This is a genomic window from Tenacibaculum piscium (assembly GCF_021390715.1).
GTDB lineage: Bacteria > Bacteroidota > Bacteroidia > Flavobacteriales > Flavobacteriaceae > Polaribacter > Polaribacter piscius.
On sequence record NZ_JAJGWT010000011.1, the window covers coordinates 1,191 to 58,861 of the forward strand.

Genomic DNA, 57,671 nt, shown 5'->3' on the forward strand with positions numbered 1-57,671 from the left:
CCAGTAAATCAAAATATYSATTGATAAAYACTCGCATTGCTACTGGAACAGCTCCAGNAAATCAAAACATTCATTGGTAAATATTCACTTTTACAGCTCCAGTAAATCAAAACATYSATTGATAAACACTCGCATTGCTACTGGAACAGCTCCAAAAATCAAAACATTCATTGGTAAATATTCACTTTTACAGCTCCAGTAAATCAAAATATTCATTGGCAAACACTCACTTTGCTACTGGAACAGCTCCAAAAATCAAAACATTCATTGGTAAACACTCACTTTGCTACTGGAACAGCTCCAGTAAATCAAAACATTCATTGGCAAAGTACCAGGGTATTTTTACGGACAAATTTAAAACATTGGTAAACATTCACTTTTACAGATCAAGTAAATCAAAACATCGATTGATAAATACTCRCWTTGCTACTGGAACAGCTCCAGTAAATCAAAACATTCATTGGCAAATACTCACTTTGCTACTGGAACAGCTCCAGTAAATCAAAACATTCATTGGCAAACACTCACTTTGCTACTGGAACAACTCCAAAAATCAAAACATTCATTGGCAAATACTCACTTTTACAGCTCCAGTAAATCAAAACATCGATTGATAAACACTCGCATTGCTACTGGAACAGCTCCAAAAATCAAAACATTCATTGGTAAACACTCACTTTTACAGCTCCAGTAAATCAAAACATCGATTGATAAATACTCGCATTGCTACTGGAACAGCTCCAAAAATCAAAACATTCATTGGTAAATACTCACTTTTATAACTCCAGTAAATCAAAATATTCATTGGCAAACACTCGCATTGCTACTGGAACAGCTCCAAAAATCAAAACATTCATTGGTAAATATTCACTTTTACAGCTCCAGTAAATCAAAACATCGATTGATAAATACTCACTTTGCTACTGGAACAACTCCAGTAAATCAAAATATTCATTGGCAAACACTCACTTTTACAGATCAAGTAAATAAAAACATCGATTGATAAATACTCACTTTTATAACTCCAGTAAATCAAAATATTCATTGGCAAACACTCGCATTGCTACTGGAACAGCTCCAAAAATCAAAACATTCATTGGTAAATATTCACTTTTACAGCTCCAGTAAATCAAAATATTCATTGATAAACACTCGCATTGCTACTGGAACAACTCCAGTAAATCAAAACATTCATTGGTAAATACTCACTTTTACAACTCCAGTAAATCAAAATATTCATTGGTAAATACCTCTATTATTTAGAATAAATATAAATTACTTTCATAACCTTAAAATCTACCGAAAAAATAAATAAAATACAAATACCTATAAATCAGCTACTTAAAAAAATATATCCCTTTTCAGGTGGGACCACGTTTAAACCTCACAATCTTAACTGATTATGAGGTTTTTTCTTGTTTGAAATATTTAATGTGTCAGTAATTTTGTTGTTTTATAAAAACAAAATTAGATGTAATAATTGCACATCATTTTTTTAAAGTAATTTTAAATTCTATTTAGAGCCTGTTTAAAAATTAAAGAAACTGTCAGTTCGAGTGATTTTTTTCCTTCAAAAAAATTGTATCGAGAACTTTTTTAGCGTCAAAATTCATCAACATAAAAGAATTCAAATTCTCGATACAATTTTAATTCCTTTTAGTCATTAAAATCACTCGAATTGACAAGAATCATCAAAAAAAAAGGAAAGAACTACGGCAAATCAGGATGCGAACCTGAAATAAATTCAGGTTGACGGATTCTATTTCTTATTTTTATGTGATGTTTTTTTTTTAGATGAAATTTAAACAGGCTCTTAATTGAATATGAGGTTTTCTATTTTATTATCCTTTTAAAAATATCCTAATTAAACTGTGTCAAACGTGCTACATATTTACCGATTATATCAAATTCTAGGTTTACTTTTGTGCCTATTTTGAAGTTTTTAAAATTCGTATGTTCTAAAGTATACGGAATAATTGCGACACTAAATTCATCTTTTTGTGAATTTACAACGGTTAAACTTACGCCGTTTATGGTAATCGAACCTTTTTCAATAGTGATCGCACTTGCATCAAAATCATACGAAAAAGTAAAAACGGTACTTCCATTTTCATCTTTGATATTTTTACAAATTCCTGTTTTATCAACATGACCTTGCACAATATGACCATCTAAACGAGCCCCTAATTTCATAGCTCTTTCTAAGTTAATTTCATCAGCAACCGCTAAACTTCCAATTGTAGTTTTATCAAGTGTTTCTTTAATTGCCGTAACGGTATATTCCTTATTATCAATAGCAACTACCGTTAAACAAACGCCGTTATGCGCTACACTTTGGTCAATTTTTAATTCATTGGTGATATCACTTGAAATAGTAAGGTGTAAATTCTCTTTTTCTGGTACTACTTTTGTTACAATTCCAAGGGTTTCAATTATTCCTGTAAACATTCTCTACGTTTTTAGTTACTTTTAGTTACTTTTGTTTGTATCAAAAATACAACTTTACAGACAAAAAAAACCATAAAAACACGGACGAAAAATGACGATGGATAAGACTACAAGCAAAATTATTGTTGGAATTTCAGTTGGAGATATAAACGGAATTGGTATCGAAATTATTTTAAAAACTTTTGAAGACAAACGAATGCTTGATTTTTGCACGCCCGTAATTTTCGCTTCTAATAGATTAATTTCATATCACAAGAAAAATTTAAAATTACACAATACGATATTCGGGATTAATTCGCTCGATAAAATTGCGGATACTAAAATCAATTTAATGAACTCTTGGAGCGAGGAAGTTAAAATTGAATTGGGTAAAAGTACTGAAATCGGTGGTAAATATGCGTATAAATCATTAGAAGCAGCCACGAATGCTTTAAAAAATAATCAAATTGATGTGTTGCTAACCGCACCGATTAGCAAAGAAAATATTCAATCGGAAGAATTTAACTTTCCAGGACATACCGAATATTTAGAAGAAAATTTAGAAGGAAAAAGTTTAATGATTTTAATGAGCGACACGCTAAGAGTCGGTTTAATTACGGGGCATATCCCGGTTTCTAAAGTTTCAGAAAGTATTACACCAGCATTGATTAAAGAAAAAGTGGACATTATGTACCACTCTTTAAAGCAAGATTTTAGCATTACTAAACCAAAAATCGCTATTTTGGGGCTGAACCCACATTGTGGAGATCACGGAATTATAGGCGATGAAGATGACGTAATTATACGCCCAACAATTGCTGAAATTAAAGAATCTGGTAAATTAGTTTTCGGTCCGTATGCCGCCGATGGCTTTTTTGGCTCTGAAACTTACAAAAAATTTGACGGCGTTTTAGCCATGTATCACGACCAAGGGTTAGCGCCTTTTAAAGCCTTATCATTTGGCAATGGTGTAAACTTTACCGCTGGATTAAATAAAGTAAGAACCTCACCAGATCACGGTACAGGTTTTGATATTGCTGGTAAAAACAACGCAAACCCATCATCATTCAAAGAAGCTTTATTTACCTCATTACAAATATTTAAGAGCAGAAAACAATATGAAACGCTAACAGAAAATACGCTAAAAACACGCTAAAAATTATTTTATTTGAAGATCAAATGAACCTCAAAATAAGATAAAAGTAAAATAGTATTTTTTTTTCGGTAAAATATAAAAATATAAACATTTTTTATATCTTTGCAAGCTCAAATTGATCTTATAGATGAAAGACATAAAAGAATTCAATATACCTTTTGTAGGTTTGAAAGAAGGAAGTCATTTGTTTACCTATCAAATTGACAAAAAGTTCTTTGAAGCATTTAAGTTTGATGAATTTAACGACGCAAACATAACCGCTACGCTCAATTTTGTAAAAAAAAGTACACTTTTTGAACTTGAATTTACAATAAATGGAACGGTAAACGTACCTTGTGATAGCACTGGCGAGCTATTTGATTTAAAAATTGAAGGCGTTTTAGATTTAGTCGTTCAATTCGGGCAAGAATATAATGATGAACACGATGAAATTTTGATACTTCCACATGAAATGTATCAAATGAATGTCGCACAATATATATATGAGTTAATCGTATTGTCAGTTCCTAACAGAAGAGTACATCCTGATGTATTAAATGGAACTATGAAATCGGAAGCTTTAGAGAGATTAAACAAATTAAGAATACGAGAACCAAAAAATGTTGAACAAACTTCAACAGACCCAAGATGGGATAAATTAAAGGATTTACTAACAGATAAATAAAACATAATGGCACATCCAAAGAGAAAAATATCGAAAACTAGAAGAGATAAAAGAAGAACTCATTATAAAGCTTCTGTACCTCAAATAGCTGTTGATCCTACAACTGGAGAAGCTCATTTATACCACAGAGCTCACTGGCATGAAGGAAAATTATATTACAGAGGTCAAGTTGTTTTAGAAAAAGCAGGTCTTGAAGCTTAAAAAAGTAGTTTTTACAAAATAAAAAAACCCTCCTTTCGAGGGTTTTTTTGTGCTTTTTTGTGAAAAAAAGCTATTTTAGATGTTTTATCTTAAAAAGTGTCAACTATTTTTCATTACTTTTGAAAACTAGTTTTACATCAAAACAAACAATTATGACTAAAATAACTGCAGCGATTTCCGCAGTAGGAAAATTTGTTCCTAAATACGCCTTAACAAATAAGGAACTTGAATCAATGGTAGACACCAATGATGAATGGATTACTACTAGAACAGGTATCAAAGAACGAAGAATACTCAAAAAAGAAGAAGGCGTAGGAACTTCTTACATGGCAATTAAAGCGGCACAAAATTTACTAGAAAAATCAAATATCGATCCGAAAGAAATTGACTTGGTTATTGTAGCAACCGCAACTCCTGACATGTTAGTTGCCTCTACCGCAGCATATACTGCTACCGAAATAGGAGCTGTAAACGCTTTTTCTTATGATTTACAAGCCGCTTGTTCTAGCTTTTTATTCGGAATGTCTACCGCTGCAAGCTATATAGAAAGTGGTCGTTACAAAAAAGTATTGTTAATCGGTGCCGATAAAATGTCATCAGTAATCGATTATACTGATAGAGCAACCTGTATTATTTTTGGTGATGGCGCTGGTGCAGCATTATTTGAACCAAATACAGAAGGACTAGGATTACAAGACGAATATTTAAGAAGTGACGGAATTGGAAGAAATTTCTTGAAAATTCACGCAGGAGGTTCTATTACTCCAGCATCCGAAGAAAGCATTAAAAATGGACAACATTTTATAACTCAAGAAGGTAGAACCGTATTCAAATACGCCGTTTCTAGCATGGCAGATGTTTCTGAAAAAATGCTTACCAGAAATAATCTTACTAAAGATGATGTCGATTGGTTAGTACCACATCAAGCAAATAACAGAATTATTGAAGCAACCGCAAATAGAGTCGGTTTAGATGCTGAAAAAGTAATGGTAAATATCCATAAATATGGAAATACCACTTCAGCGACCCTACCCCTATTGCTTGCTGATTATGAAAAAGATCTGAAAAAAGGAAATAATTTAATTTTTGCCGCATTCGGTGGAGGCTTCACATGGGGAGCTATCTATTTAAAATGGGCATACAATTCATAAAAAACCAAACAACTAAAATTAGGAATATGGATATTAAAGAAATTCAAAGTCTTATAAAATTTGTAGCTAAATCTGGCGCTAGTGAAGTAAAGTTAGAAATGGAAGATATCAAAATCACCATTAAAACTGGAAGCGAAACTCCTGAAACTACCATTATTCAGGCTGCACCACAAATGGGTATCGCACCACAAATGCAAGCACCTTTTACTGCAGCTGCACCTGCCAATAATATGCCAACTACCGAAGAAGTAGATGCAAAATACATTACTGTTAAATCGCCAATTATTGGAACTTTTTACAGAAAACCATCACCAGATAAACCAAACTTCGCAGAAGTTGGTACCGAAATAAAAGTAGGTGATACTGTTTGTGTTATTGAAGCAATGAAATTATTTAATGAAATTGAATCTGAAATTTCAGGTAAAATCATTAAAGTATTAGTAGATGATTCTACACCTGTAGAATTTGATCAACCATTATTTTTAGTCGATCCATCTTAATTTACATATAACTCCAAATAATAAAAAATTTATTATTTGGAGTTATAAAATTTTTAGAACGTATGTTTAAAAAGATATTAATTGCCAATAGAGGAGAAATTGCACTACGTGTAATTAGAACCTGTAAAGAAATGGGCATCAAAACTGTAGCTGTTTATTCAAAAGCTGATGCCGAAAGTTTACATGTAAGATTTGCTGATGAAGCCGTTTGTATAGGACCAGCCGCTAGTAGCGAATCTTACTTGAAAATGGATCGTATTATTGCTGCCGCAGAAATTACCAACGCAGACGCCATTCATCCAGGGTATGGGTTTTTATCAGAAAATGCTAAATTCTCTAAACTTTGTGAAGAACATGATGTAAAATTCATTGGTGCTTCTCCCGAAATGATTGACAGAATGGGTGATAAAGCCAATGCTAAATCAACCATGATTGCTGCCGGTGTACCTTGTGTACCTGGAAGTGAAGGTGTTATTGAAAATTTTGAAGATTGTGAAAAAACGGCCTTAGAAACTGGGTATCCTGTAATGTTAAAAGCATCTGCAGGTGGTGGTGGAAAAGGAATGCGTGCTGTTTGGAAAGCGGAAGATTTAAAAGATGCGTGGGATTCTGCACGTCAAGAATCAAAAGCTGCCTTTGGTAATGATGATATGTATATGGAAAAGCTTATTGAAGAGCCTCGCCATATCGAAATTCAAATTATTGGAGATTCTTACGGAAAAGCATGTCATTTATCTGAAAGAGATTGTTCGGTACAACGTCGTCATCAAAAATTAACCGAAGAAACTCCTTCGCCGTTTATGACCGATGATTTACGTGATAAAATGGGAAAAGCTGCTGTAAAAGCTGCTGAATTTATTAAGTACGAAGGTGCTGGAACAGTAGAGTTTTTAGTTGATAAACATCGTAATTTCTTCTTTATGGAGATGAACACGCGTATTCAAGTAGAACACCCTATTACTGAAGAAGTTGTTAATTACGATTTAATTCGTGAACAAATTTTAGTGGCAGCAGGAGTGCCAATTTCTGGTAAAAATTACTATCCTCAATTACACTCTATCGAATGTAGAATTAATGCAGAAGATCCTTATAATGGATTTAGACCTGCACCTGGAAAAATAACCTCATATCATGCCCCAGGAGGTCATGGAGTTCGTATTGATACGCACGTGTATGCAGGATATATGATTCCACCAAACTACGATTCAATGATTTCAAAATTGATTGTTACCGCACAAACTCGTGAAGAAGCAATCAATAAAATGAAACGTGCCTTAGATGAATACATTATCGAAGGCGTAAAAACAACCATTCCTTTTCATAGACAATTAATGGATCATCCTGATTATATTGCGGGTAATTACACCACAAAATTCATGGAAGATTTTAAAATGAAATAATAAAACATCAACATAAATACATAAAATCAGTGGGGAAACTCACTGATTTTTTATTTCATAAATTTGCCCTATGAATTTTCTTTATAATTTATTGCTTTTTGTAGCATCGTTATTATTGCCTATTGTTGCGTTATTCAATAAAAAAATAAAACTTTTTGTTGATGGACGAAAACAAACATTTTCTAAATTAGAAAACATCCAACAATCAGATAAGATTATTTGGTTTCACGCCGCTTCTCTAGGCGAATTTGAACAAGGAAGACCCATTGTTGAAGCCTTAAAAGAAGACTATAAAAATCATAAAATAGTGGTTACTTTTTTTTCTCCTTCGGGATATGAAATTCGAAAAAATTATAATTTAGCCGATGTGGTTTGTTATTTACCGCTCGATACAAAAGCAAACGCTCGAAAATTTATCGCTCAAATTCATCCAGAAATTGCCATTTTTATCAAATACGAATTTTGGCCAAATCTTTTATCCGAAGTAAAAAAACAACAAATTAATACCATTTTAATTTCAGGAATCTTTAGAGAAAAACAAGTGTTTTTTAAAAGATACGGCAGTTTTATGCGTGATAAATTAACCGCCTTTCATCATTTTTATCTTCAAAATGAAACCTCTAAAAAACTACTTTCAAGCATCGGTTTTGAAAATACAACCATCGCCGGAGATACCCGATTCGATAGAGTTTCCGATATTTTACAACAAGATAATTCACTTGATTTTATATCCGAATTTAAAAATAATAGCTATACGCTCGTTGCAGGAAGCACCTGGAAAGATGATGAAAAATTGTTAGTAAATTATATTAATAATCAGGCTTCTTCTGATGAAAAATTTATCATCGCACCGCATAATATCAATCAAAATCAAATAAAAGAATTACAAAAATCAATCTATAAAAAAACGGTTTTATATTCTGAAAAAGACCACAAAAAACACATAGGAAATTTAGCAGAAAATCAAGTTTTTATTATTGATACTATCGGTTTATTGACCAAAATTTACGCTTACGCAGATGTTGCCTACGTTGGCGGTGGATTGGCTACAGGACTTCATAATATTTTAGAACCTGCCACTTTTGGTGTGCCTATTATTTTTGGCGGAAATAAATACAAAAAGTTTCAAGAAGCAACGGATTTATTACAATTAGGAGGCGTTAAAACAGTCGTTAATCAGCAAGAATTTACCAATATTGTAAGTACTTTAAAAAATAATGCCGATTTAAGAACTACCTTTGCAAATATCAATCAGCAATATATTTTGGAGCATACGGGTGCTACCAAAAAAATACTCGATTACATCAAAAAAACCTTATAATGAATATTATTTTACAACCTTGGACTTGGTATATTTCAGGTCCTTTAATCGCTTTGGTACTGTTTTTATTTTTTTATTTTGGGAAAAGTTTTGGCGTATCTAGAAACTTAGAAACCATGTGTACGATTGCTGGTGCAGGAAAAATTTCCGATTATTTTAAAAAAGATTGGAAACAACGTGACTGGGCACTTACTTTTTTAGTCGGATTAATTATTGGTGGTTTTATCGCGATTAATTATTTATCCGCAGAAAAAAGTATCGATTTAAACCCAAAAACCGTACAAGAATTAGCCGATTTAGGCTTTGTAAATGCTGGGAATTCGTTTGTTCCTTCAGAAATTTTTAGCCTTGAAAATATGCTAACTTTTAAAGGATTTTCAATCTTATTAATCGCTGGAATTTTCATTGGATTTGGAACTCGGTACGCTGGCGGATGTACTTCTGGACATGCAATTACAGGTTTAAGCAGTTTACAATTACCCTCATTAGTTGCCGTTATCGGATTTTTTATAGGCGGTTTATTAATGACTTGGGTATTTTTTCCGTTAATTTTTGGAAGTTTATAAATCTTAAAAAAACATCATGAAAAATATAAAATTTTTGCTAATCGGTATTTTATTTGGAATAATAATGACAAAATCCGAAGCTATTTCTTGGTACAGAATCTATGAAATGTTTAAGTTTCAATCCTTCCATATGTACGGAATTATCGGTTCGGCAGTGGCAGTTTCTATGATTTTTATGTATTTCTTCAAAAAAGGAACAATTAAAGATTATTTAGGAAATCAAATAAATATAGAACAAAAGAAAAAAGGAATGATAAGAACCCTTGTTGGTGGGACAATTTTTGGCTTAGGTTGGGCGTTAGCTGGTGCGTGTCCTGGTCCTATTTTTGTACTTATTGGACACGGAATATTCCCTATTATTGTAGTCTTATTCGGAGCTATTTTAGGCGCTTTTATCTATGGATTATTAAGTGATAAATTACCAAATTAATTTTTTGTTTTTTAAATTTAATTTTCAAATAACGTATTGTTTGATGTTTTTGAGTTCGTTTTATCGACCACTTTCCACTGATAAATTTTAGATAATTGATAGATTTTTGATAACTCTTCAAATAATCTATCTTTTGCTTTTTTCTCTAACTCCGAAACCGTAATTGTTGTTTTGATATTCTCAATTGCTTTGGCACTCAGGTTATTCAATTCTTCCTTTGAAAAAGTATTAAATTGACTTTGTTGCATATCAAAATATTTGATATCAGGAGAAATAACCAATTCTTGTTTTGGTATTTTATGGATGATAATTTGCTTTGCAAGACTGTCTATTTCGATGTCTAATTTTGATAAATCATACCCAACCTCCACTTTTGCATTTACCGATAGAATTGCTTTTTTTTCAAAAGAAAGATAGTCGTAAAAATATTTTTTGGTATCTGAAAAATGATACATTTCAGAAAAAGTTCCTTGTGAAACTACTAATTTACGTATGTTTTGAATACTGTTTAAAACGACTTGAACTTCTTCATGTTGCTGTTTTTCTTCTTGTTTTTTCTCGTACCAAAGTTTAGCAACCAAAAAACCGAGTAAAAAAACAGCCAAATATTTAAAGAAACGCATCATCTTTTTTTATTATATTTTCCTATAAATATATAACAAATAGTCTAATTTCACGCTTATTTTTCTTCTTTAGGAAACGCTTCTTTATTAAATAAAAATAACAACGCAACGCCAATACTAATCCACGCATCGGCACCGTTAAAAATAGCATTGAAAAAAGTAAAATTCTCACCTTGATACATCGGAAAATAAAGCATATCCACTACTTTACCATGAAACAATTCACCATACGGTTTATCAGAAAATAAAGTGGCTACATTATGATATGAACTATCAAAAATAACTCCATAAAAAACAGAATCAATAATATTCCCTACTGCTCCTGCCAAAATTAAGGCAATCGCAATGATAACTGCTGTATGTGTTTTTCGCTGTATTGTTTGCCACAACCAATATCCAATACCAGAAACCGCAACAACTCTAAAAAGCGTTAAAAATAATTTCCCTGCCTTACCACCAAATTCAAAACCCCAAGCCATACCATTATTTTCAGTAAAATGGATTTTAAACCAATCACTAAAAACAACTACTTCTTCCCCTAATTGAAAGTTTGTTTTGATATATATTTTACTAATTTGGTCAATTAAAATTGCCAAAATGATGGTCAGTATTGCAATATTTTTTTTAGACATTTTTTGAATTTAATAGCAACAAAAATAAGCATATTATCAGCTAATTAACAAGCTTTATTCATTTTGCTTTAAAAGAAACGGTCATAATAACAGCGATTTCCTCTTGTTTTTTTTAAGTTGTACAATATAAAAAACTCATGAGATCCATTACTTAAACTGCCTAAACTATTAAACATTTTACCGTAAGAGTATCCTAAAGCTACGTTTTCTGAAACACTAATTTTAACTAGGGCATTTAACGTATTACTAAAATTATAACCTACACCTAGTTCGAACTTTTGATTAATTAGCACATTTGTTGCCACATCAATAGACGGTGCTGAATTTTGCAAATAAGTAACTAAAATAGATGGTTTTACTTTTAAATCAGCATGAACTTCATATACATAGCCTGCAGTTCCATAGTAATGATTTTCTAAACTACTGTTACTTTGTAAAGTATTGTCATAAAGTTTACTTTTAATTAAATTAGGACTTGATATACCGACATAAAATTTCTTAGAAAATAAAAATACCCCTGCACCAAAAACAAAATCAATCATACTAACATTTTCCTTAAATAAAGGGTCGGTACTTGCTAAACCTGATGCTAATGTTAAGTTATTAAAAACTCCGTTATAAGATGAAAACCCTGTTTTTACTCCTGTAGAAAGGCTTATATCTTTTTTCAATCTAACAACATACGATAAATCAACAGTTGCATTAACCGTTTGTATGTCGTTTCCGATATTATCATATAAAATAGAAAATCCTCCTTCTAAATTTTTATTTAAGGCTCCATGCCCAAAAAGAAGTCCTGTTTTAGGGGAACCTGTTATTCCGCTCCATTGATTTCGGTAAAAAGCACCAAATTCAACAACGCTTTTATCAACATTCGAATATGCTGGGTTTAACATACTTAAATTATACATGTAGTGTGAAAATTGAGGTCGCTGTTGTGCCATAGCAAAACTTGCCCAACAGAATATTATGAAAAATAATTTCTTAGTCATGGTTTGTCGTAAAGTTGTATTGAAATTATATTGAAGTTCTAGTACTTATTTTCGTAAATGTATGCGTCCTTGCAATAATTCACTATCAGGTTCATTAAGTTCTATTCGATAAAAATAAACTCCACTAGGTAATGTGTTTCCTTTGGTATCGGTACCATCCCAAGGGCTTGAATTTATAGTTCCTTTAAAAACTAGATATCCATATCTATTAAATATCTCTAAACTATGGTTTAAATAGATGTCTAAATTTTTAATACTAAAAGTATCATTTATACCATCGTTATTTGGTGAAAAACCATCAGGTATTGTTATGGGTTTTATCAGTAAAGCTACCAATAATTTAGCTTTTGATATATTGGGTTTCGCACAAATATTAGCCTTAGGGCTTACAAGTACTCTGTATAAATTCCCTGAAAAAATTGCCGCTACGTTTGCTATTGATAAATGAGTTGTATTGGTTCCTGAATAGGTTAAATCATCTGTTAAAGTGTTCCATGAATTTCCATTATCTTCACTTACTTGCCATTGAATATTCACTTGATTGATATTCGTTACAAAGCTAAAACTTGTGGTTTCACCAATTTTAACACTAGTGTTTTTAAGTTTTTTATTAAAAACGATAACAGGTACATCTTGCAGATAATCATTAACCTTATTATTATCTAAATTAGCAGGTTTTGTATAACCATCGGGTGCAGATGTTACCAAACCATTGGCATCTTCTACGGGTGTTCCTGTTCCTAAAACACCGTCATTATCGGGGTCTGAAAAACCTGCTTCAAGAACATCAAAACAACCATCGCCATCAGAATCTAAATCTAAATTATTTGGTATTCCATCACCATCTGTATCTCTACAAGGTGGGCTTGAAAGCACGATAATTTGAACATCATCAATTAAATTACCAATAGATTTATCATTCCCTGTACTTGATATCGATTTAAAAGCAAATATCGTTTCTGTTTGATTTGAAGGCACCGTATATTCACCACCATAAGTACCCCAAGTTGATTTACCGTCAGACATGGTTTCTTGTAGTATTAAAGTACTTAATGAAGCACCTATTTTAACAGCTGCAACATCTGTACCCATTCTTCCTCTATGTTTAACAGACCAAGATACTTTAGTACCTGGAGTTAAACATAATTTTTGAAATAATGTTGATTCTTCATTAGCATTTAACTCAGCAAATTGATTTCCTTCTGCAGCATTTACGCCTTCCAGAGGACCACGCCAAATTTCAATAAAATTATCTGAAGCAGTTGTTTCCCAACCAGGAACCTGATTTTCTTTAATAAAATTGTAGGTAGATACTGATTTAGCAGGATTCTCAAAACTACCATTTATAATTGGTTGAGCACAAATAGTAAATCCACATTCTTCGGAATCTAAAATACCATCGTTATCGGAATCTAAATCTGTTTGGCTAAAGCTATTGCTTGTAATACATAAGCATGCTAATATAAAAGGCATATAAATAAAATTTATAGCACTTTTAATCTTCTGTTTTTTTGGGGGCATTATTTTAATAAAATATTTAATTAAAAAAACTGTTTAATACCAGAACAGCACTAAACAGCTTTTTCTATTATAATTGTAGTACTTATTGTTTGCGTTTTGCATCAATACTTAAAGTAGCGTGCGGCACTAACTTTAAGCGTTCTTTTTGAATTAATTTCCCTGTAACTCTACAGATACCGTATGTTTTATTTTGAATACGAATTAAAGCATTTTTCAAATCGCGAAGAAACTTTTCTTGACGGATTGCCAATTGCATATTTGCTTCTTTTGCCATGGTATCCGATCCTTCTTCAAATGATTTAAAAGTCGGAGAAGTATCTTCTGTACCATTGTCAGAACCATTTTTGTAAGAAGATTCTATCAATAATAAATCTTCTTCAGCATGCTTAATTTTTTTTAAAATAATTTCTTTAAACTCCTGTAAATCTACATCAGAGTATCTTACATTAATGTCATCCATAACTTATGCTTTTTCAATTAATATGCTACTTTTTATGGTATCAAACTCAATTTCTGTACCACCGCTTAACTCATCGACAAAAACCAGTTCATTAGTTAATGTTTCTGCCTTTATATAATTTTCATTTGCTGTTACAGATTCTTGTAAATCAACTGTTTTTAAAATCGTTAATTTAATTTTATCGGTAACTTCTAAACCTGTTTCTTTACGTCCGTTTTGAATTCTGTTGATTAACTCTCTAGCAACTCCTTCTTTACGTAATTCTTCATTAATAGTAACATCTAACGCTACGGTTAAACCTTCTGCGTTTGCCACTAACCAACCTTCGATATCTTTCGATGAAATTTCTACATCCGCAGTTTCTAAGGTGATATTTTTACCATTAACTTCTACTAAAATGCTTCCTTCTTTTTCAATTTTGATGATATCGTCTTGTGTAAATTTCTGAATTTCAGAAGCCACCAATCTCATATCTTTACCAAATTTTGGTCCAAGTGCTTTAAAGTTTGGTTTAATTTGCTTCACTAAAATATCAGAAGCATCATCTAAAAGTTCAATTTCTTTCACGTTTACTTCTGATTTAATCAAATCAGCAACCGCTAAAATTGCTGCTTTTTGAGTCGCATCTGAAACAGGAATCATTATTTTTTGTAATGGCTGACGTACTTTTATTTTTTCCTTAGCTCTTAACGACAAAACTAGAGAAGATATTGTTTGAGCATTTTCCATTTGACGCTCTAATGATTTATCAATTAAAGCCTCATTACAAACAGGAAATTCTGCTAAGTGAACACTTTCAAAACCTTCACCATTTGTAGTACTTGTTAAATCTTTATATAATTTATCCATAAAGAAAGGCGCTACTGGCGATGCCAATTTAGCAACCGTAAGCATACAGGTATATAAAGTTTGATATGCCGATATTTTATCTTGTGCATATTCACCCTTCCAAAAACGTCTTCTACATAAACGCACATACCAGTTACTTAAATGATCTTGTACAAAATCAGAAATTGCTCTAGTTGCTTTTGTTGGTTCATATTCAGCATAAAAAACATCTACTTTTTGAACAAGCGTATTTAATTCTGATAAAACCCAACGATCAATTTCTGGTCTTTCAGCTAACGGAACCTCAGCTTCACTATAATTGAAGTTATCTAAATTAGCGTATAAACTAAAAAACGAATACGTATTATAAAGTGTTCCAAAGAACTTTCTACTTACTTCGGTAATTCCATCTAAATCAAACTTTAAATTATCCCAAGGATTTGCGTTTGAAATCATGTACCAACGTGTAGCATCAGGACCATATTTATCTAAGGTAGTAAACGGATCAACACCATTTCCTAAACGTTTCGACATTTTCTGCCCGTTTTTATCTAACACTAATCCGTTAGAAACTACATTTTTATAGGCTTTATCATCAAAAACCATAGTAGCAATAGCGTGTAAAGTATAAAACCATCCACGAGTTTGATCCACTCCTTCGGCGATAAAATCGGCAGTTTTCCAGCCATCTTCTACCAATGTTTTATTTTCAAAAGGATAATGCCATTGTGCATAAGGCATAGAACCTGAATCGAACCAAACATCAATTAAATCAGATTCACGTTGCATTGGCTCGCCTGAAGCTGATACCAATGTAATTTTATCAACTACATTTTTATGTAAATCAACGGTATCATAATTTTCATCAGACATATCTCCTGATACAAAATCAGCAAAAATATCTTCGGTCATTACGCCTGCTTTTACAGCAAGTGCCATTTCTTCTTTTAATTCAGCTACAGAACCTACTATTTTGGTTTCCTTACCATCTTCAGTTCTCCAAACTGGCAACGGAATTCCCCAAAAACGAGAACGAGATAAATTCCAGTCATTAGCATTTTTTAACCAATTTCCAAAACGACCTGTTCCTGTTGATTCTGGTTTCCAATTAATTTCTTCGTTTAAAGAATGCATACGGTCTTTAACTTCCGTTACTTTAATAAACCAAGAATCTAACGGATAATATAAAATAGGCTTATCAGTTCTCCAACAATGTGGATAACTATGGACATATTTTTCAACCTTAAATGCTTTATTTTCTTCTTTTAATTTGATGGCAATTTCTACATCTACCGAACGCTCAGGAGCTTCGCCATCAGCATAATATTCATTTTTAACATATTTCCCTGCAAATTCACCCATTTCTTTGGTAAATTTACCTTGTAAATCAACTAAAGGAACTAAGTTATCATTTTCATCTTTAACCAACATTGGTGGCACACCTGCATCTTTACAAACAATAGCATCATCTGCTCCAAAAGTTGGTGCTGTGTGTACGATTCCTGTACCATCTTCTGTAGTTACAAAATCTCCAGAAATTACTCTAAAAGCTTCTTCAGGATTATCGTGTGGTAACGTATATGGTAATAATTGCTCATATTTAGTACCGACTAAATCAGCACCTTTACATTCTGCAATTACTAAATAAGGTATTTGTTTATCTTCAGCTTTATAAGTAGCTAAATCAGCTTCATTTTCAACAGCTTTAAACTTTTTCCCTGCAAATTGTTTTGCCAATAAAGGCTTACCTAAAACTACTTGTGTAGGCTCAAAAGTATATTGATTGAATGTTTTTACTAAAACATACTCAATTTTATTTCCAACGGTTAATGCCGTATTTGAAGGAAGTGTCCAAGGCGTTGTTGTCCATGCTAAAATATGAACATCGTTTCCGTTTTGTAAAACACTAGGCAGAGTTTCAGATACCGCTTTAAATTGAGCAACGACAGTTGTATCAGTAACATCTTGATACGCTCCTGGCTGATTCACCTCATGAGAACTTAAACCCGTTCCTGCTTTTGGTGAATATGGCTGAATTGTATATCCTTTATACATCAAATCTTTATTATAGATTTGTTTTAACAACCACCAAACAGTTTCCATATATTTTGGTTTATACGTAACATACGGATCTTCCATATCTACCCAATATCCCATTTTTTCGGTAAGCGTATTCCAAATATCAGTATATTTCATTACTGCTTTTTTACAAGCAATATTGTACTCTTCTATCGTAATTTTAGTTCCGATATCTTCTTTGGTAATACCTAATTCTTTTTCAACACCTAATTCAACAGGTAAACCATGCGTATCCCAACCAGCTTTACGCTTTACTTGAAAACCTTTTAACGTTTTATAACGGCAAAAAATATCTTTAATGGTACGTCCCATTGCATGATGAATACCTGGTAAACCATTTGCCGAAGGAGGTCCTTCGAAAAAGATAAACGGTTTATTATCATCACGCGTAGTTATACTTTTTTCAAAAATGTTGTTTTCTTTCCAATAATCTAGGATTTCATCTGCAACATTTGGCAAGTTAAGCCCTTTGTATTCAGTAAACTTCGTACTCATTTTTTCTTTATATTTATTGATTTCGCGAAATTACGTATTTTCTTGTAATTGTAGTAATTATGCACTTCTTTTTAAGAAAGCCCTCTTTCTTTTTTTATCTGTTCATAAGCACCTTGAATTTGCTGAAATTTCTGATTTGCGCCTTGTTTGTGTTCTTCTCCTAATCCTTGTAATTTGTCGGGATGATATTTCTTAGCCATTTTTCGGTAGGCTTTTTTAAGTTCGTTATCGGTGGCTTGTTTCGTAATTTCTAAGATTTTATAGGCGCTATCAACTTCTTCATAGAACATTGCTTTTATGGATGTATAATCATGATTATTGATATATAAATACCCTGCAATTTTCTTTATTTCTTGTTCTTCAAGTGCTGTTACTTGCCCATCAGCTTTGGCGATTCCGAATAAAAAGTGTAGCAATTGTAAACGAGAAGAGTGCGTCATGTGTTGACGGATTTGCATACAAACTTGTCGTGTTGAAATTTCTTTTTTAATGATGCCACTAAATAACTTAAAAGCATGATTTGCGCGTTCTTTCCCGTACATTTCTACAAAATGCAGGCGTACGAAATCGAGTTCACGTTGATCGATTTTCCCATCGGCTTTAATAACTACGGAAGCTAAGATCAGTAATGTTATTTCAAAGTCGCCAGAAGTGGCTTGCATTCTTTCTTTATTTTTTTCTTGTGTATTTTGTTGATATTCTTTTTGTTCATTGCTAAAATCGCTGAAAGAAACGCCATCAATAAAACTTCCTACGGCATATCCGATAATAGCTCCAATAGGTCCTCCCATTGTAAATCCGACTCCTGCTCCGAGCCATTTTGCAAACTTTCCCATTTTATTTTTATTTTTTTTTAAAGATGTAAATATACTATTAATCTTATTTTTAAGTAATTATTTCTTTTTTTAAAACGAAAAGCTATTTTAGAGTTATTTTGAAGCTATTTCCCGCTTTGCGCACTCGCTCTTTTTTTTGAAGAAAAATCAAAAAAAAGGAGCTCAAACAATTGCTTCAATCGGGGCTAGGTCTATTTATTAAGTTTTGAGTATTTTCTTAAATCTTGTTTTTTTATTAAAATGGCGAGTTTCATTCTAGATATGCTTTTTTGGAGTTTGATTCTTGTTTTTAAATAAAGTATCTTTGCAGAAAACCATTTAACACAAAAAATATGTACCCAGAAGAATTAGTAAAACCGATGCGTGATCAATTAATCGACGCTGGTTTTGACGCATTATATACCGCTGAAGATGTTGATAAAGCATTAGCAAAACAAGGAACAACTTTAGTAATGGTAAACTCTGTTTGTGGTTGTGCTGCAGGTACTGCAAGACCAGGAGCTATTGCCTCTTTAGGCGCTGAAAAAACACCAACAAATTTAACGACTGTATTTGCAGGTGTAGAGAAAGAATCTACGGCAAGAGCAAGAGAAATGATGATTCCTTTTCCTCCATCGTCTCCAGCGATTGCGTTATTTAAGGATGGTAATTTAGTTCATATTTTAGAGCGTCATCATATTGAAGGACATTCAGCACAAGCAATTGCACAGAATTTAGCAGCAGCTTACGATGAATTTTGCTAGTCAGTATTTATAGAAAATATTTTAAATAAAATCCAGCAAATTTGCTGGATTTTATTTTATACTGATATTCTAAAATTACACTTTTTTAATAACACTTGTTACAATTCCCCAGATGATAAAATTATTTTCTTCGGTAATTTTGATTACAGGATAATCAGGATTTTCGGGTTGTAGCCAAACTTCATCTTTGGTTACTCTTAATCTTTTTACGGTAAATTCTCCATCTAAAAAACAGACAGCTATTTTATTATTTGTTGGTGTAATACTTCTATCAATTACTAATAAATCATTATCATCTAATCCTGCACCAATCATTGATTGTCCGCTAACTTTCGCAAAAAAAGTAGCCTCTTTATTTTTAATTAACTCTTCATCCAAAGAAATACGTGTTTCTTTAAAATCATCGGCAGGCGATGGAAAACCTGCAGAAATCCCCATGTCTATAAAAATGGCACCCTTACTTTTACTCATTTCCTTAGGTGCTAAAAAAGTTAATACTTTTGATGTATTCATAATTTATTTTATGATAATAATCTGATTCCTATTTTGACTATACTTCGCCATCTACTTCTGAAGGAAATGCTAATTTAACACATTAATTTTTAATCCTTTAATTGATATGCATCAAAAAAGCAATAAAATTTAAAATAGATAATAAACATTGCATGATAAGCTCAAAAATAATCTACTGAAGTTTGCTTATTTTTGCAGTATGATTAAAAAGTTAAAAATTGATGGAATTGATAAAATTATCATCAAACGGTTGGTTGCCGATGCACGTACGCCTATTTTAAGCATTGCTCGGGAAGTTGGAATTTCAGGAGCTGCCATTCATCAGCGATTGCGAAAATTAGATGCTTCTGATTTAATTGATGGTTATAAAATGGTCTTAAATCCGAAGGCTTTAGGCTATAATACGACCGCTTTTGTAGGGGTGTTTTTAGATTCTTCGAGCTTGTATTCATCAGCAATAAAAAGATTAAAAGAAATTCCTGAAGTTGTTGAAAGCCATTATACAACAGGGAATTATGCTATTTTTATCAAAATACTTTGTAAAAATAATGAAGATTTAATGCACTTATTAAATAAAGATATTCAAAATATAAAAGGCGTTTCAAGAACCGAAACCTTTATTTCTTTAGACCAACAAATAGACCGACAAATCAAAATTTAAACTTTTTATATTTCAACTATTTATCATTTTAATTATTTAATTATCATTAATACTTACTCAAATCAATGAACGATTTTATTTTTTACCTTAAAATGGGCTTATTTCATGTGCTTGATATTAGTGCCTATGACCATATTTTATTTTTAATCGTCTTGGCGATTGTATATCAATTTAAACAATGGAAAAAAGTTTTATGGTTAATCACGTTATTTACCGTTGGACATTCGATAACTTTGGCACTTTCTGCCTATGGAATCGTCAAAATAAATGCCGATTTAGTCGAGTTTTTAATTCCATTAAGTATTTTCATCACTGGTTTGCTGAATGTTTTAACCGCTAAAAAAGCATCGGTAGGAAAAGAAAATCAAAATTTATTTTTTGCTTTATTCTTCGGATTAATTCACGGACTTGGTTTTTCAAATTATTTCAAAATAATGATTGGTAAAACTTCCGATAAATTAATGCCACTTTTAGAATTTGCTATCGGTGTAGAAATCGCACAAATTATTATTGTTTTAGGAATTTTATTGGCAGGGAAAATAGCATTAACATTCTTGAATTTACACCGAAGAGATTGGATTTTAGTGGTTTCATCAATTGTTATGGGAATTGCTTTCGAGATGATGATGAATCGTATTTTTTGGTAACGAATTAGATAATTAACTTTTAAAAACTCTTGTAAAATCTATAAATTCATTTATTATTTTGGGTAAAAAACAATTAAAATACGACAAGGCCTATTTGAAAATGGCAAAAGAATGGGGTAAATTATCGCATTGCAAACGCAAACAAGTAGGCGCGATTATCGTTAAAGATCGCATGATTATTTCTGATGGTTATAACGGAACGCCTTCTGGCTTTGAAAATTATTGTGAAGACGAAGAAGGCTACACAAAATGGTACGTACTACACGCCGAGGCAAATGCGATTTTAAAAGTTGCTGCTTCTACGCAATCATGCAAAGGTGCGACCTTATATATTACACTTTCTCCTTGCCAACAATGTAGCAAATTAATACATCAGGCGGGTATAAAACGCGTGGTTTATGCCGAAGATTATAAAGATACTTCTGGCATCGATTTTTTAGAAAAAGCAGGGGTTAAAATCATACATTTACCTTATGAAAAAAAATAATTTCCCTATCTATTTTTCCTTTGCCGTAGTTTTAGGTATCCTTATCGGAACTTTTTTTAGCAAAGGAACAACAACTAATTTTATCCGAAAAAATTCAGCATCGGAAAAAAAAATAAAACGCTTAATCGATTACATACAACATGATTATGTCGATGCTGTAAATACTGATGATTTATTAGACGGTGCAATAACCGAAATGCTCGGTAAATTAGACCCACATTCTGTATATATTCCCAAAGAAAAACTTCAATTAATTACCGAAAATATGCAAGGTAATTTTGTAGGAATCGGCGTGCAATATCGTATGATTGGCGACACTATTACAGTGATTTCACCTATCAAAGGAGGTCCAAGTATTAAAGCGGGAATTAAAGCAGGCGACCGTATTTTATCCGCAGATAAAGATACCTTATTCGGTAAAAATTTATCGACAACAACCATCATGAAATCCCTAAAAGGAGAACCAAATACAAGCGTTCGCTTACAAATTTATCGAAAAACAATCGATAGTATTTTTGATGTAAATATCAATAGAAATAAGGTAAATATTAAAAGTGTTGATGTCGCTTATATGCTAAATGATAGTCTTGGGTATATCAAATTAAATCGTTTTGCTCGTAATTCTTATCTGGAATTTAAAAATTCTTTACGTGATTTAAAAGAAAAAGGAATGACCGATTTAGTATTTGATCTTCGTGGAAATGGCGGTGGTTTTGTGGATATCGCCAATAGTATTGTTGATGAATTTTTAGAAGATGAAAAATTAATTGTATTCACCAAAAATAATAAAGGAAACATTAAAGAATCGTTTGCCACCGAAAAAGGAAGTTTTGAAAAAGGTGGTTTATATGTTTTAATTGATGAAAATTCAGCTTCGGCTTCGGAAATTGTTGCGGGAGCTTTGCAAGATAATGACAAAGGAATTATCATCGGTCGGCGTTCGTTCGGAAAAGGATTGGTACAACAAGAAATGGATTTAGGAGATGGTTCTGCAGTTCGTTTAACAATCGCTCGCTATTACACGCCAACAGGACGTTCCATTCAAAAACCATACAAAAAAGAAGACGCAACTTCGGTATATGATACCGATTTTGATACTCGATTAAAAAATGGCGAGTTTTTCACAAAAGATAGCATCAAAACTATTGATAGTCTAAAATTTACCACGCCAAAAGGAAAAATTGTGTACGGCGGTGGCGGTATTATTCCTGATTATTTTGTGTCTGTAGATACCACAAACTATATTCCAACTATCTTTTTTAGACCTTTAAATACCTTTGCTTTTAATTATGTCGATAATAATCGTACAGCATTAGAAAACCTAACAGTCGAAGAATTTATCAAAAATTTTGATGCTAAAAATGATGTTTCTACTGAATTTTTCAAAGAACTTAAAAGTTATAAATTCTCTAAAAAAACGAAAAATCAACTAAAAGAAACGCTAAAAACAGTCATCGCTAGAGAACTTTTTAGCGATGAAGGTTTGTATAAAGTGAATCAAATGAATGATAAAATGCTTCAAAAAGTATTTGAATTAGAAACGAAATAATCAAAAAAAACACTTATACCAATATAAGAAACGCTTACCTCCTATTTTTAAGCACTAAGGGATTCTAAAATAAATCACTTTCAATTACTCTTTACATTTGTAGTAAGTTAAAAATAAAAGAAGGGTTTTTTAACTACAAAAAAAGTGGTAATTAACATGTATGTATTCAAATTCAGGAGGGAGGGAATTAAGATACTATGTTTTTTACTGCTTTTTTACGCTTTAAAGTACCTGAGCTACACTCAAAGCTAAGTCCTAGTGTCTTTTTTATTAACACATACCAGTTCCTCGAATTAAAATTGATAATTTGTTTTTTTTATCTAAAAATTTTATTTTTTTTCAAAAATTGCTTCTTAAAACGATCACTAAATAATACTTTATGATTATTATTTAAAATCAATAAATTATCTTCAAAATAAAGTGCTTGTATTTTTTTAAGATTTACTAAATAATTTCGGTGAGTTTGAACAAAATAAGTATCGCCAAGTAATTCTTTCACTTTTGTTAACGATAATCGAATCATATACTCCTGATCTTGATCACAAACAAATCGGCAGTATTTTTCTTTAACTTCTACATAAAAAATTGATTTTATATCAACCTTTACAATACCTTGGTTTTTTTTAACAAATAAAAAGGAAGGTGTAATAATCGCTTTTTCATCACTTAAACTGCTGTTATTTCCCTGTTCATAAAATTTTTCTAAAGCCAATTCTAAAGAATACAGTAATTCCAATTTATTAAATGGTTTTAATAAATAAGTGTATGGTTTTGTAAGTTTTGCATCGTTAAATACTACCCTACTTTGCATACTTGTTAAAAATAAAAAAGGCGTTTCAATCTGTTCTTTATTTAAGCGATGTGCTAACGAAATACCATCTGGCTGTCCGTTAATCATAATATCTAAAATAATGATATCAAAAAAGCGGTTTTTTAGTTCTTTTTCAGCGTCTTTAGTATTTTTCACATGAATAACTTCATAATCATGTGCCTCTAATAAGTTTATTATTTCTGTCGCTTCTTCCTCTAAATCTTCTAATAGAAGCAGTCGTAAATTATTCATCTTTTATAGCTTTTTAACTAACGAAGATACTTATTTTATAAGTTAAATCATCTTAAAAAAACACTAAACAAACTAATTTCTAGACTAATAACTAAGCTAAAGGCAGTAAAATAACAGCCGTTGTATAAACTCCTTCTTCACTTTCAAAAAACAAAGTTCCTTTATTTTTTTTAATCAATGTTTGACACAATAATAAGCCCAATCCAACGCCTTTTGAATGGTCTATTTTAGCTATGGATACATCTTTTAACCCATTAATTTCTTTGAGTTTTTCTGGTGACATTCCAATTCCAGTATCTTTAATTTCAATCGATGCTTGGTTTTTGGAATATATTTTCATTTTAATCGAAATACTTCCTGAATCTTTCATGTATTTCATCGAATTATCGATTAAGTTTCGCAGTACAATTTTTAAAGATTCTTTATCTATTAAAACAAATACCCCTGTTTCTAAATCACTTGAAATAGAAATATCTTTAACACTTCCTAAATTTTCATAATCAAACAAAAGATGTTCTATTATTGGGCGGAGGGCATTTTTTTCGGGAGTAAAACTTAACATATTACTTTGATCTAACGACCAATACAGTACATTATCTAATAAACGACTCGTACTTTGCGTAACTGAAATAGCCAGCTGAGTTGCTTGTTTAATTGCAGGTAAATCATTATTTTCAATATGTTTTTCTAGTTTTTTATGCTGTCTTTTTATCGTATTTATAGGCGATCGTAAATCATGTGAAACTACCGAAAACAAATAATCTTTTGTTTTATTAGCCACACTTAAAGCTTCCTTTTGTGCTATAATTAGTTTATTCTTACTTCGTAATTTTTTATAGACAACCCCTAAAATCGCTAAAAGAAATAACAATAAACTTCCGCCAAAAATCAATCCTTTTTGAACTATTTTTTGACCTTTTATTTCTTCATTTTTAATTCTAATTTCTTGCTGTTTATAAGCAATGGCAATTTTTTTATCTCTTTCGGTAATTTCCCAAATTTTCTCTTTATTCCAAATAGAATCTTTCCAGCGATTACTTTCTTTGTAATACTTAACACTTTTTTTATAGCGTTTTCTATTTTCTTCTACCACGGCCATACTAAAAGCAGTACTTTCCTTTAATACGATATCAGTATGCAATTGTGATAAATTATAACTTTCTTTAAATAAGGGAATCGCTTGTTTATCTAAATATTGATCGTAATACATATATGCCATTCCCATTTTTAATTTAATCAAAGAAGTGGTATCGTTTTTTTGAATTAAAGAAAGCTGTTTATCATAATAAAAAGTAGCTTTTTTAAAGTCTTTTTTATAAAAATAACATGCTGCTAAATTATGATAGATCATTGACCTTTGCTCAACATCTTTCATAATATCTTTAGATGATACGCATTTCTCTAAGCTTAAAATTGATTGATCGTATTTCTGCTGATTTAAGTAAATATAACCGAGTCTTAAATTTTTTAAAGAAGCAAAACGCCCTGTATCTGATATTTTATCAAGGCTAAACAGTGCCTTTTTAAATAGTGATTTTTCTGTTGGACTAATACTTTGCAAATAATATATAATATCTTTTTGATTGGTAGTTGTAACGTCTAATAAAGCTTTATTTGAATAAATATAGCAAGAATCGTATTGTTTTAATTTATAAAATTCAAGAACTTTACAAAAAGATTTTATTTGAACTTTTCTACAAATAGAATCTGTTTTATTTCTCAAATCGTCTAATGCTTTTTGAGAAAAAGAATTTATTACGTACATCAATAAAATAAAAAACACGTATTTATTATTCATAGTAAAAACTACACTAAAAAGTTTTTTAAGACTTCGGCAATTTTACGATTGTCTGATAATTGTGGGATTTTATTTTGTCCGCCAAACTTTCCAATTGATTTCATATATTCATGAAAACCACCTTTTTTCACTTTTCTGATGATAAGCGGTTGTAATATTTTCCCTGTAATTAAATCAAAATAATATACATTTTGATGTTGCATAGAAGCGTCCATTTTCTGTGCTAATTCGGTTAAATTTTCGGGTTCATTTTCAAATTCGATAAACCATTCATGATACGGCAATCCGCTTTCAGGATTTACCTGTGGAGCAACGGTAAATTCACTTATCGTGGTTTTTGTACCGATAATTGCATCATTTAAAGCCTTTTCAACTTCTTTTCCGATTACGTGTTCGCCAAAGGCGGAAATAAAATGTTTAATACGTCCTGTAACTTTTATTCGGTAGGGTTTCAGTGATATAAACTCGATAGTATCGCCGATATTATAGCCCCAAAGTCCTGCGGAAGTGTTTAAAATAATGACATAATTTACGTTTAATTCGACATCTTTTAAACAAATTCGTGTAGGATTTTGCTCATAAAATTCAGATGCTGGAATAAATTCATAAAAAATTCCTGAATTTAATTGCAGTAACATTCCTTTTTCGGTTTGCGAATCTTGATACGCGATAAATCCTTCGGAAGCGGGATATAATTCAATATAATCAATTTTTTTTCCGATTAACGTTTCGAATTTATTTTTATACGGTTCAAAATTCACGCCTCCATATACGAAGAAATTAAAATTCGGAAATATTTCTGCGATTGGTTTTCCTGTTTTGGCGATTAATTTTTCAAAATACATTTGCACCCAAGACGGAATTCCACTAATGACTGACATATCTTGATCAATGGTTTCTTCTACTATTTTATCAACTTTTGTATCCCAATCTTCGATACAATTGGTTTGCCAACTTGGCAACCTATTTTTCAATAAATAATTCGGTACATAATGGGCTGCAATCCCGCTTAATCGTCCTAATTTGACACCGTTTAAATCTTCTAAAACAGGGCTTCCTTGTAAAAAAATCATTTTTCCATTTACAAAACTAGCATCATTTGTTTCGGCAATATAAAAAAGTAAGGCATTTCGTGCCGATTTTATATGTGTTGGCATTGATTCTTTGGTAATCGGAATATATTTTGCTCCAGAAGTTGTGCCTGAAGTTTTGGCAAAATACAGTGGTTTTCCTTTCCACAAAATATTTTCTTCTCCTGCGACCATCCTATCGACATAGCTACGTAATCCTTCATAATCGGTAATTGGAACACGTTTTTTAAAATCTTCATAATTATTGATTGACACAAAATCATGATCATTACCAAAAGCTGTTTTACATCCTTCTGACACCAAATATTCGAATACTTTTTGTTGTGTTTTATGCGGATTATTTGCCCATTTATACACTTGTTTTCGTACTTGTTTAGCAAAAGGAATGGCTAATAATGCTTTGATGCTCATGATACAATATTTTAGCTGATTTTTATTATTGAAAATCTATATAATCGGTTGGATTTACGGGAAATCCATTATTCCATAATTCAAAATGCAGGTGTGGTCCTGTTGATAATTCACCTGTATCACCAACACTAGCAATGGCTTCGCCTGATTTGACAATATCGCCTTGTTGTTTTAATAGTGTTCCATTGTGTTTATATACCGATATAAATTCATTAGCGTGTTGTATGGTTAATACATAACCTGTTTCTGCTGTCCATTCTGCTAAAATCACGGTTCCATCAGTAATTGCTTTTACGGGCGTTCCTGATTTTGCAACAATATCAATAGCATAATGTTTATCATCTCTATTAAAAATTTGAGAAACGGTACCTGTTAGGGGCGAAAAAAACACCACTTTAGCTCTTCCTTCTGCTCCTTCGGATAATGGAAATCGGTCTTTCATTTCCACTTTTTCTCTAAATAGGGAATCTTCTTTGGTAGCTTGTAATTGTTGTTGATAAACGCCTATATTTTTAATTTCTGTTTGTATAGAATCTATTTTATCGGGACCTATTTCACCTGTTAAAACGGGTTTCAAAGCTTTTGTAAATTGTTCAATAACAGCCAATCGGGTTTTTAGGGAATCGGTTTGATATACCAATCGGGTAGCTTTCTTTTTTAATGAGGTTGAGGAATATCCAGGAATATATTCTCTAAGTCCAGTAAAGGCGATTAACAGGGTTGTTAATCCAATTAATACGATTGAAAAAACACCACTAAAAACAAAGACATTTAAGCGTGATAATTTTAATGAAAATTTCTCTTGAAAAGTATCTTCATTTAAAATTACCAATCGATATTTATCGACTAGTTTTTGTTTAAGTTTATGTTTGAGTTTCTTTTTATTTTTATTTTGAGGCACGTTATACTTTTTTAATTTGAAGCTTTTTCAAATATACAACGAAAATTTAATGAAAATTTAGCGAAACTATTTTTTATAAAAGTTCATTTTATCGATATATTCCCAAACTTTCGTTGCTACTAATGGTCTTATATTTTTATTATTTTTGATTCCATTTCGAATCATTGTGGAAGATATTTGTACAATTGGAGCTTCAATTCGATGAATTTTGGCGTGTTTTATAAATTGATTGGCTACAATTCCTTCGGATATTCGAGGATACACATATAATTGATAATCGTCTAAAATAGCTTGATAATTTTTCCATTTATGGAAGTTTTTCAAATTATCTTCTCCCATAATTAGGTTAAAATTATAGTTCGGATATTGTTCCGAAATATGCGTTAATGTATTGATGGTATAATTTGGCTGTGGCAAGGTAAACTCGATATCGGACGCTTTAATTTTATCGTAACTTTTGGTTGCTAATTGCACCATTTCGAATCGGTCGTAATTATTGAGTAAGGTATTTTTATTTTTAAACGGATTATGAGGTGTTACGACCATCCAAATTTCATCTAAATCGGAATTTTCGACCATTTGATTGGCGATAATTAAGTGTCCTATATGAATAGGATTAAAAGTTCCGAAATACAGACCGATATTTTTGCTGAAATTTCCCATAATCCGTTTTAAAATATATGTATTATTATTTTTACTATTTTATGATATAAAATCAAGAACTAATTCTTCTGCTTCTTTTAAAGCGATTGTTAAATCGTAATTTTTTATAATTTTATCAAACTGCGGTGCGGTTGCCAATTCTACGGATGCTTTAGCGATACGCATATTTATTTTGTCTTCGGTTTCGGTGCTTCTTTTTTTGAGTCGTATTTTGAGTTCATCAATACTTGGAGGCTTTACAAAAACGGCTAATGTTTGTTCAGGGAATTTACTTTTGATACGCAGTCCTCCTGCAACATCGATATCAAAAATAACGTGTTTTTTCAAAGCCCAGATGCGTTCTACTTCGGTTTTTAGAGTTCCGTAGAAGTTATCTCGATATACTTCTTCCCATTCTAAGAATTCATCTGCTTTAATTTTTTGTTTAAATTCGTGAGCAGAAATAAAGTAATAATCCTCGCCATTAATCTCTTCGCCTCTTGCTTTTCTTGAGGTTGCTGATATTGAAAATTCTAGGTTAAGTTTTTCTTGTTGTAATAAGTGTCGAACAATGGTTGTTTTTCCTGAACCTGAGGGAGCTGAAAACACTAATAATTTTCCTTTAAAGTCTTTTTTAGAATTTTCTGACATCTTACAAAACGTTTAAAATTTGTTCTTTTATTTTTTCTAATTCGTCTTTCATTTGGATGACTATTTTTTGCATTACTGCAAAATTAGCTTTTGAGCCCATTGTATTTACTTCTCGTCCAATTTCTTGCACGATAAATCCTAATTTTTTTCCGTTAGAATCGTTTGTTTCTAGTTGTTCTAGGAAATAAATCAGGTGATTTTCTAAGCGTACTTTTTCTTCGTTGATGTCTAATTTTTCTAGATAGTAGATTAATTCTTGTTCGAATCTATTTTCATCAATTTCGATTTTCAAGTCGGTTAATGCCTTTTGCAAACGTTCTTTTACGTTAACAATTCGTTGGCTATCAAGTTCTTTAATTTCTTGTAAAGCTGTTTGAATATTGGCGATTCGTAGTTGAAAATCTTTTTCTAAAGATTTGGCTTCATCGGTTCTGTATGCGATGATTTCTTTTAACGCTTCTTCAATATGGATTTCAATTTGCGTCCATTCATTTTCGTCTAATTCTTCACGTTCTGTTTTCAGGGCATCAGGCATTCTGATGGCCATTTTCAGGAATTCAATTTTTTGATTTTCATCAATAGTCGATATATTTCCGAGTGAATTTCCGAGTGATTTTTTTAGCTGTTCGATGTAATTTTCAACCACTATTTTGTTGACGGTTGTTGATGTTTGTTCGGCGGTCATTTCTACATAAATAGAAAAATCTATTTTACCTCGCACCAGATTACTCGCTAATTTTTTACGAACGGATAGTTCTTTTTCTCTGTAATAAGAAGGGATTCTGGTATTTAAGTCTAAGTTTTTACTGTTTAGCGACTTAATTTCAATGGTTACTTTTTTTGATGGCAACTGTAATACGGATTTTCCATAACCCGTCATAGACTGTATCATATCGTCAATTTAGAAAAGCAAAGATACTGTTATTTATTTTTAACCGAAACTACTTGTTTTGATACTAAAAACACACCTAAAAATATCAATAATGTTGCCATTATTTTAACGGTATCGAAACTATCGCTTCCGACCAACAAGGCGTAAATAGCTGCGATTACTGGTTGTAAATAGATAAAAACGCTTACGGTTGTTGGTTTTAATCTTACTAGGGCAAATAAATTACATAAATACGTAATACAGGTAGTGAATAGTACGACAAAACCTGCTTTTAAGTAGATTGATATTGGCATTACTTGCCATTGAATTTCGATTAATTCTAAAAATCCGAAGGGTAAAACGAATATTAAACCGAATAAATAGAGCCATTTTACAAATACAATTGGATGGTATTTTCCTATTATTTTTTTCACTTGTACTAAGTACATTCCGTAAGAAGCAGCGTTAATAAATACTAAAAAATTACCGAACATCATATTTTTGGTTGCACCATCGGAGGTACTTCCGTAAACGATTAAAATAATTGCACCGATTAGTCCTATGATAATACCGATTATTTTCTGTAAAACTAAGCGTTCTTTTAGGATAATACTCGAAAAAATCAAGACTAAAATGGGTGCTGTAACCATCATTACCGAAGCACTGATGGGCGTTGTGTAGCTTAATCCTTTAAAAAAAGTAAGCATATTTAACCCAACTCCAAAAAAGGCGGCAATACTTATTTTTTTATAATCTGATTTTTCAATTACTATTTTTCTTGCTGTTTCAGTTGATTTTTTATTGATAAAAAGCCCTAGCGTCCAAAAAACGATAGCCGCACCTCCTACTCGAATTACGATAAATCCAAATGGTTTAATATACATTGGCATCACTTCTTTTGCGATGGTAAAGGTAACGCCATAAATGAGCGTAGCTACTGATAATGCTATTAAAGCCAGTGTTCTTTGATTCATTTTAATATTTTTTGAGATACTTTTTCAGGATACTTCTAATCTGTTTAAAAAAGCTACAAAGATGCGGTTTATTCTTGAATTTTTGGACGTAAAAAAGCACTACGTTTGTAGTGCCTTTCTTCTCTAAATTACGTTAGATTTTATCTATAAATTCCTTTTAATTAATCAATTAAAGCAGGAACTCTTAATACTTGTCCAGGATAAATTTTATCAGGATGTGATAACATTGGTTTGTTTGCTTCAAAAATTACGGTATATTTCATTGGATCACCATAAAATTCTTTTGCTATTTTCCCTAAAGTATCTCCACTTCCTACGGTATGAAATTGTGCCATTATTTCTTCAACAACTTCTACTTCTGCTACAACCTCAACAGGTGCAACGGTCATATTGTCTTCAACAGAACCAATTCCATTAGTATTTCCTACTACTAAAATAACTTTTTCTTTGGTTGCTAAATCAGCTGCTTCTCCAGAAATAGTTGCTTTGTCTTCGTCTATAACGATTGCTAAATTTTCAACAGGTAATTCTAGCGTATTTACAGCATCTACTAATTTTGCAGATTTTTCAGCCGCTTCTTCTTCCGTTGTTTTTCCTACACCAAATACTTTAGCTCCAGCGTTTTTAATAAATGAAAAAATTCCCATTTTCTTTTTGTTTTTTTTAGTTAATAAATAGTTTTACTTCTGATTACTAATATACAATTTTTACGCCATTTTTATTTTTTTTATAAAAAAATATTTTATTTTTTAATTTTCCTTATAGACAAATAGCAATATTTACAAGATAAAAATCTAAAATACTAGTGTTTATCTTTTTTCAACAGATTATTTTTTTTGTTTTTTGATAGCTTGGTTTTAAGCTATTTTCTATTGATTTTTAGGGTTATTTTTACTCTAATTATTTCCTTAACTATTGCTTTTTATACTTTTTAATACTAAAAAGAAACTCAGTTCTATTTTTATTTGACGGCACAAGCAAGATGCTTGCGCTAGCATTTTTCATTGCTAGTGCGAGCGTCACGCTCGTACCGTATCTAATAATACTTTGAAGGCAAGAATGATGAAAATATATTTGAAATGAATAGATAAATCAAATGCCTAGCCCCGATTGAAGCATTTGTTTGAGCTCCTTTTTTGATTTTTCTTCAAAAAAGAGCGAGTGCGGAAAGCGGGAAATTGCTTCAAATTATTATAATCTTGAAAAAAATGGCAAAAAAAAAACCACACTTCTAAAAAGTATGGTTTATAATATATTTTGGATTTATTCTTGAGAACCTTCTTTAAAAGTATTCCATCCTTGTGCTTTTAGTTCAATTTCTTGATCGGCACGTGTTACAAGATTCATTCCTTGATTTTGTTCTACAACATGTCCAATAATTGATAAGTTTGGATTTGATTTAATTTTTTCAAAATCGGCAATTGGAACTGTAAAAAGGAGTTCGTAATCTTCGCCACCACTTAATGCAATCATCGTGCTATCCATATTAAATTCTTCGGATGTTGAAATAACTTGTGGATCTAACGGTAATTTATCTTCATAAATTTTACAACCCGTTTTACTTTGCGTACAAATGTGCATTATTTCCGAAGATAATCCATCAGAAATATCAATCATAGCAGTTGGTTTCACGTCCAATTCTTTCAATAATTCGACAATATCTTTACGTGCTTCTGGTTTTAATTGACGTTCAATTAAATACGTATAAGCGTCTAAATCTGGCTGACTTTCTGGATTTACTTGAAATACTTGTTTTTCTCTTTCTAAAACTTGTAATCCTAAATACGCGCCTCCTAAATCTCCTGAAACCACAATTAAATCCGTTGGTTTTGCGCCATTTCGATACACGATTTCTTCTTTATTCGCTGTTCCAATTGCAGTAATCGAAAGCAACATTCCTTTGGTTGATGATGTCGTATCACCGCCAATTAAATCTACTTTATACGTATCACACGCAAGTTGAATTCCTGCATATAATTCTTCCAAAGCTTCTAACGGAAAACGGTTTGAAACCGCTATGGAAACCGTAATTTGTTCGGCAACACCATTCATCGCATACACATCTGATAAATTCACCATAACGGCTTTATATCCTAAGTGTTTTAAAGGCATGTAGCTTAAATCAAAATGCACGCCTTCAATCAATAAATCGGTAGTTATTAAGCGTTCTTTTTCTGATGCGCTAATGACCGCAGCATCGTCTCCAATTCCTTTTGTTGTTGATGAATTGTACAGCTTAAAATGCTCGGTTAAATGGTTTATTAATCCAAATTCTCCTAATTCAGCTAATGAGGTTCTTTCTTGATTTTTATCTTCTAACATCTGGCAAAGATAACAACAAGTATTTAATTATCTTTGATGCTCTTTTATTGATTTTTTTATTAACTTTTTTTTGACTTTTTTTTGACTTTTAAAACCTAAATAATATCCGAATGAAATATTTTTTTTTATTTATTATAAGTGCCGTATTTTTTTCTTGTAGTACCGATGATGACGAATTAATTAAACACGCCACTATCAAACTTAATTTTACTCAAAATTGGGATGAAACACCTGTAACTTCCGAAGATTTGAGTCGCACCAAATTCACGAATAAATTAGGAACAAAACTTACAATTGATAGTTTACACTATGTAATTTCGAAAATTATTTTTACTGATGCGGGTGGCGATTCTACCATTTTTAAAACACATTATTTAGTAAATTTAGAAGATTCAAAAAGTTTAACACCCAGTTTATCAGAGAAAATATCCGAAGGAATTTATAAAGTTTCGATGACTTTTGGAACAGCTTTAAATGATATTGACACAAAAAAATCAGACAAATCAGACAAATTAAACAGCGATTATCATTTGATAAAAATGAGCGGAACTTATTTAGATAGTACTAACGTTTATTCCAAGTTTAATTATGATATGATACATGCATTTAATCCGAAAACCAACAAAACAGAAGAGAGTTCTTTTTCGGTAGAATTGGGTGTGATTTCAATTAAAAATGACGCGACTATTGAAATCAAAATGAATATTGCAGAATGGTTTAAAAATCCTAAAAACTGGAATTTGAATGAATTAAATACTGATTTAACAAAAAACTATGAAGCTCAAAAAATAATGTTTGAAAATGGTAAAAAAGGCGTTTTTAGTTTGGGAGCTATTTCGCAATAATTTTCATCAAAAAAACAGGAATTGTTTTTAAGCAACTCCTGTTTTTTTTTAATTAACTATTTTTTTAGGATAAAAACTTCATTAAAAAGCAAATAAAACTCCTGCTCCTATTTGAAAAAACCCACCTGTTGTAATCGTATATTTTGCTTCGCCTACTAAAGATATTGATTTTGAAATTTCGTAACGAGCTCCTGCCCCTATATTTACGCCAAAATCGGTTGTTGTAGAGCTTGTTTCTTTGGCATTATAATTTTTATTATAGTCTTTATTATATTCCTCATAAATATTTTGAGAATCGTCAGAAATATCATCGTAAATATCGTCATAATCGCCCTCAAAATCGAAGGTTGGAACATTTACCATTAAGGCATTAATTCCTGCCAAACCATAAAAAGTTGTTTTATCTTTTGATGAAAAAACATAATGAGCATTTACGTCAAAAGAGTACCACTTTAAGTCAAAACCGTAGGTTTTTTTTGGTAAAAAATACGTAAATGATGCCGCTGCTTCCCATTGTTCATTAATAATATAAACTCCTTTTGCTGACAATCCTAAAGAATTAATTTCTGAAGCATATCCAATTCCTGCACCTGCTAAAAAAGTTCCATCTTTTGTTTGAGCTTGTGTTTTTGTGGTTGAAAACACGGCTAAAAGTGTCGTAAAAATTGCGATAAAAAGTGTTGTTGTTTTCATAATTTTGATTGTTTTTTATTGATTTTTATTATTTTTTTATTGATTCCGTTAACGTTTCGATAGTATATGTTGTTTCATTAAAAAAGGTATCAGTAGTTTGTTTGATAATTTTAGCATACACACCAGGACTGTTATCAATCATCCAATATTTTATTTTTTCATCGCCTAAAACGCCTATTACGACGGTACAATTTTGATTATTTATAGTTTCTTTTCCGATAATTTTATAATAATCGGGCGTTTTTTCAGGAAAAAAAGAATTGTACCGATTTACCATATTTCCTTTATAATTTTCTGAAGTTTGAATGGTATCGTATTTTGTTATCAATTTATTAGCGATTGAAACGCTTTGCTCTTCTTTATTTATCGTAATATTTTTACAAATTTTTGAAAATCGAAAAGTTTCAGCTTCTTTTACATAAGTTGCATATTTATATGCTAGGTTTTTAAAATTGGCTAAATTTTCATTGAAATTCTGTTGATTTCTCCATGCTTTTGGCAGTTTTTGTGCTTCGTTTTCTTGATTATTTTGTTGCTGATTTTCTTGTTGATTTTCTTCTGACATTAAATCTTCTGATTTAAAATCGAGCCATTGAATCGGATTTTTATCAAAATTTACGTTATCAAAAAACAAGGTTTCTTGCGGTCTTATTAGGGCTAAAAAATCATCAGAAACATCTTTTACCCTACTTTTTCCTTTTAAAATCCCACGAGTTCCTTGAATACTTAACTCTTTTGTTTTTCGCAAATATTCCCATGTTCCTTTTTCTGAACTTACTGAATTTGGGCTAGCACTTACAAAAATAAAATTGTTCGGTAATTTTAATATCAGAAATAAATCATCAAAATCTTTATGATTTAATTTCCAAGTTCCCATTAATTTTGATTTTTTATTGCCTTTTGAAATTGCTTTTAAATCAATTTTCTTAAAAAAGTAACGCATTTGCTTTTTAGAGAAAATAAATTCTTTTTTAGTCAGTTTACTTATTTTGTGTATGCCATTAAATTCATCCTCTGAAAAAGAAGATTTCAACACAATTTCTTTTTTATTTGGCTTAATTTCCCATTGACCAAATTCCCTTCCACGCTCCATAATTTTCCCTTCTTTAGAGAACGTAAATTCGGTATTAACCTCATTAATAATTCCTTGATCTTCTACTTTTGTAAGCTTCCAATTTCCTGAAACTAAATCTTGTGCTTCGGCTGTTAAAGAAGCTAAAGACATCAGTAAGACAAATACTACGATTATTTTTTGTTGCATTTTTTTTGATATTTATTTTTAATAAAATTATCTCCTAAAGGATTAATTATATCAATATGATTTACAGCTCATCAATATTTTTATGCGTATAATCTGGTAATTTAAAGTAGCTTTCATTTACAGATACATCGAACTTAATATCTGTTGCTTCTTGAGTGGTTATAATACCGCCAATTGCTGAAACTATTTTAAGAGTAATTCCTTTATAAATCCATTGTTTCGAGCCTAAAGCAGTCCATATTTCACAATCATATCCTTTAAATTCTTCATTTTCAGATTGTGTTCCTCCCATTGAAATTAGCATTTTTTTACCTGCTTCAACAGCATCATAATCATTCAAACGCATAAGTTCAATTAGCGGGTCTGATTTTGTGAAAATTGTTTTAGTATCATAATCGACTGTATAAATCATTTCATTATCGATTTTATAAGTATTATGAGTGGTACTAACATCTGTAATTTTCTGATTAGAAATAGGAATTATAACGACAGTTGTTGTGGTACTTTGCTCATTTTTAAGTTCTTTTGCACCCCAATTCTCAAAATATAATTGAGACGTTCCCGAACCATTTACAGTTCCACTTGCAACTGTTCCCGATATTGTTGTTACATATTTTATTATTCCAGATTCAACATTATATCGTTTAATGTCTTTACTTTCTAAATTATCATCTTTACTACAAGATGAAAATGTTACGATTAGTGTTATTAAGATAATTGTTGCTGTAAGTAATTTTTTCATGTTATTTATTTTTAAGAATTATTTAAAAGTTTTTTTATTTTTTTTTGAAGAATTATTTGGGCATCATTTTTTGAATCATATCATAAATTTTACGTAATTCTTCATCGCTCATTTCTCTCATTTCTGGGTCATTTTTAGTTGCTTGATATTTCCATTCTTTAAAAGACATATTTTTCATTTTGGCGAGTTCTTTTTTCATATCATCGACATCGCCTTTCATTTCCTCATCAAATTCAATATTTGTTAAAAAACCTTGTTGTTTCACTATTGGAAAATCAGGAAGTTCTAAGTCTTTATCAGAAGGGTTTTTATTAAAATCCATCGTAACAACTTCGGTTGTTGTAGTAACTCCAATTAATGTAATTACCGATTTCAAAACCACGCCTTTATACATCCATTGTTTTCCTCCAGGGATTTCCCAAACATCACATAAAACACCGTTTATTTTTTCTTTTCCTATTTCTTTTCCTCCGATACTTTCAAGCATTTTTTTGCCTATTTTTTCGGCACTGGCATTTGGTTCTAGGGTTTTTATTAAATCCATAACAGGGCTTCTATTGGCGTATATTTTTTTACTTTCAAAATCTACGGTATAACTTTCTCCATTATCTAATTTATTAATGCTATGATGATTATCCGTTGTTACTTGTTTATTTCCTAGAATACTTATCGTAGTGGTTTGCGTATTTTTTGTTTCTACCAATTCCACAGCTCCCCAATTTTTAAAATAGCGTGTTTCTGTTCCGTTTCCTTGTATATTTCCACCCATAATTTTCCCTGAAATGGTTGTTTTATAGGTTATTTTTCCTTCGGATAAATTGTATCTTTTTATCGTTTTCTGCTGATTATCAGTGTTTTTTTGATTTTTCTCATTACCCTTACAGCTCATCATACTGATAATAATAAGCAGGCTTGTTAGTATTGCTTTCATTTTTTTATGTTTATTTTTATTGATTTTAAAACGATTAAAATTTCACAAATTCGACTCTTCTATTGTTTGCTTTTCCTTCGGATGTATTGTTGTTATCTAGTGGTTTTGATTCTCCGAAACCTTTACTTTTTAATCTGCTTGCAGAAATCCCCAAGCTGATTAATTTATTTTTAACGGTTTTGGCTCTTCCTTCCGATAATTTTTGATTATTTTCAGAATCGCCATCAGTATCGGTATGTCCTTCGATGCTAAATTTCAAATCGGGTTGTTTTCTCATCAATTGAAAAATTTTATTGATAGGTCCCATACTTTCACGTTTAAGAGTAACTTTATTCACATCGAATTTAATTCCGTTTACAATTATTTTTCCTTTGGATAAAACTCTGTCATAATATTTTACGCCACCTTTTGCGATACGAATATTTTTGATATACATTCCTTTCGAACCTGCCGTCATTGTTAATCCTGTCGGATTTCCTTTTAAATGTGGAATATTTATTAATCGTTCATCTTCTAAATAAACTTTAAATTTCCCTTTTGTGTAAGCTATTGATACGTGTCTCCAACCCGCAATTTTATCACGATTTGAACGGTCTTTTTCTGATAAAGCTCCCTCGCTATCCTTCATTCTTACTTGATTCACATAAATTGTTAGTTGTGAAATCCCATTTCTCGATTGATTTTTTTTATCATAAAATGTTACATAATAGCGTTCGTTATATATATTCGGATTAAAAAAGGCATCAAATTCGATAGTAAAAATTTCGGGTAAATAATCTTTTTCAGCATCTTTTAAATACGGAACAATTCCTTTGCTGTGCATATTTCCGATATCTGTAATAAAGGTGATTACAGGTTTTCCATCAACTTCGGCTATTTCTGCTCCTCCTTTATATAAATCCCAACGGCTAGGAAATTCGCCATTTTCTTCGGATATACTTGGATTGTCTTCAAAAATTACGGTATCACCAGACACGAAATCGAATTTATTCCAGATTACCGTTCTTTTTTTGGGTTTTTCGGTTACTTCTTCCGATGGTTTTACTGATACTTTTTTATCATTTTCAGTCGTTTTGTTTTTTTGATTTTCTGGCTGATTTTCGGGTTTCTTTTTGCCATCAATCTTATCTTCTACTTTATCGAATTCTTTATCAATTTTTTTATTGACTCTTCTTTCTGAACGTTTTTCAGCTTCTCTTTCAATTTTGTTTTCTGCTTTTTTCAATAATTTCTTAAAGAATTGAGCATTCGATTTTTGAGGAAAAAAGAGCATAAAACCGAAAAAAAGCATCACTTTAAAAATACTTTTTGATGTAATTAATGTTTTCATAGTCGCATAATTTTGAGTTTGTTTTACTACAAAACTAGCGACAACCTTACTTTTTTAGTTCATTTTTACGGGCGATTTACATCACCTATTCGGGTGATTTTAGTTAAAAACCTCCCTAAAATCAAGGTGTAAAAAAAAATCATACAGAAAAAGTTATTTTTCTGTATGATTTTTAATTTATTTAAATACTATTTTTCAACAAGGGGTTTTAACCCCTTGCCACACTACTTTTTTAAACCACAACTTTTTTAATTACTTGCACTCTATTTTTTACATCTAATTTTACGTAGATATTTTTAATATGTGTTTTGACGGTATTTGCGGAAATAAATAATTCTTTAGAAATATCCGTATTTTGGTATCCTTTTACGATAAGTTGCAACACTTCGGCTTCTCTTTTTGTCAAATCTAACAAAGAAATTCTATCTTCTACCGATACTCTTTTAGCGTTTGACACGTTATTTTTCAACTCATTTAATTGCAACACATAATTTTGAATATCTTTATTCGCATTTTGTAATTTAAGGTCAGTATTTTTTCTATCTAAAATAAAAAGAATGGTTGCTCCAATAAAAATAATTGCGACTAAAACGCCTCCGTATAATAATTTATTAAAATTATTTTTTGCTTTTTGTTGATTTTTTTGATTATCGCTATCGAGTTGTTTTATTTTCTTATCTTTTTCATAGGTTTCGTAGGCAACTTGAGAACTTATGATACTTTTTTGAGAGGCTTCATTAAGCATTGTATCTTTTAGTGCGGTTGCTTTTCGATTAATTTCTAAGGCTTTTTTATATTTTTCACTTTTGATATAGAAATTAGAAAGTGCGTTATATCCTAATAAAATATTTTCTTTGGAGTCTATTTTTATAGCGTCATTTAATCCTGATTCGATAAAAGACAAGGCAATTTTTCGTTTATTTAAGTAGCAATTATTAATTCCGATATTAATTTTAGTATTACTTAAATATCGAATGTTTTTTGTTTTTTCAAAAATATTTTTTGCTTGATTATAATAACTATTTGCTTTTTTGTATTCTTTTTTCTTTTGATATAAAAGTCCTAAAAGGTTTAATTTGATAGCTTTACTATCTTTTCGTTTGTTTTTTGTTGATAATAAAATTGCTTTTTCTAAATAAACGTAGGCAGAATCGTAAGATTTTAAATAAATAAATGATTCACCGATATTTGCAAGACCGTATTCGATGCCTCTTTCGTTGTTGTTTTTTTCTTCAATTTTCAAGGCTTCTTTAAAATAATACAATGCTTTTTGATGTTCATTTATATTTGAAAAAACATTTCCAATTCCGTTTAAAGCTATTGATTTACTTCTATCACTTTTTATTTTATCGGCTAAACCGTAGGCTTCAAAATAGTATTTAAAGGCTTGTTTTTCTAAATTTATTTTTCGATAAGTAACACCCAAACTATTCAAACATTTCACTTTAGCGAGTGTATCTGTCGATTTTTGAAAATAATTTAAAGCATTTTTATGATTTTCTATCGATTTATAATATTCCTGTTGATAGCGAGCTGTAACGCCAATTCTGCTATATCCTTTGGCAATTCCATCAACATAATAAATTTTCCGAGCGGTTTTGATTGCTTCTTCGGCGATGCTATAATCCACATATTTTTTGATGGCAGATTTTTTAAATAATAGAAGAAGTGCATCTACTTTTTCTTTGGTATCGGGTTTTGTTTTTAGTTTAAAGAAATCGGTTGTTGTTTTATCTTTTAAATTTTGATATTTATCATGAGATGTATTTTGAAGCTGTGCTGATATCGAAAAAAAACTAATAGAAATAAAAAACACGAATAATTGTTTTAGCATTGTACCGTTTATGTTTGATTTTATTTATGTTTAATTTTGATGTTACTTTTTAAGAAAAAGGCTCCTGTAAAATTACATAGTTTATTGATTAAAAAGCTGATAAAAATCATATTTTGTAAGTATATTTGCAACTTATTTATAGTTAAACCACTAAAAATATGATAAAAGTTTCAGAAACAGCAAAAAAGAAGGTTATTGAATTAATGACGGATGACGGCTTTGATGCTACAGTAGATTTTGTACGTGTTGGCGTAAAAAGTGGTGGTTGTTCAGGATTATCGTACGACTTAACTTTTGACAAAAGCACCCAAGAAAACGATAAAATTTTCGAAGAGAACAACATAAAAATTGTTGTTGATAAAAAAAGTTTTTTATACCTTGTAGGAACTACTTTAGAGTATTCTGGAGGTTTAAACGGAAAAGGTTTTGTTTTTAATAACCCGAATGCAAATCGCACCTGTGGTTGTGGCGAAAGTTTTTCTTTATAAAATTACAACTCACTTATGAGCAAGTATACCGAAGACGATTTAAGAGAAGAGTTAAAAACCAAAGAATATGAATATGGTTTTTATACTGATATAGAAAGTGAAACCTTTGCAAAAGGGTTAAATGAAGATGTGGTTCGTGCAATTTCTAAAAAGAAAAACGAACCGCAATGGATGACTGACTGGCGTTTAGAAGCCTTTAGAGTTTGGCAAAAAATGGAGGAACCAGAATGGGCAAATGTTCATTATGAAAAACCAAAATTTCAAGACATTGCGTATTATTCAGCGCCAAAAGAAAAGCCAAAATTAAACAGTTTAGACGAAGTTGATCCTGAATTATTGGATACTTTTAAACGTTTAGGAATTTCTTTAGATGAACAAAAAAAGTTAGCCAACGTTGCTGTTGATATTGTAATAGATTCAGTTTCTGTTGCAACCACTTTTAGAGAAACTTTAGGTAAAAAAGGAATTATTTTTATGCCTATTTCGGAAGCAATTCAAGAACATCCTGAATTGGTAAGAAAGTATTTAGGAACTGTTGTTCCTACTACCGATAATTTTTATGCAGCATTAAATTCAGCAGTTTTTTCTGATGGATCTTTCTGTTACATCCCAAAAGGTGTTCGTTGCCCGATGGAATTATCAACGTATTTTAGAATTAACGAAGGAGGAACAGGACAATTTGAAAGAACTTTAGTTGTTGCCGACAAAGGAAGTTATGTTTCTTATTTAGAAGGATGTACCGCTCCTAGTAGAGATGAAAATCAGTTACATGCCGCAGTTGTTGAATTAATTGCCATGGACGATGCTGAAATTAAATATTCTACGGTTCAAAACTGGTATCCTGGAAATGCAGAAGGAAAAGGTGGTGTTTACAATTTTGTAACTAAAAGAGCTATCTGTGAAACCAATGCAAAAGTTTCTTGGACTCAAGTAGAAACAGGATCGGCAGTTACTTGGAAATATCCAAGTTGTATTTTAAAAGGAGATAATTCTGTTGGAGAATTTTATTCAATTGCTGTAACTAATAATTATCAGCAAGCTGATACAGGAACTAAAATGATTCACTTAGGTAAAAATACTAAGTCAACCATTATTTCTAAAGGAATATCCGCAGGAAAATCACAAAACAGTTATAGAGGATTGGTTCAAATAGGACCACGTGCCGAAAATGCACGTAACTTTTCTCAATGTGATTCTTTATTAATGGGGAATGAATGTGGCGCACACACGTTTCCATATATTGAAACGAAAAACAAATCGGCACAGATAGAACACGAAGCGACAACTAGTAAAATTGGGGAAGACCAATTATTTTACTGTAATCAACGTGGAATTGATACCGAAAAAGCAATTGCATTAATCGTAAACGGATTTAGTAAAGAAGTACTGAATAAATTACCAATGGAATTTGCTGTAGAAGCACAAAAATTATTAGAAATCAGTTTAGAAGGAAGCGTTGGTTAATAGCCAATAACAAAGATATATTACCATGTTAAAAATAGAAAACTTACACGCTAACATAGAAGATAAATCAATCTTAAAAGGATTGAATTTAGAAATTAAAGCTGGTGAAATCCATGCTATAATGGGTCCTAACGGAGCTGGTAAAAGTACCTTAGCAAATGTTATCGCAGGAAAAGAAGAATACGAAGTTACGCAAGGAAAAATAACCTTAAATGACGAAGATATCAGCGAGTTATCTCCTGATGAAAGAGCGCATAAAGGCGTGTTTTTATCATTCCAATATCCTGTTGAAATTCCTGGAGTTTCTGTAACCAACTTTATAAAAACGGCAATTAACGAAAATCGTAAAGCCAAAGGTTTAGAAGACATGCCTGCAAAAGATATGTTAAAAATGATTCGTGAGAAATCAGAATTGTTAGAAATTGACCGTAAATTTTTATCTCGTTCTTTAAACCAAGGTTTTTCTGGTGGAGAAAAGAAACGTAATGAGATTTTTCAAATGGCAATGCTTGAACCTAAATTAGCCATTTTAGATGAAACGGATTCTGGTTTAGATATCGATGCGTTACGTATCGTGGCTAACGGAGTTAATAAATTAAAATCGAAAGATAATGCAGTAATTGTTATTACACATTACCAACGTTTATTAGATTATATCGTTCCTGATTTTGTTCACGTTTTATACAATGGTCAAATTGTAAAATCTGGCGATGCTTCATTAGCTTTAGAATTAGAAGCTAAAGGATATGATTGGATTAAAGACGAAGTTAATTCTTAAAGAAATATGGAATTAAAAGACAAAATAACCGCCTCATATGTTGCCTTTGAGAATGGCGAAGATATTAATTGTGATGTACACGATATTAGAAGTAAAGCACTTCAAAATTTTGAAGAACTAGGATTTCCTACTAAGAAATTAGAAGCATGGAAATACACGTCTTTAAATTCAGTGTTAAAACACGATTATAATATTTTTCCAAACTCGGATGGAGCAATTGATTTAGCCGATGTGAAAAAATATTTTATCCACGATATTGACACTTATAAAATTGTGTTTATCAACGGAAAATATAGTTCTTTCTTATCAGAAACGACACACGATACTATTGATGTTTGCTTAATGTCATCAGCATTGACCAAACCGAAATATAAAACTATTATTGAAAATTATTTCAATAAAATAGCCAAACAAGATAATTTAACATCGCTAAATACGGCATTTGCAAACGAAGGAGCGTATATTTATATTCCTAAAAATGTAGAAGTACAAAAGCCGATACAGATTATTTATTTTACCACGGATAAAAATGATGTTGCTGTAATGACTCAGCCTCGTAACTTGATTATTGCCGAACAAAATGCGCATGTTCAAATTATTGAGCGTCATCAAAGTTTAACATCGAACCCTGTTTTAACAAATGCGGTAACAGAAGTTTATGCGGCTAAAGATGCTACGGTTGATATGTATAAAATTCAAAATGATGTAGAAAATGCGTCATTAATTGATAATGTATATATCGAACAAAAATCGAACAGTGTTGTTTCTGTGCATACTTTTTCTTTTGGAGGAAATATTACCCGTAATAATTTGAATTTTTATCAAAGAGGAGAACATATCGACTCTATTTTAAAAGGAATTACGATTTCTGAAGGAAAACAACATATCGATCATCATACATTGGTGCATCATATTGAACCTAATTGTGAATCTCATCAAGATTACAAAGGGATTTATGGCGGACGTTCTACAGCAGTTTTCAACGGTAAAGTAATTGTTGATAAAAAGGCTCAAAAAACAAATGCGTATCAGCAAAACAACAATGTTTTAATTAGTGATAAAGCAACAATCAACGCAAAACCACAATTAGAAATTTTTGCTGATGATGTGAAATGTTCGCACGGTTGTACGATTGGGCAATTAGACGATGAAGCATTATTTTACATGCAACAACGTGGAATTCCTAAGAAAGAAGGAAAAGCATTATTAATGTATGCCTTTGCTAATACGGTTTTAGAAAGCGTAAAAATACCAGAAGTTAAAAAACGAATAAACGCTATAATTGCAAATAAATTAGGCGTAAATATTGGTTTCGATTTGTAAAAAAATCATATTTAAAAACACACCATTTTTTTATAAAAGAATGGTGTGTTTTTAATACATAAAATTTCAAAATTTAGTCCCAAAGATAATCCTCTACACTAGCTTTAGGATGAATATCTTTATCGTAAACAGTTAAACGCCCAGCATTTTCGCCTTTTTTATATATATCAACAACAAACCTCTTGTTGCCTTGATAAATAACAAAAAAAAACTTCTTTTTTGAATATCTCCAATTCATTTTCTGAGATTCTTTTATACCATCATAAAGGATAAAATCAACATCATCATCAATCCTAAAAATACCACTTAAAGGTTTACTTACTATACTACCTTCTTTATTCAAATTTTGATATGTAAATTCATAACCTAAATAAGTTTTATCTATAATTGTAAACTGATTGATTTGATTATTTGAGGAGTTTTCCCAGCTATGAACCTCTTTATCATAAATATATTCATAGATAGAAGATGTTACTGTTGTTTTTTCAGGTATTAAAATTAAATCTGCGTATTTATGAATATCTTCTTTATATTTAGAAAATAATTCAGTTACACGTTTTGTTTTCTCTTCATTAAGCCCAGGAAATTTACTAGGAATTTCAAAACTTTTTATATCCGTATATATACTATCAATATGTAATCTTAATGCTTTATAATCTTGATTCGGTGTATCATCTTCTGGTATATTTATTTTTTTTGACGTAGGATCTTCATTACTACTACAAGACATTATTGTAATAAATAACAGTAATAAGCTTAAAATCTTAACTGTTTTTTTCATAATTGTATGCTTTAAGGTTTAACTATTTTATAGTTATTTATATTTATACTAAAAGGAGTTTTATCTATATTAATTACTTCTGAACCGTATTGATGTTTTCCTTTAGTTGTTAAAATGCTGGTTTTCATTACAAAACCAAGTTCTTTATAATATGAAATTTTCGAAATATTTTTTGTTGCACCAGGCATTTTAGAAGCAAAATCAAACATTACAGAAGAATCTATATTAACTTGTTTTGTATGCCATAGGGTAATTATCATATCATGATCCTTAATTTGAGTACCTTTACATGCATATCCCATAATTATTTTCGTACCACTTAATTTCGTTATGATTGGTTTCGAAAATTTCTCATCACTATTAGTAACTCCTTCAAAAGCTTTAAGCATATTTAAAGACACAACCTGTGCTTTTTTTTTTCTTTTATTAATTGTAATCATAGCGTTGCTTTGAACATCTATTATCAATTTATCTTTTTTCGTTTCGGATAAAAAAGCATTATCTCCTAATGATTGTTTTACAGGTTCAGAAGGCATATTCTTACCAAATTGCTTTACCGTTATCGTATTATTAAACGTATATTTTTCTTTGATAGGAACATCTTCCTTCATCATTTTCATAATACCTTGAATATTCCCAAAACCTTTTGGTGTTTGGGAACTTTCAATATTATTGGTATTTTTAGTTTGTCGCTTATTTTTTTCTTTTTAATTTTGCCATCTACTGTATTTTCGGCAGTATCAAATGTTTTATCTATCTTTTTATTTACCCGTTTTTCTGCTCGGTTATCTGCTTCTCGCTCAATTTTTTGTTCCGCTTTTTTTATTAATTTTTTCCAAAATTGTGCATCTGCTTTAGAATAGTTAAATAAAAAAAATAGTACAAGTATGAATTTCATTGCTTTTCCCATCTTTATCAATTTTAAATAGCTTGTTCTTTTGCTATATTAATTTTTCCTGAAATAGGAATTTCAGTTTCATTTACATCTATAAACGTTCCTGAAAACTCAAAAATAATGGCTGTTTTTCCTGCCCCTACTTGATGTGTCGTTAAGTTAAAAATACCATAAGGTTTCTCTTTTTTTATGGTAATTGTTCCTGTTTTAGAAAAATACATTTTATTATTTAACGTAATAATTATTGTTGAATACTCCTCTTGATTACTTTCTAAAGATTTTAATTGCTCATCTATTTTAAGAATAACAGCATTAAAACGTATTTGTTCATTTTCTATAAAAGCAGAAGTTGTATTGATCGCTTTTTTAGTTTCTTCATCGATACCTTTTACAACAATCGCACTCGCATTTGATATTGCTTTATTTTCATAAGTAACACCGTTTATTTTTAATTCATAAAATGAGTTTCCATCAGATACTGGGTCTATTAAATCATCTTCTTGATTGTTTTCAGAACATGATATTAGTAAAGTAATCGCTATTATAAGACCTATAAATTTAGAGATATATTTTATTGTTTTCATTATTATTGTTTTCATTATTGTTGTTTTAAAAAAATTATAAATACTTATAGATTATACATTACGCCAGCACAAAAAACTACTTGATTACCTGTATTTAACATCAATTTTATTTCAGAAAAAGCGGTTAGTTTTTCAGATAATAGGTAGTTCATTCCTCCACCTAAGTTTAATCCAAAGCTATTAGAAGAAGCTGAATACGATGTAATGTATGATGAAGATACGCTTGTATAAAACACATTGATACCAGCCAAAGGATACAAGCTAAATTTATCTTGTATCTCAAAGAAATAATGTGCGTCTGCGTTAAAGCTCATTGTTGTAATTGATACGTTTGGCACACTTTCAGAAAAAAAGTAATTAATACTTGGCGAAATTTTAAATTCTTCAGATAAACCAAACGAAGCCTTAGCTCCAATTCCTAAATCTGATTCTGATCCATAAACTAAATTTGCTCCTATTTTTGTTTGACTAAAAGTTACTATCGTTACCAATAATGCTAAAATTGTGAATACATTTTTTTTCATTTCTATAAAAATTAAATTATTAATACAGTACAAACCTGCGTTAATAAAACAATCTTTAAAACTCCTATTTTATAGTTCGTAAGTTTATCTTTATAGTTTGTTTAATAAACCTTATAGAATCACTTTTTTAAAGTAAAATACAAACCATAAACTATTTTATACTAGTTATAGTTTTAATTGGTCATATTATAATTTCAGTTATATATCTAGAAAAAATAATTAATAAATTAGCTTAAAATTTAATGTAAAATGATTCGAGTAATTATTGTAGATGATGAATTAAAATCTATCGAAAATTTAATTTGGGAATTAGGAAGTTTTAAAGACGATATTATAGTTACACAAACATTTACAGAACCCAAAGAGGCTATTTCCTTTTTAAAAACCAATAGTATTGATGCTATTTTTTTAGATATAGAAATGCCTTCAATGAATGGATTTACCTTTTTAGATAAAGTAAAAAGCAATGATTTTGCTATTATTTTCACTACCGCCTATGGAGAACATGCTTTAAAAGCGATTAGAAAAGGAGCATATGATTATTTACTAAAACCTATTAGTAACTCACAGTTAAAGGAAGCCATAGAGCGTATTAAACAACGTAAATCATCTGCCATAAATATTGATGCTTTTGAAGATTTTTTATTAGATTATAATAATAATCAAACTAAAAAAAAAATAGCGGTGCATACTGATGGCTGTTTAACTTTTATTGAAGTACAGAAAATTATTTATGCCGAAGCTGATGGTAGTTATACTCGTTTAACCATTGAAAATCAAAAAGATATCTTTTTAAGTAAAAATTTAAAAGACGTAACAAGTATGTTAGATACTAAGCTTTTTTATCGTACTCACAATTCATATGTCGTAAATCTTCAAAAAATTAAAAAATTTTTTAAAACAGAAGCTTATTTGATTATGGACAATGATAAAAAAATACCTGTTGCTCGTCATAAAAAAAACGAGCTTTTAAATCATTTTTAAAATCAGAAAAAAATTATGCAATTTTTCAAACTTTACGTAATCTTAAGTTGTTTTTTTTATACGCTAACCATTCAAAGTCAAAAATTTTTAGATAATATAGATTACAATAAAACTTACACTTATAAAGAAATTAATCACTTATTAAAAAAACATAGCAAAGATACGATAAAGCAAAAAGAGCTTTTAAAAATTTTTACTAAAAATAATTTTGCATTCGGTCAAATATATGAGTTAATTCACCTAGGAAACAATTACCGTAAGTATTCTTTATTTGAAAAAGCAGTTACCACGCACAAACGAGCCTTAGCGATAGCAAAAACTAAAAAAAGCGATGAATTTATTATTTTTTGCTTAAATATGATTGGAGTGGATTACCGAAAAATGGATGCCCATAAAACAGCTATTGATTATAATAAAGAAGCGTTAGAAATTGCCGAAGCAATTAAAAACCCTTCGTATGGAATACTCAGAAGTATTGAGGTTTCCTACAACTCTATTGGGAATATTTATTATTACTTAGAACAATATCCTTTAGCTCTTAAAAATTATCAAGCTGCTTTAAGTTGTGCTAAAAAGTCTAAAAATAAGTGGTCACAATCTATCAATTATGAAAATATAGCAAAAGTTAAAGTTGCACAAGAAAAAATAAAACAAGCAGAAGAATATGTTCTTAAAGCATTAGAAATTGATACCAAAATAAACAATCATTTCGGGCGAATGATTTGTTATAACAGCTTAGCTAATATTAATATCAAAGCAAAAAAGTATAAAAAAGCAAAAAGTTACTTAGACCAAGCGAGACCGATTGCTTTATCTGTAAAAAATAAATTTTATATAGCGAGTACTAAAGCTAATTTTGGACACTTATTTCTAAAAACAAAGCAATATAAATTAGCTGATAACTATTTAAATGAAAGTTTAAAAATAGCCCAAAAAGAATCCTTTAAAACATTATTAGTTAATATTCATTATTATTTTTTTGAATATTATCAAGATATAAATCAACATAAAAAAGCATTAAATCATTATAAGAAACATGTAGAAATAAAACAGCAATTTAATGCCAATAAAAAAGCACAATATGTTAACGACTTGATACTTAAATATGAAACTAATAAAAAGAAAAATCGAATTACCAAATTAGAAGCTACCCAAGAAATAAATGAGCTGAATCATAAAAATGCTATGAATTTATGGATTATAGGAGTCGGAATTATTACATTCATTTTTATAATTATATATTTTATTACACGCCAAAAACAACTTCAATCCAAAAAAAAGATTTCAGACCTAGATAGTAAAATATTACGCTCTCAATTAAACCCTCATTTTATTTTTAACGCCTTAAATTCGATAAAACATTATATCATCAAAAATGAAAAACACGATGCTATTGATTATCTAAATAAATTTTCTGAATTTACAAGGAGAGTTCTGGAAAAAAGTATGGTAAAAAGTATTTCTTTAGAAGATGAACTATACAATTCACAACTATATGTTGAGCTTGAAAATGCTCGTTTTGAAGACGATATTGAATTTAAAATTAATATTTCAGAAAACATCTCTCTTTCAAATATTAAAACTCCACCATTTGTATTACAACCTTTGTTAGAAAATGCTATTTGGCATGGAATCGCTTCTGTCAAAAATAAAAAAATGACTATTAATGTAAAGCAATCTAAAGAACACATCTGCATTGCTATTACAGATAATGGCATAGGAAGACAAAAAACTAAAGAATTAAAAAAAGAACAAAAAAGGTATAAAAATTCAATAGGAATTTCTCTAGTAAATCAAATTTTAGAGAATTTTTATAAAGATAATTACACTCTTTCTTATGAAGATTTAAAAGACGAATACAACACACCTAGAGGTACTAAAGTTAATGTTAAAATTCCGTCACAAATAGATTAAAAGTAAATATTATATTTTCAATGAAAACAAGACCATTTTTAATTCTGAAAAAGAGAATTTATTTTTATCTATTTTTTTCTTCAATTCGCTTAAACTTTTAAAGTCAGTTTCTTCAATAATTTCAACTAATTCTTTATATTTTTTTACAGGCATCAAATCCAAAACATCGATTTCTCCACTACTGATATAACTCATTAAATGTGTTTCAATTGTATTTAATGTCAACCCTCTTTTGTTAGCTATTTCTTTAGCTGACATTCCTTCTTTAAAAAAATTATAGGTTATTTCTCTTGTTGGAATTTTCACTTCTTTTTTCTTTACCCCTACTTTATTTACACCTAATTTAATATGCTGTTTAAGACCTTGTTTTTTACAATAAATACTAACTGTATCTAAAATTTGACCACCATATTTTTGCACTCTAATTTTACCCATTCCTTCAACTTTTAATAATTCTTGTGCCGTTGTTGGAAGAGAATCACAAATTGCATACAACGTTTTTTGAGCGAATATTTGAAAGTGAGGAATTCCTTCTTTTTTAGATATTTGATCTCTTAATTCTCGTAAACTTACCGCTAAAGCAGGATCTCTTGATGAAATTAATTTCTTTTTAACTGGTTTTTCAGCATTTTGTAAAATAGCATCTGCTCTAATTTGTAAATACTCTTTTACGTGAAAACTATCTTTTAATTTCAGAAAACAATATAATTTTATCGATAATAAATTATGTAGTGTATAAATCTGCTTTTCTAACTCTTTTTGAACCGCTTGATTATCTGTTGAAAATGAAATTCCACTTAATGGCTTTTTAATAAACTCTTCGGTTTGAGTTTTAAAATAAGTAATTGCTTTTCTAAATCGATCATTAATTACATCGCTATTTTCGGCTAAAATAGCTGCTTCCGATAGTTGCTGTAATTGAATTTTAAATCCATTTGCTACTTTTAATAATGGAATTATTCCATTATCTTTTATCGTTTCTAAATGATTAATCATAATACCATTTAAGCTAGTTTGATTTTGATAAAAAATTTCAATAGCTCTAGTTGTTGGATATAAAAAAGGTCGAAAATCAAATAATTCTGAAATTAAATTAAGTTGATATGTTTTTTCTGATTCACTTAAAACAGTTTCATCAGGTACATTTTCATTTACTTTTTTATTAAAAGAATCGACTGTTCTATCATTAATTATCGAACTACTTCCAATTCTTGTTTTTAAAACAATTCCTTCTAAACTAGTACATCGACTAAGCGCAACATACGTTTGACCATGTGCAAAAGAAGCTTCTGCATCAATAATAGCTTTTTCAAAAGTTAAACCTTGACTTTTATGAATTGTAATTGCCCAAGCCAATCTCAAAGGAATTTGAGTAAAAGAACCAGCAACATCTTCTTTTATTTCTTTCGTTTCTTCATCTATTGAATAGGTAATATTCTCCCAAATTTCTTTTGTAGTTTCAATTTCAAAATCATCATTAGGGCATTTTACATAAATAGTCTCGTCATCAATTTTTCTTATTTCTCCAATTTTACCATTGAAATATCTTTTTTCAGGAGAACTATCATTTTTGATAAACATTACCTGAGCCCCTACTTTTAATTCTAAATCATCACTATTTGGATATGAATTTTCATTGAACTTACCAGAAACATCGGCTTTAAAAAAGAAACTTTTCTTTTTTATTTTTTCTAATTCTAGCGTGTTAATCGCCTCTGCTCTTTTATTATGCGTTGTTAAAGTGATATATCCATCTTGTTTTTTGGGTTCAAAATCAGGATTATATCTTTTATTTAAAATAGTTGCTGATTTTTCTGATAAACAATCGTTTCTAATTTCATTTAAAATTTCGATAAACTCATCGTTATCTTGCCTGTAAATTTTCTTTAATTCGAGGCTTACCGTATTTGATTCTTGAAATGCTTTACTACTAAAAAAGAAAACAGATGCATAATGTTCTTTTAATAAACTCCAATCGTTTGGTCTTACTACTGGTGATAATTGTTGTAAATCACCAATCATTAAAACTTGTGCACCACCAAAAACTTTATTTCTGTTTTTGTATTTTCTTAAAACTTGATCAATTCCATCTAATAAATCAGCTCTAACCATACTAATTTCATCGATTATTACTAAATCTAAAGATCTTATAATATCAATTTTAGTTTTATTAAACTTACGTTGCTGATTCGAAGTCTTTTCTATCTGATTTGGCAAAATAGGACCAAATGGCATCTGAAAAAAAGAATGAATTGTTACTCCTTTTGCATTAATTGCGGCAACACCTGTTGGCGCAACAATAACCATTCTTTTTAATGATTCATTTTTTATTTTATGTAAAAAAGTAGTTTTTCCTGTACCTGCTTTTCCTGTGATAAAAAGGTTTCTATCTGTTTTTTCTATAAATTGAATGGCAAGGTCTAATTCTTTATTTTCTATCATCACGAAGTTATTCTACTCTATTTATTAGAATATGTAAAAATACTTTTTTTAAGATACTCTTTTATTTAATTTTATATGAATCAGAATATTTTTTAAAATTTATATATTTTAATATCATTTAAATATTGAAAACAAAAAATCCCACACAAAAGTGTAGGATTAATAGCTTTTAAAATAATATTTTCTACTATTTAATTTTAAATACTTTTGATAAAATGGTTTCTAATAAACACCACTTTGTAAATGCCGATTGAATTAAATTCACACCGATAAAAACTGTAAACCACATCCAATTTTGGTTTACATAAATGGTTAATACAACACTTAACAATACAAAAGTTCCTACTATAATTCTGAAATATTTATTTAACATTTTGTTTCTTTTTAAAATTTATAATTACTTGTAATTTTTACGCTCAATCATATAATACACCAATGGCACAACCAATAATGTTAAAATTGTTGATACAATAGTTCCACCCATTAACGAAATTGCCAATCCTTGAAAAATCGGATCAAATAATATTACAAATGCTCCAATAACTACTGTTCCTGCGGTTAATAAAATAGGAGTTGTACGTACTGCTCCTGCTTCAATTGCCGCTTGTTTTAAAGGAATTCCTTCGGCGAGTCTTAAATTGATAAAATCAATCAATAAAACAGAATTCCGAACCATAATTCCTGCTAAGGCAATCATCCCAATAAATGAAGTTGCTGTAAAAAATGCGCCCATAATCCAGTGTCCTAAAACAATTCCAATTAATGATAGTGGAATTGCAACCATCATTACAATTGGTGCTTTAAAATTTTGAAACCATCCAACAATTAAAATATAAATTAAGATAATTGCTCCTAAAAAAGCGATTCCTAAATCTCTAAAAACCTCTAACGTAATTTGCCATTCTCCGTCCCATTTTACGGTGTAATCATCTTCATAAGCTGGTTGTCCTAAATACATTTCGTTTAATTTATAACCTTCAGGAAGTTTTATTTGTTTTAATTTTTCTTCCATTCCTAAAATTGCATAGGCAGGACTTTCCAATTCTCCAGCCATATCAGCCATTACATACACGACTCTTTTTTGATTTTTTCGATAAATACTTTTCGCTGCAATTGTTTTTTTGATGCTTACTAAATCAGAAATTAGCACCATATTTCCATTTTTTGATTTTATCTTTAATTGAGAAATATCCGCAATACTTGATTTTTCTTTTTCATCTAAAGCCAACACTAAACCAACTTGATTCACAGAATTCTCATCATATAAATTTGTAATTGCTCGGTTAGAAAGTGCCATATTCATAGTATAAGCAATTTGTTGAGGAGCAACTCCGTACAACATCGCTTTTTCTTTATCTATTTCAAACTGATACTTTATCTGGTCATCTTCTACCATCCAATCAATATCAACTACATCATCTGTATCTTTTAAAATATTCTGAATACTATTAGCAATTTTAATTTGCTCTTTATAATCAGGTCCATAAATTTCGGCAACAATAGTTGATAAAACAGGAGGTCCTGGCGGAACTTCTACTAATTTTACATTAGCATTATATTTTGAAGCTATTTTTTGAATATCAGGACGAAATAATTTTGCAATATCATGACTTTGAATAGTTCGTTTACTTTTATCAATTAAATTAACTTGAATATCCGCCATATTACTTCCGCCACGTAAATCATAATGACGTACCAAACCGTTAAAAGTTATCGGTGCAGAAGTTCCAATATAATTCTGATAATTAACCACTTCTGGGCGGGTTGCTAAATATTGTGAAATTTCTTGAGCAACCACTCCTGTTCGTTCTAAAGTTGTTCCTTCAGGCATATCAATTACTACTTGAAATTCATTTTTATTATCAAAAGGTAACATTTTAACCGCTACCGATTTTGTAAAAAACAATACCATAGTCGCTAATAAAACGATAAAAGTACCTCCTAAAAATGCCCATCTTTTTGTTTTATTCTCTAATAAGGGACGTTCATATTTATTGTAAATCTTATAAATAAAAGTTTCCTCTAAAGGTTTTTCTTGTTTTTCAACAGCACCTTTTTTATCTTTTTCTCTCAAGAAAATATATCCTAAATAAGGCGTAATTGTTAAGGCTATAAATAATGATAAAATCATTGCAATAGATGCTCCAATTGGCATTGGTGCCATATAAGGCCCCATTAATCCAGATACAAAAGCCATTGGTAAAACAGATGCGATTACCGTAAAAGTTGCCAAAATTGTTGGATTTCCAACTTCATTAATTGCATATAAAGCGGCTTCTTTAAAAGGCAAACGCTTCATTTTAAAATGCCTGTGCATATTTTCGGCAATAATTATGGAGTCATCCACTACAATTCCTGTAACAAAAACCAAGGCAAAAAGTGTAATTCTATTTAACGTATAATCTAACATATAATAGCTCAATAACGTTAATGCAAAAGTAATTGGTACGGATAAAAACACCACCAAACCACCACGCCAACCCATCGCTAACATTACTACCAAAGTAACCGCAATAATAGAACCAATAAGGTGTAATAATAATTCTGATACTTTATGCGAAGCTGTTTCTCCATAATTTCTGGTAACCTCAACATGTACATCATCAGGAAGTAAGTTACTTCGTAAATGTGCAACTTTTGCTAAAATTACATCGGCAATTTTCATCGCATCTGCTCCTTTTCGTTTTGCTACCGAAATAGTAACCGCAGGATATTCAGATTTATAATTTGTTGATTTTTCACTTGCTTTTCCAAAACCTAAACTCACATAATTTTGAGGAATTTCAGCACCATCAATAATCGTTGCAATTTGCTTTAAATAGATAGGTTTATTTTGCTGAACGCCAACTACTAAATTTTCTACATCAGTAACAGAAGATAAAAAATCACCTGTTTGCACTAAAAATTCTGTATCATTTTTGATAAAACTTCCCGAACTTAATTGGCTATTATTTGCCTTAATCATTTCAGAAACCATTAAAAAATCTAAACCTGAAGAAGCTAATTTATCTTTGTCTAAAACAACTCGTAATTGCCTATCACTACCACCAATTTTATGCGTAATTGCTACATCATTTATCTTCTTAATTTCACCTTCAAGCTCTTCAGCCATTTGACTTAATTCATATCCTGTATAATTTTCACTCCACAGCGTTAACCCTAACATTGGCACATCGTCAATTGCACGAGTTTTTACAAGCGGAAACGTAACACCTTTCGGCATTTTATCCATATGTTTATTAATTTCGTTGTATAATTTCACAAACGAACGTTCAATATCTTCGCCAACATAAAACTGAACAATAACCATTGCTTTCTCGTTCATTGCTGTTGCGTACACATACTCCACTCCTTTGATATTCGAAATTAATTTTTCCAAAGGCTTTATCACTCTCGATTCGACTTCCGTAGGACTCGCTCCAGGATATCCAACAAAAATATCAGCCATTGGCACATCAATTTGCGGTTCTTCCTCTCTCGGAATTAAAAACGAACTATACACCCCAACAACCATAAAAACGATCATTAAAAGCACGGTAAGTTTAGAACCTATAAAGCTTTTGGCAATTTTACCAGCTAAACCTTCTTTCATATTATTTATTATTTTTGGGCGTTTAAACGGGCTATCCGTTGCAATCTTTTTTTGCCATATATGGCAGCAAAAAAAGGATTTCCACTGCTATCCCTAACGCAGTTTTTAATTATTGAATTGTAACTTTAACTCCATTGTAAAGTTTTCCTTTTGCATTGATTATATAAGTTTCATCAGCAGATAATCCTGATAATACTTCGATATTTTCACCAAAAGAACGTCCTAAACGCAACCAACGTAAAACGGCTGTATTACTTTGACTTAGCGTATATATTCCCGAAAGTTGACCTTTAGTAACAATAACATTTTTAGGAATTAACACTTTATTTGTGGCGTTTATTTTTGTATTTTCAGTAATTTTCGATGTTGTTTCTAAAGTAGAAAACTGAACCGTAGTAAACATTCCTGATAAAATTTTAATTGGTGTTTTATCTAACGCTACTTTTACTAAAAACTGTCCTCCTGTATTTTTTGCTGATGTACTAATTTCAGTAACCTTCCCTTTTATTTTTTGATTAATTGATTTTACAATAACAGTAGCTTCCGAGTTTTTTTTGATTTTCAAAATTTCACTTTCAGAAACCATTGCAATTACTTCAAATTCATTCGGCTTTTCAATTGATAACAATGACATTCCAGGATTTGCCATCGCACCTTTTT

55 protein-coding genes (1 of these 55 only partly in view) are annotated in these 57,671 nt (G+C 30.5%); 21 read left to right on the plus strand and 34 right to left on the minus strand.

The window, feature by feature from the left end; genetic code table 11:
- Positions 1-1,860: 1,860 nt before the first annotated feature.
- Positions 1,861-2,448: a riboflavin synthase gene (locus L0U77_RS10210; protein WP_233897903.1), complete on the minus strand. Its 588-nt coding sequence runs from the start codon at positions 2,446-2,448 to the stop codon at positions 1,861-1,863.
- A 97-nt stretch (positions 2,449-2,545) separates the two neighbouring features.
- Between L0U77_RS10210 and pdxA the strand changes: the two genes are divergently transcribed.
- The 9 genes from pdxA to L0U77_RS10255 all read left to right on the plus strand — a co-directional run bounded on the left by pdxA (position 2,546) and on the right by L0U77_RS10255 (position 9,816).
- Positions 2,546-3,583 carry a 4-hydroxythreonine-4-phosphate dehydrogenase PdxA gene (gene pdxA / locus L0U77_RS10215; RefSeq protein WP_233897904.1) on the plus strand — a complete coding sequence of 346 codons (1,038 nt, stop codon included), beginning with the start codon at positions 2,546-2,548 and terminating at the stop codon, positions 3,581-3,583.
- A gap of 127 nt (positions 3,584-3,710) precedes the next feature.
- Positions 3,711-4,247 carry a YceD family protein gene (locus L0U77_RS10220; protein ID WP_101917781.1) on the plus strand — a complete coding sequence of 179 codons (537 nt, stop codon included), beginning with the start codon at positions 3,711-3,713 and terminating at the stop codon, positions 4,245-4,247.
- 6 nt (positions 4,248-4,253) lie between these two features.
- Positions 4,254-4,448 (plus strand): 50S ribosomal protein L32, encoded by a 195-nt coding sequence (gene rpmF / locus L0U77_RS10225; protein WP_101917782.1) that lies wholly within the window; start codon positions 4,254-4,256, stop codon positions 4,446-4,448.
- Positions 4,449-4,600: 152 nt separating this feature from the next.
- Entirely contained in the window at positions 4,601-5,599 is a 999-nt protein-coding gene (locus L0U77_RS10230) for a beta-ketoacyl-ACP synthase III (protein ID WP_101917783.1), read from the plus strand.
- 26 nt (positions 5,600-5,625) lie between these two features.
- Positions 5,626-6,099 carry an acetyl-CoA carboxylase biotin carboxyl carrier protein gene (accB, locus tag L0U77_RS10235; RefSeq protein WP_101917784.1) on the plus strand — a complete coding sequence of 158 codons (474 nt, stop codon included), beginning with the start codon at positions 5,626-5,628 and terminating at the stop codon, positions 6,097-6,099.
- 62 nt (positions 6,100-6,161) lie between these two features.
- Positions 6,162-7,499 carry an acetyl-CoA carboxylase biotin carboxylase subunit gene (gene accC, locus L0U77_RS10240; protein ID WP_101917785.1) on the plus strand — a complete coding sequence of 446 codons (1,338 nt, stop codon included), beginning with the start codon at positions 6,162-6,164 and terminating at the stop codon, positions 7,497-7,499.
- Between the two features lie 70 nt (positions 7,500-7,569).
- A complete protein-coding gene (locus tag L0U77_RS10245; RefSeq protein ID WP_233901137.1) occupies positions 7,570-8,820 on the plus strand; it encodes a 3-deoxy-D-manno-octulosonic acid transferase in 1,251 nt (416 codons plus the stop codon).
- On the plus strand, positions 8,820-9,386 hold the full coding sequence (locus L0U77_RS10250) for a YeeE/YedE family protein (protein ID WP_233900180.1): 567 nt from the start codon (positions 8,820-8,822) through the stop codon (positions 9,384-9,386). Before L0U77_RS10245 ends, L0U77_RS10250 begins: the two co-directional genes overlap by 1 nt.
- A gap of 16 nt (positions 9,387-9,402) precedes the next feature.
- The gene (locus tag L0U77_RS10255; RefSeq protein ID WP_233901138.1) at positions 9,403-9,816 is read left to right on the plus strand and encodes a DUF6691 family protein; all 414 of its coding nucleotides are present in this window, start codon (positions 9,403-9,405) and stop codon (positions 9,814-9,816) included.
- A 17-nt stretch (positions 9,817-9,833) separates the two neighbouring features.
- Here the strand turns inward: L0U77_RS10255 and L0U77_RS10260 are convergent, their stop codons facing one another.
- The 7 genes from L0U77_RS10260 to L0U77_RS10290 form a co-directional block, all read right to left on the minus strand.
- On the minus strand, positions 9,834-10,442 hold the full coding sequence (locus L0U77_RS10260; protein WP_101917789.1) for a DUF4230 domain-containing protein: 609 nt from the start codon (positions 10,440-10,442) through the stop codon (positions 9,834-9,836).
- 53 nt (positions 10,443-10,495) lie between these two features.
- Entirely contained in the window at positions 10,496-11,071 is a 576-nt protein-coding gene (locus tag L0U77_RS10265) for a lipoprotein signal peptidase (RefSeq protein WP_233884616.1), read from the minus strand.
- A gap of 68 nt (positions 11,072-11,139) precedes the next feature.
- Positions 11,140-12,063 (minus strand): PorP/SprF family type IX secretion system membrane protein, encoded by a 924-nt coding sequence (locus L0U77_RS10270; protein WP_233884617.1) that lies wholly within the window; start codon positions 12,061-12,063, stop codon positions 11,140-11,142.
- A 45-nt stretch (positions 12,064-12,108) separates the two neighbouring features.
- The gene (locus L0U77_RS10275) at positions 12,109-13,536 is read right to left on the minus strand and encodes a T9SS type B sorting domain-containing protein (protein WP_233901139.1); all 1,428 of its coding nucleotides are present in this window, start codon (positions 13,534-13,536) and stop codon (positions 12,109-12,111) included.
- 130 nt (positions 13,537-13,666) lie between these two features.
- Positions 13,667-14,044, minus strand: coding sequence for a TraR/DksA family transcriptional regulator (locus L0U77_RS10280; protein ID WP_101917793.1), 378 nt, complete (start codon positions 14,042-14,044; stop codon positions 13,667-13,669).
- A gap of 3 nt (positions 14,045-14,047) precedes the next feature.
- Positions 14,048-17,446: an isoleucine--tRNA ligase gene (gene ileS / locus L0U77_RS10285; protein WP_233901140.1), complete on the minus strand. Its 3,399-nt coding sequence runs from the start codon at positions 17,444-17,446 to the stop codon at positions 14,048-14,050.
- Positions 17,447-17,517: 71 nt separating this feature from the next.
- Positions 17,518-18,282, minus strand: a complete 765-nt coding sequence (locus L0U77_RS10290; protein WP_233884631.1) for a TerB family tellurite resistance protein — start codon at positions 18,280-18,282, stop codon at positions 17,518-17,520.
- A gap of 332 nt (positions 18,283-18,614) precedes the next feature.
- On the opposite strand from L0U77_RS10290, the gene L0U77_RS10295 reads away from it, so the two are divergent.
- The gene (locus L0U77_RS10295) at positions 18,615-19,025 is read left to right on the plus strand and encodes a BrxA/BrxB family bacilliredoxin (RefSeq protein WP_101917796.1); all 411 of its coding nucleotides are present in this window, start codon (positions 18,615-18,617) and stop codon (positions 19,023-19,025) included.
- Positions 19,026-19,100: 75 nt separating this feature from the next.
- On the opposite strand, the gene L0U77_RS10300 is transcribed toward L0U77_RS10295, so the two are convergent.
- Complete coding sequence (locus L0U77_RS10300) at positions 19,101-19,538, minus strand: LexA family protein (RefSeq protein ID WP_233861088.1); 438 nt, start codon at positions 19,536-19,538, stop codon at positions 19,101-19,103.
- Positions 19,539-19,737: 199 nt separating this feature from the next.
- On the opposite strand from L0U77_RS10300, the gene L0U77_RS10305 reads away from it, so the two are divergent.
- The 4 genes from L0U77_RS10305 to L0U77_RS10320 all read left to right on the plus strand — a co-directional run bounded on the left by L0U77_RS10305 (position 19,738) and on the right by L0U77_RS10320 (position 22,882).
- Positions 19,738-20,199: an Lrp/AsnC ligand binding domain-containing protein gene (locus tag L0U77_RS10305; protein WP_101917798.1), complete on the plus strand. Its 462-nt coding sequence runs from the start codon at positions 19,738-19,740 to the stop codon at positions 20,197-20,199.
- A gap of 65 nt (positions 20,200-20,264) precedes the next feature.
- Positions 20,265-20,846, plus strand: a complete 582-nt coding sequence (locus L0U77_RS10310; RefSeq protein WP_233897910.1) for a HupE/UreJ family protein — start codon at positions 20,265-20,267, stop codon at positions 20,844-20,846.
- Between the two features lie 55 nt (positions 20,847-20,901).
- Complete coding sequence (locus tag L0U77_RS10315; protein ID WP_101917800.1) at positions 20,902-21,333, plus strand: deoxycytidylate deaminase; 432 nt, start codon at positions 20,902-20,904, stop codon at positions 21,331-21,333.
- Complete coding sequence (locus L0U77_RS10320) at positions 21,320-22,882, plus strand: S41 family peptidase (protein WP_233897911.1); 1,563 nt, start codon at positions 21,320-21,322, stop codon at positions 22,880-22,882. Before L0U77_RS10315 ends, L0U77_RS10320 begins: the two co-directional genes overlap by 14 nt.
- A 316-nt stretch (positions 22,883-23,198) precedes the next feature.
- Here the strand turns inward: L0U77_RS10320 and L0U77_RS10325 are convergent, their stop codons facing one another.
- The 10 genes from L0U77_RS10325 to thiL all read right to left on the minus strand — a co-directional run bounded on the left by L0U77_RS10325 (position 23,199) and on the right by thiL (position 33,606).
- Positions 23,199-23,945 carry a LytR/AlgR family response regulator transcription factor gene (locus tag L0U77_RS10325; RefSeq protein WP_233901141.1) on the minus strand — a complete coding sequence of 249 codons (747 nt, stop codon included), beginning with the start codon at positions 23,943-23,945 and terminating at the stop codon, positions 23,199-23,201.
- Positions 23,946-24,036: 91 nt separating this feature from the next.
- A complete protein-coding gene (locus L0U77_RS10330; RefSeq protein WP_233901142.1) occupies positions 24,037-25,743 on the minus strand; it encodes a tetratricopeptide repeat-containing sensor histidine kinase in 1,707 nt (568 codons plus the stop codon).
- Between the two features lie 8 nt (positions 25,744-25,751).
- Entirely contained in the window at positions 25,752-27,245 is a 1,494-nt protein-coding gene (locus L0U77_RS10335) for a GH3 auxin-responsive promoter family protein (protein WP_233901143.1), read from the minus strand.
- A gap of 25 nt (positions 27,246-27,270) precedes the next feature.
- On the minus strand, positions 27,271-28,146 hold the full coding sequence (locus tag L0U77_RS10340; RefSeq protein WP_233884644.1) for a M23 family metallopeptidase: 876 nt from the start codon (positions 28,144-28,146) through the stop codon (positions 27,271-27,273).
- A gap of 66 nt (positions 28,147-28,212) precedes the next feature.
- Entirely contained in the window at positions 28,213-28,809 is a 597-nt protein-coding gene (nadD, locus tag L0U77_RS10345; protein WP_233884647.1) for a nicotinate (nicotinamide) nucleotide adenylyltransferase, read from the minus strand.
- 39 nt (positions 28,810-28,848) lie between these two features.
- Complete coding sequence (gmk, locus tag L0U77_RS10350; protein ID WP_233901144.1) at positions 28,849-29,439, minus strand: guanylate kinase; 591 nt, start codon at positions 29,437-29,439, stop codon at positions 28,849-28,851.
- A 1-nt stretch (position 29,440) separates the two neighbouring features.
- Positions 29,441-30,331 (minus strand): YicC/YloC family endoribonuclease, encoded by an 891-nt coding sequence (locus tag L0U77_RS10355; RefSeq protein ID WP_233884653.1) that lies wholly within the window; start codon positions 30,329-30,331, stop codon positions 29,441-29,443.
- Positions 30,332-30,360: 29 nt separating this feature from the next.
- A complete protein-coding gene (locus tag L0U77_RS10360) occupies positions 30,361-31,284 on the minus strand; it encodes a DMT family transporter (RefSeq protein ID WP_101917809.1) in 924 nt (307 codons plus the stop codon).
- 161 nt (positions 31,285-31,445) lie between these two features.
- Positions 31,446-31,931 carry a peptidoglycan-binding protein LysM gene (gene lysM, locus L0U77_RS10365; protein ID WP_101917810.1) on the minus strand — a complete coding sequence of 162 codons (486 nt, stop codon included), beginning with the start codon at positions 31,929-31,931 and terminating at the stop codon, positions 31,446-31,448.
- Positions 31,932-32,547: 616 nt separating this feature from the next.
- Positions 32,548-33,606, minus strand: coding sequence for a thiamine-phosphate kinase (gene thiL, locus L0U77_RS10370; protein ID WP_193706666.1), 1,059 nt, complete (start codon positions 33,604-33,606; stop codon positions 32,548-32,550).
- Between the two features lie 110 nt (positions 33,607-33,716).
- Here thiL and L0U77_RS10375 point away from each other — a divergent pair, with 110 nt between their 5' ends.
- Complete coding sequence (locus L0U77_RS10375; RefSeq protein WP_233884661.1) at positions 33,717-34,451, plus strand: MbnP family protein; 735 nt, start codon at positions 33,717-33,719, stop codon at positions 34,449-34,451.
- 81 nt (positions 34,452-34,532) lie between these two features.
- Here L0U77_RS10375 and L0U77_RS10380 read toward each other — a convergent pair whose 3' ends face one another.
- From L0U77_RS10380 to L0U77_RS11900, 6 genes are all read right to left on the minus strand, one after another.
- Positions 34,533-35,144, minus strand: coding sequence for an outer membrane protein (locus tag L0U77_RS10380; protein WP_233861097.1), 612 nt, complete (start codon positions 35,142-35,144; stop codon positions 34,533-34,535).
- 28 nt (positions 35,145-35,172) lie between these two features.
- Entirely contained in the window at positions 35,173-36,405 is a 1,233-nt protein-coding gene (locus tag L0U77_RS10385; protein WP_233901145.1) for an META domain-containing protein, read from the minus strand.
- A 61-nt stretch (positions 36,406-36,466) separates the two neighbouring features.
- A complete protein-coding gene (locus tag L0U77_RS10390) occupies positions 36,467-37,147 on the minus strand; it encodes a hypothetical protein (RefSeq protein ID WP_233897919.1) in 681 nt (226 codons plus the stop codon).
- 52 nt (positions 37,148-37,199) lie between these two features.
- A complete protein-coding gene (locus tag L0U77_RS10395) occupies positions 37,200-38,078 on the minus strand; it encodes a hypothetical protein (protein WP_233897920.1) in 879 nt (292 codons plus the stop codon).
- 34 nt (positions 38,079-38,112) lie between these two features.
- Positions 38,113-39,408 (minus strand): OmpA family protein, encoded by a 1,296-nt coding sequence (locus L0U77_RS10400; protein WP_233901146.1) that lies wholly within the window; start codon positions 39,406-39,408, stop codon positions 38,113-38,115.
- Between the two features lie 232 nt (positions 39,409-39,640).
- On the minus strand, positions 39,641-41,242 hold the full coding sequence (locus tag L0U77_RS11900; protein WP_276530255.1) for a LuxR C-terminal-related transcriptional regulator: 1,602 nt from the start codon (positions 41,240-41,242) through the stop codon (positions 39,641-39,643).
- A gap of 158 nt (positions 41,243-41,400) precedes the next feature.
- Here L0U77_RS11900 and L0U77_RS10415 point away from each other — a divergent pair, with 158 nt between their 5' ends.
- The 4 genes from L0U77_RS10415 to sufD are packed head-to-tail and all read left to right on the plus strand — an operon-like array spanning position 41,401 to position 45,295.
- Entirely contained in the window at positions 41,401-41,730 is a 330-nt protein-coding gene (locus L0U77_RS10415; protein ID WP_101917820.1) for a HesB/IscA family protein, read from the plus strand.
- 15 nt (positions 41,731-41,745) lie between these two features.
- Positions 41,746-43,194: a Fe-S cluster assembly protein SufB gene (gene sufB, locus L0U77_RS10420; RefSeq protein WP_233901147.1), complete on the plus strand. Its 1,449-nt coding sequence runs from the start codon at positions 41,746-41,748 to the stop codon at positions 43,192-43,194.
- A 25-nt stretch (positions 43,195-43,219) separates the two neighbouring features.
- Complete coding sequence (gene sufC / locus L0U77_RS10425) at positions 43,220-43,972, plus strand: Fe-S cluster assembly ATPase SufC (RefSeq protein ID WP_233897923.1); 753 nt, start codon at positions 43,220-43,222, stop codon at positions 43,970-43,972.
- Positions 43,973-43,978: 6 nt separating this feature from the next.
- Positions 43,979-45,295: a Fe-S cluster assembly protein SufD gene (gene sufD / locus L0U77_RS10430; protein ID WP_101917823.1), complete on the plus strand. Its 1,317-nt coding sequence runs from the start codon at positions 43,979-43,981 to the stop codon at positions 45,293-45,295.
- A 73-nt stretch (positions 45,296-45,368) separates the two neighbouring features.
- On the opposite strand, the gene L0U77_RS10435 is transcribed toward sufD, so the two are convergent.
- The 5 genes from L0U77_RS10435 to L0U77_RS10455 are packed head-to-tail and all read right to left on the minus strand — an operon-like array spanning position 45,369 to position 48,079.
- Complete coding sequence (locus L0U77_RS10435; protein ID WP_233897924.1) at positions 45,369-46,076, minus strand: hypothetical protein; 708 nt, start codon at positions 46,074-46,076, stop codon at positions 45,369-45,371.
- Between the two features lie 11 nt (positions 46,077-46,087).
- Positions 46,088-46,690 (minus strand): DUF4412 domain-containing protein, encoded by a 603-nt coding sequence (locus tag L0U77_RS10440; protein ID WP_233901148.1) that lies wholly within the window; start codon positions 46,688-46,690, stop codon positions 46,088-46,090.
- A 2-nt stretch (positions 46,691-46,692) separates the two neighbouring features.
- Positions 46,693-46,986 carry a hypothetical protein gene (locus L0U77_RS10445; protein WP_233901149.1) on the minus strand — a complete coding sequence of 98 codons (294 nt, stop codon included), beginning with the start codon at positions 46,984-46,986 and terminating at the stop codon, positions 46,693-46,695.
- An 11-nt stretch (positions 46,987-46,997) separates the two neighbouring features.
- Positions 46,998-47,570 carry a hypothetical protein gene (locus tag L0U77_RS10450; RefSeq protein WP_233901150.1) on the minus strand — a complete coding sequence of 191 codons (573 nt, stop codon included), beginning with the start codon at positions 47,568-47,570 and terminating at the stop codon, positions 46,998-47,000.
- Between the two features lie 29 nt (positions 47,571-47,599).
- Entirely contained in the window at positions 47,600-48,079 is a 480-nt protein-coding gene (locus tag L0U77_RS10455) for an outer membrane beta-barrel protein (RefSeq protein ID WP_101917827.1), read from the minus strand.
- 249 nt (positions 48,080-48,328) lie between these two features.
- On the opposite strand from L0U77_RS10455, the gene L0U77_RS10460 reads away from it, so the two are divergent.
- Together L0U77_RS10460 and L0U77_RS10465 are read left to right on the plus strand one after the other, a co-directional pair.
- Complete coding sequence (locus L0U77_RS10460; protein ID WP_233884672.1) at positions 48,329-49,063, plus strand: LytR/AlgR family response regulator transcription factor; 735 nt, start codon at positions 48,329-48,331, stop codon at positions 49,061-49,063.
- 357 nt (positions 49,064-49,420) lie between these two features.
- Complete coding sequence (locus L0U77_RS10465) at positions 49,421-50,977, plus strand: tetratricopeptide repeat-containing sensor histidine kinase (RefSeq protein ID WP_338126520.1); 1,557 nt, start codon at positions 49,421-49,423, stop codon at positions 50,975-50,977.
- Between the two features lie 9 nt (positions 50,978-50,986).
- On the opposite strand, the gene L0U77_RS10470 is transcribed toward L0U77_RS10465, so the two are convergent.
- The 4 genes from L0U77_RS10470 to L0U77_RS10485 form a co-directional block, all read right to left on the minus strand.
- Positions 50,987-53,419, minus strand: coding sequence for a helix-turn-helix domain-containing protein (locus L0U77_RS10470; RefSeq protein ID WP_233897927.1), 2,433 nt, complete (start codon positions 53,417-53,419; stop codon positions 50,987-50,989).
- A gap of 187 nt (positions 53,420-53,606) precedes the next feature.
- A complete protein-coding gene (locus L0U77_RS10475; protein WP_233901151.1) occupies positions 53,607-53,792 on the minus strand; it encodes a YgaP family membrane protein in 186 nt (61 codons plus the stop codon).
- A gap of 24 nt (positions 53,793-53,816) precedes the next feature.
- Complete coding sequence (locus L0U77_RS10480; RefSeq protein ID WP_233901152.1) at positions 53,817-57,011, minus strand: efflux RND transporter permease subunit; 3,195 nt, start codon at positions 57,009-57,011, stop codon at positions 53,817-53,819.
- A 109-nt stretch (positions 57,012-57,120) separates the two neighbouring features.
- Positions 57,121-57,671, minus strand: the end of a protein-coding gene (locus tag L0U77_RS10485) for an efflux RND transporter periplasmic adaptor subunit (RefSeq protein WP_233901153.1). It continues 559 nt past the right edge of the window; 551 of the gene's 1,110 nt are visible here — the last part of the coding sequence; the start codon falls outside the window, past its right edge — the gene reads right to left on this strand; the stop codon is at positions 57,121-57,123.

What these genes read in the sequence shown, in the direction of transcription:
- L0U77_RS10210 (WP_233897903.1), bottom strand. Translation starts at nt 2,448, where the DNA reads ATGTTTACAGGAATAATTGAAACCCTTGGAATTGTAACAAAAGTAGTA.
- pdxA (WP_233897904.1), top strand. Translation starts at nt 2,546, where the DNA reads ATGGATAAGACTACAAGCAAAATTATTGTTGGAATTTCAGTTGGAGAT.
- L0U77_RS10220 (WP_101917781.1), top strand. Translation starts at nt 3,711, where the DNA reads ATGAAAGACATAAAAGAATTCAATATACCTTTTGTAGGTTTGAAAGAA.
- rpmF (WP_101917782.1), top strand. Translation starts at nt 4,254, where the DNA reads ATGGCACATCCAAAGAGAAAAATATCGAAAACTAGAAGAGATAAAAGA.
- L0U77_RS10230 (WP_101917783.1), top strand. Translation starts at nt 4,601, where the DNA reads ATGACTAAAATAACTGCAGCGATTTCCGCAGTAGGAAAATTTGTTCCT.
- accB (WP_101917784.1), top strand. Translation starts at nt 5,626, where the DNA reads ATGGATATTAAAGAAATTCAAAGTCTTATAAAATTTGTAGCTAAATCT.
- accC (WP_101917785.1), top strand. Translation starts at nt 6,162, where the DNA reads ATGTTTAAAAAGATATTAATTGCCAATAGAGGAGAAATTGCACTACGT.
- L0U77_RS10245 (WP_233901137.1), top strand. Translation starts at nt 7,570, where the DNA reads ATGAATTTTCTTTATAATTTATTGCTTTTTGTAGCATCGTTATTATTG.
- L0U77_RS10250 (WP_233900180.1), top strand. Translation starts at nt 8,820, where the DNA reads ATGAATATTATTTTACAACCTTGGACTTGGTATATTTCAGGTCCTTTA.
- L0U77_RS10255 (WP_233901138.1), top strand. Translation starts at nt 9,403, where the DNA reads ATGAAAAATATAAAATTTTTGCTAATCGGTATTTTATTTGGAATAATA.
- L0U77_RS10260 (WP_101917789.1), bottom strand. Translation starts at nt 10,442, where the DNA reads ATGATGCGTTTCTTTAAATATTTGGCTGTTTTTTTACTCGGTTTTTTG.
- L0U77_RS10265 (WP_233884616.1), bottom strand. Translation starts at nt 11,071, where the DNA reads ATGTCTAAAAAAAATATTGCAATACTGACCATCATTTTGGCAATTTTA.
- L0U77_RS10270 (WP_233884617.1), bottom strand. Translation starts at nt 12,063, where the DNA reads ATGACTAAGAAATTATTTTTCATAATATTCTGTTGGGCAAGTTTTGCT.
- L0U77_RS10275 (WP_233901139.1), bottom strand. Translation starts at nt 13,536, where the DNA reads ATGCCTTTTATATTAGCATGCTTATGTATTACAAGCAATAGCTTTAGC.
- L0U77_RS10280 (WP_101917793.1), bottom strand. Translation starts at nt 14,044, where the DNA reads ATGGATGACATTAATGTAAGATACTCTGATGTAGATTTACAGGAGTTT.
- ileS (WP_233901140.1), bottom strand. Translation starts at nt 17,446, where the DNA reads ATGAGTACGAAGTTTACTGAATACAAAGGGCTTAACTTGCCAAATGTT.
- L0U77_RS10290 (WP_233884631.1), bottom strand. Translation starts at nt 18,282, where the DNA reads ATGGGAAAGTTTGCAAAATGGCTCGGAGCAGGAGTCGGATTTACAATG.
- L0U77_RS10295 (WP_101917796.1), top strand. Translation starts at nt 18,615, where the DNA reads ATGTACCCAGAAGAATTAGTAAAACCGATGCGTGATCAATTAATCGAC.
- L0U77_RS10300 (WP_233861088.1), bottom strand. Translation starts at nt 19,538, where the DNA reads ATGAATACATCAAAAGTATTAACTTTTTTAGCACCTAAGGAAATGAGT.
- L0U77_RS10305 (WP_101917798.1), top strand. Translation starts at nt 19,738, where the DNA reads ATGATTAAAAAGTTAAAAATTGATGGAATTGATAAAATTATCATCAAA.
- L0U77_RS10310 (WP_233897910.1), top strand. Translation starts at nt 20,265, where the DNA reads ATGAACGATTTTATTTTTTACCTTAAAATGGGCTTATTTCATGTGCTT.
- L0U77_RS10320 (WP_233897911.1), top strand. Translation starts at nt 21,320, where the DNA reads ATGAAAAAAAATAATTTCCCTATCTATTTTTCCTTTGCCGTAGTTTTA.
- L0U77_RS10325 (WP_233901141.1), bottom strand. Translation starts at nt 23,945, where the DNA reads ATGAATAATTTACGACTGCTTCTATTAGAAGATTTAGAGGAAGAAGCG.
- L0U77_RS10330 (WP_233901142.1), bottom strand. Translation starts at nt 25,743, where the DNA reads ATGAATAATAAATACGTGTTTTTTATTTTATTGATGTACGTAATAAAT.
- L0U77_RS10335 (WP_233901143.1), bottom strand. Translation starts at nt 27,245, where the DNA reads ATGAGCATCAAAGCATTATTAGCCATTCCTTTTGCTAAACAAGTACGA.
- nadD (WP_233884647.1), bottom strand. Translation starts at nt 28,809, where the DNA reads ATGGGAAATTTCAGCAAAAATATCGGTCTGTATTTCGGAACTTTTAAT.
- gmk (WP_233901144.1), bottom strand. Translation starts at nt 29,439, where the DNA reads ATGTCAGAAAATTCTAAAAAAGACTTTAAAGGAAAATTATTAGTGTTT.
- L0U77_RS10355 (WP_233884653.1), bottom strand. Translation starts at nt 30,331, where the DNA reads ATGATACAGTCTATGACGGGTTATGGAAAATCCGTATTACAGTTGCCA.
- L0U77_RS10360 (WP_101917809.1), bottom strand. Translation starts at nt 31,284, where the DNA reads ATGAATCAAAGAACACTGGCTTTAATAGCATTATCAGTAGCTACGCTC.
- lysM (WP_101917810.1), bottom strand. Translation starts at nt 31,931, where the DNA reads ATGGGAATTTTTTCATTTATTAAAAACGCTGGAGCTAAAGTATTTGGT.
- thiL (WP_193706666.1), bottom strand. Translation starts at nt 33,606, where the DNA reads ATGTTAGAAGATAAAAATCAAGAAAGAACCTCATTAGCTGAATTAGGA.
- L0U77_RS10375 (WP_233884661.1), top strand. Translation starts at nt 33,717, where the DNA reads ATGAAATATTTTTTTTTATTTATTATAAGTGCCGTATTTTTTTCTTGT.
- L0U77_RS10380 (WP_233861097.1), bottom strand. Translation starts at nt 35,144, where the DNA reads ATGAAAACAACAACACTTTTTATCGCAATTTTTACGACACTTTTAGCC.
- L0U77_RS10385 (WP_233901145.1), bottom strand. Translation starts at nt 36,405, where the DNA reads ATGCAACAAAAAATAATCGTAGTATTTGTCTTACTGATGTCTTTAGCT.
- L0U77_RS10390 (WP_233897919.1), bottom strand. Translation starts at nt 37,147, where the DNA reads ATGAAAAAATTACTTACAGCAACAATTATCTTAATAACACTAATCGTA.
- L0U77_RS10395 (WP_233897920.1), bottom strand. Translation starts at nt 38,078, where the DNA reads ATGAAAGCAATACTAACAAGCCTGCTTATTATTATCAGTATGATGAGC.
- L0U77_RS10400 (WP_233901146.1), bottom strand. Translation starts at nt 39,408, where the DNA reads ATGAAAACATTAATTACATCAAAAAGTATTTTTAAAGTGATGCTTTTT.
- L0U77_RS11900 (WP_276530255.1), bottom strand. Translation starts at nt 41,242, where the DNA reads ATGCTAAAACAATTATTCGTGTTTTTTATTTCTATTAGTTTTTTTTCG.
- L0U77_RS10415 (WP_101917820.1), top strand. Translation starts at nt 41,401, where the DNA reads ATGATAAAAGTTTCAGAAACAGCAAAAAAGAAGGTTATTGAATTAATG.
- sufB (WP_233901147.1), top strand. Translation starts at nt 41,746, where the DNA reads ATGAGCAAGTATACCGAAGACGATTTAAGAGAAGAGTTAAAAACCAAA.
- sufC (WP_233897923.1), top strand. Translation starts at nt 43,220, where the DNA reads ATGTTAAAAATAGAAAACTTACACGCTAACATAGAAGATAAATCAATC.
- sufD (WP_101917823.1), top strand. Translation starts at nt 43,979, where the DNA reads ATGGAATTAAAAGACAAAATAACCGCCTCATATGTTGCCTTTGAGAAT.
- L0U77_RS10435 (WP_233897924.1), bottom strand. Translation starts at nt 46,076, where the DNA reads ATGAAAAAAACAGTTAAGATTTTAAGCTTATTACTGTTATTTATTACA.
- L0U77_RS10440 (WP_233901148.1), bottom strand. Translation starts at nt 46,690, where the DNA reads ATGATGAAGGAAGATGTTCCTATCAAAGAAAAATATACGTTTAATAAT.
- L0U77_RS10445 (WP_233901149.1), bottom strand. Translation starts at nt 46,986, where the DNA reads ATGGGAAAAGCAATGAAATTCATACTTGTACTATTTTTTTTATTTAAC.
- L0U77_RS10450 (WP_233901150.1), bottom strand. Translation starts at nt 47,570, where the DNA reads ATGAAAACAATAATAATGAAAACAATAAAATATATCTCTAAATTTATA.
- L0U77_RS10455 (WP_101917827.1), bottom strand. Translation starts at nt 48,079, where the DNA reads ATGAAAAAAAATGTATTCACAATTTTAGCATTATTGGTAACGATAGTA.
- L0U77_RS10460 (WP_233884672.1), top strand. Translation starts at nt 48,329, where the DNA reads ATGATTCGAGTAATTATTGTAGATGATGAATTAAAATCTATCGAAAAT.
- L0U77_RS10465 (WP_338126520.1), top strand. Translation starts at nt 49,421, where the DNA reads ATGATTGGAGTGGATTACCGAAAAATGGATGCCCATAAAACAGCTATT.
- L0U77_RS10470 (WP_233897927.1), bottom strand. Translation starts at nt 53,419, where the DNA reads ATGATAGAAAATAAAGAATTAGACCTTGCCATTCAATTTATAGAAAAA.
- L0U77_RS10475 (WP_233901151.1), bottom strand. Translation starts at nt 53,792, where the DNA reads ATGTTAAATAAATATTTCAGAATTATAGTAGGAACTTTTGTATTGTTA.
- L0U77_RS10480 (WP_233901152.1), bottom strand. Translation starts at nt 57,011, where the DNA reads ATGAAAGAAGGTTTAGCTGGTAAAATTGCCAAAAGCTTTATAGGTTCT.